Source organism: Nostoc sp. (assembly GCF_036917355.1).
GTDB lineage: Bacteria > Cyanobacteriota > Cyanobacteriia > Cyanobacteriales > Nostocaceae > Nostoc.
In genome coordinates, this window is record NZ_JBALDP010000042.1 from 1 (window position 1) to 54700 (window position 54700).

The window sequence follows — 54700 nt, forward strand, 5'->3', positions numbered from 1 at the left end:
CGATGGTCTTGCCATCGGGGCTAAATGCTACGCTATTGACCCTATAGCTATGCCCTTTAAAGGTGGTGATTTCTTTAGCTGTTGCCGCATCCCAGAGTTTCACGGTTTTGTCATAACTAGCAGAAGCGATGGTCTTGCCATTGGGGCTAAATGCTACGCCCCTGACCGCATCGCTATGCCCTTTGAAGGAGGTGATTTCTTTAGCTGTTGCCGCATCCCAGAGTTTCACGGTTTTGTCATCACTAGCAGAAACGATAGTCTTGCCATCGGGGCTAAATGCTACACTATTGACCCTATAGCTATGCCCTTTAAAGGTGGTGATTTCTTTAGCTGTTGCCGCATCCCAGAGTTTCACGGTTTTGTCATCACTAGCAGAAGCGATGGTCTTGCCATCGGGGCTAAATGTTACGCTATTGACCTCATTGCTATGCCCTTTGAAGGTGGTGATTTCTTTAGCTGTTGCCGCATCCCAGAGTTTCACGGTTTTGTCAGCACTAGTAGAAGCGATGGTCTTGCCATTGGGGCTAAATGCTATGCTATTGACCTCATTGCTATGCCCTTTGAAGGTGGTGATTTCTTTAGCTGTTGCCGCATCCCAGACTTTCACGGTATTGTCATCACTAGCAGAAGCGATGATCTTGCCATCGGGGCTAAATGCTACGCTATTGACCTCATTGCTATGCCCTTTGAAGGTGGTGATTTCTTTAGCTGTTGCCGCATCCCAGACTTTCACAGTTTTGTCAGCACTAGCAGAAGCGATGGTCTTGCCATTGGGGCTAAATGCTACGCCCCAGACCGCATCGCTATGCCCTTTGAAGGTGGTGATTTCTTTAGCTGTTGCCGCATCCCAGACTTTCACGGTATTGTCATAACTTGCAGAAGCGATGGTCTTGCCATCGGGGCTAAATGCTACACTAATGATCCCATCGCTATGTCCTTCTAAGCGGTTTCTCTCTTGAGTATTGTAAATTCCTCGTTGTAGTGCCAATATAGCTTGTTGGTTAGCCTCTTGTTCTAAATTGGCATTTTTAATTGGTCTACCTAAAATTTGTCTACCTGACTGTGTAGCTGCAATCACAGCCTCAAGTTGCCTGTCAGAAAGTAGAGCAGTCTCTGAACTTTGCGCCAGAGAAATGGTACTTTGTTGTGTTGCTTCCTTGGCTTTGTTCTGAGCGTTATACCATTGATAACCCGCAAAAATAGCTACTCCAGCTAACCCCATACTAAACAAGATAACAACTCTATTTTGCCGCCGTGCTGCTGCCAACTGTTCTTGTTGGCGTTCTTTCTCTTCTCGCTCAAGGCGATTTCGCAGTTCTTGACTCTCCTGAATGTAATCCTGGGCTAACCCATTCAGCATTTGCCAATCGCCAAATCTCGTTAAATATGCTTCTGCTACTGCTAACCTGTCATCTTTTCTAAGAAACCCTGGCTTTTTCTCATTCCTCTCCCATTCTTGGGCTTCCGCTTCAATCTGTCGCTCAATGGCTATTCCCAACTTATATTCCTCTTTCCACTCCCGCAACATTTGCCAATGGCGGATAAGGGCCTCGTGGACAACATCTAAAATTACATCCTGGGAATCCGGCTCATCTCTCTTCGTAATTAATCGTGCATCTTTATCCGCTAACTTCTCACTCACCTGTTGCAACAGTTCCAAAGAATGATGGGAATTAACCAACTCGCGTAAACGCACGCGCCGCCGTACATCTGTGGTTTCTCCCATTTGCGTCAATTCCAGAAAAATCCGCCGCGCCACAGTTTTTTCTGTTGGCGAAAGACTTTCGTAAACTGCATCAGCGCGTTTTTGTAGCGTTCCTTCCACCCCGCCTAAATCCTCATAAGTTTTCAGGCTGAGAACCTCATCGCCTTGATTTCTCGACTCACGCCACAATTCTGTCAACGTATATTGCAGCAACGGCAAACTTCCGGGGTAATCCTCAACATCATTAATTAGTTGCTGTTTTAACCTTCCCTCTATGCCTAATCCTACCCAATCAGCCGGTTTAGTAATCGCTTCTTCAATTTCCTCACGGCTTAAGTGTTCGACGTTGATATAAGGTTTATTAATTCTGCCCGCAAATTTGTGATATTCTCGCCATCTCCCCCGAAAATCCGATCGCATCCCAATGAAAATATAGAGGTTATCTGTACAGTCAATTAATTCCCGCAAACAGTCAAAGAATTCTTGGCGCTGGCTGTCATCGCACATAGTAAAGCATTCTTCAAACTGGTCGATAATCAAGATGACTGGTGTATTTAATGCTTTTAACTCCTCGCCGATGACATGGGCAATATAGCGATTCTCACTTCGTTGCAATACAGTCGGAACCCCACCCCGCATTTGCTTACGCAAACGCTCCCCTCCCCGTTCACGGGGAGGGGTTGGGGGTGGGGTTAATGTTGTCTCTGGAAGCAAAAGATTAGGCAAGGAAAGTGCAAAAGTCTCCTGTAAACTGTCAACAGGAGATTCTTTAGGCGTAAACGGTGTAATATAAGTCCAGCGATCGCTCCCTGGAATCTCTTGTCCTAGCTTCAGCTGGTAAAGTAACCCAGCCCGTAACATAGATGATTTTCCACTACCGGAAGCACCTAATACAGCAATGAGACGATGCTTATCTTTTACCTGTTTAATCAACTGCCCAGTTAGCGCACTTCGTCCATAAAAAACCTCAGCATCTTCCTTTGTCTCGGTAAAATACGACAGCGAACGATAAGGACACTTATCCTGAAAGCTTTTTTGCGAAAATTTAGTTGTCAGCAAAATTGCCCGTGCAGAATTAGCAATTAACGGACGCTGAACTGTATTCGGCATTCGGCTGATAATGAAATCTGCCAATTTGTGGCTATTGATAATCCCATCTGCGTCATTTTCCGGGTTCAATCCTGCAAGTAACGCCTCCGTCAACAACCCCTGCGTGTGGGGAATTTCGACTCCAGTTTCGTAGGAACGGGTTGCAGTAATGAAACAGTAGTCCTTATCTGTAGGAATAAATTTTAATAATTCACCGCTATAGCAGCAATCTAGCCAAACAACAACTCGTTTAGCCTGACTTATTTGCAACTGCTCGCCCAACCAACTTAAGGGTATACCATAGATTTCTGCATCAGGTAAAACATCACTAGTAGCTAAAAATACTTCTTCTTTACCCGCCACAGTTTTGCACCACCCATGTCCTGAAAAAAGAATAACGCTGTTTCTGGCGTGGGGTTTGGATCGGGAGGATTGAAAAGATTAGCGATCGCTTCTCTCAATTCTTGCATTTTTACCGCCCCTTGGCGATCAATTTTACTTTCTCCCTTCGGGTTTAAAGTTCTAGGTAAACACTGAGCGCGAAAAGGTTTATAACCGTATAGTTCTAATTGTTGGGCAATTTTCTCAGCATCCTCTGCTGCTGCTGTGAGCGGCTTTAGGGTGGTGTACTCTGGGTAATAATTAATTCCAATAACTTGAGCAGCCCATTCCGATGCCATTTTTCTTACCTGACTGACTCTGATAACTTTTTGGTTGAACTGTAAGCAAAATCTCTCTACAGCATTCGTTTAAGTTGTATGAAAAATCACTAGAATCCAGTGAAATAAACTATATTGATTTACATAGTAAAAGGTATAATAAAAAACATTATATTTAGTAAATTATTCTTTTTAGAGATAGAAAATCAAAATTGAACATGAAATACATGGTGTAATTATCTCACTGAAATTACGTTTATACTAGTCGTAATGAGTTTGGTATAAAAACCTATGAATACAAAGGCTGACAATACTATCATTGCTTTTCTCTTGGCGTTTCAAGATTTAAAAACCGCCCTTGGAGAACAAGAAAAACAGAATTTAAAAGAAGTTGCCAAACAGTTAGACACCCAACCCAAAGCTTGGGAAGACTATATTAAAGGACGTTTATTAGAAATAATTACCCCTAATCCTGAGTTAAATCAGTCTTATCAATTCTATAAATCTCAATTAGATAATCTAGAAGAAATTCCTCATGATTTACTTCCTACTGAAGCGGAAATTAGTAGGTTCAATACTTTTGGAAATTATCCCATAACTAGAGGCTTTAAACCAAAATATGAAGCTACAGGTTACGAAAGCCAACTCAATAACGTTGTAGTCATTGTTGGTAGTTCTCCTCAACCAGAAGAAACAGTGAAACAAGTCAAATTTTTAGAAAAATGGAAACAATTTTTATCTCAATCCAATCAATCAAATTAGTTTTGCCCTTGTGATGAGCGATTTAATTTATCCGACACTCGATTTGTTTTTATATGCTTTAAAAACTTCCTTAAACACAACTGATGCAGAAACACAAAAAAAACAAGCAGCTTTTTTAGAACAATTACCCTCTAATACTAAATTTTACGATCCTGACATTGAAACTGAGTATCTAGAGATTACTCATCCTCCTCAAATTAACTTTGTTGCCCACAATAAAACTTTAGAAGGATACTATTATGCTGTTAGATTAAATGATACTTATGGGTTGCAAATTGATTGTTCTATTAATAATCAAACCGAAACTCAACCAGCTAATTCTTTTGCAATCTTAAAAACTGAAATTGAACAAAAACTAAATAAAGAACTGGCAATAATTGGAAAAACCTGGTTGCTTTCTGGTTGGCTACCAGAAAATTCATCTCAAAACCATGAAGATATTGCCAAAAAATGCTATTATGCTTTATTTAAAGATACTCCTTGGCAACCAGACAAAGGTACTTTTTTAGATGGGAAAGTTTTTGAAGTAGGGCGATCGCAATATATAAATCAGAGCCTAAAAAATGTATCAACGTCTCTAAATAGTAATGAACATCATGCGATCATTACTATTTATAATAATCGAGAAAGTGCAGAAAAAGCTGCGGAATTTTATAAAGATTGGATGGGGTTGTTTTGTTATCGCAGCAAGATTTCGTGGGCTTATTGGCAAAGTCGTTTAGTCAAAGATTCTCTGCTCAATCATTATAAAAAAATAGAAGAAAATAGAAAAATCACTAATCAAAGTAACTATTGGCAGGAAAATCAAAAAATTACCACTTCTCGCCAAATTTTGAATAATATCGATCGCATTCTCCAGCAATACACAATTGACTTACTCAACCTCTCTTTTCAAAAACAAATTATTGAAATTAACTTATCTAATTATCAACTTCGCTTGGCTTTGATGAAAGAAAAAGCAGGTCAAAATAATCAGTTAGATTTTTTAGAAAAATTTAGCGAACTAGCCAACAAAAAATATTTACCACAAATTACCAAAGATATCGAAAATATGCAGCTTGGCTTGCAACTTCTAGAAGATACAATTAACGCTACTCGCAGTCGCATAGAAGTCGAAAAATCTGAACGAGAACGTAACTTTCAAGAACTTGTAGCTGTTGCTGGTGCTGGGATAGCAACCGTATCTCTACTACAATCACCTGCCAAAGATTTTTGTAGTAAAGAAAGTAGAAAAGATATCTTTGAGAAAATTCCTTATTTTTGCGACTACCCTTTCAGTTCCAGCCTGATGGTTGGAATAATTGTTGGTTTTATGGTTTGGTGGCTGAGAAAAAGATGGCGATAGAGGTAGTTCTCAAAAAACCATGAGCAATTGCACATTGGCTTAATAGTAGCGTTTAAACGCAAACTGTGGATGAATAATTCGATAAGATGATTCCTGTGTAACCCAAAACAACGGTTAATTTATCAATTAGATGTATTTAATAGCTGCTTTCAGCTATTATAAGAATCTATAAGCAATCAAATCTTAATTCTTTCATCTGGGTTGAAAAAGCATTGAGTGCCAGTAAAGAGACTTGATGAAATGAGTGTAACTATTGATTCTAACTAAAACCGCCATGAACCCTAGTTTTTTAACTGCCCATACTCCAACCACGATCGCTATTGTTGGCGGAGGTTTTAGTGGTTCTCTAGTTGCTACCCACCTATTGAAAACTGCCAGTCAACCCCTCACCATTAAGCTGATTGAACGCAGCGATCGAGTTGGCCAGGGAATTGCCTATAGCACAGATACCAACTGTCATTTGCTGAATGTCTCGGCAGGCAACATGAGTGCATTTGCCCACGATCCAGGGCATTTATTACGTTGGCTTCAGCACAACCGCGATGAGTTAACAGTATTTTTTTCAGAAGAAGTCAATGCCAGTACCTTCATACCTCGTAAGGTTTATGGTTTATACATTCAATCGGTTTTAGCAGAAGCAGAAGCCACAGCACCTAGTGATGTGCGACTAGAACGCTTCACCGATGAAGTGGTAGGGGTACAGCCTGAAGAAAAAGGCGCAATGATTTCTCTACGTAGTGGTCGCTGTTTTGCCGCAGACAGAGTTGTATTGGCATTGGGGAACTCACCCTCTGCACCCCCCGCTATTCAAAACCCAAACAGTAATGATGATTATCTGCGGAATGCTTGGTCAGCCGATGCCTTAGCAGACCTTGATGCTGATGCACCTGTGTTGCTAGTTGGTACGGGACTGACGATGGTGGACATGGTTTTATCTCTGAGCGATCGCCAGCATAGAGGTAAAATTTATGCTGTGTCCCGACGAGGATTATTTCCCCTAAAACATCAAGCGGCTCAACCTTATGCCTGCTTCTTGACCCCAGAAAATGCACCAAAAAGTGTACGTGGCTGGTTACGTCGGCTGCGTACCGAGGTGGAAATTGCGGCTACCCAAGGCTACGACTGGCGGGCAGTAATTGATTCTCTGCGTCCCATGATTCAGAAAATCTGGCAAAAACTACCAACCGAAGAACAGCAACGTTTTTTGCGTCATCTGACACCCTATTGGGATGTGCATCGTCACCGCATTGCTCCAAAAGTGGCGGATGTTGTAACTGAAATGCTAGATTCTGGTCAACTCACCATTTCTGCTGGACGGATTCGAGAATATCAAGCTTTGCCGGACGGTGTAGCTGTTACCGTCTGCCTGCGCAAAACCCAAACTAATAATATCTTGCACGTTCGGCGAGTGGTGAATTGTACAGGGGTAGCAGCAGATTATCGCCGATCGCCTCATCCTCTGATTACTGATTTGCGATCGCAGAAATTAATTCGCCCTAATGCCATCGGTTTAGGATTAGATACAGATACCCACGGTGCTTTATATGCAGCAGACGGTAACGTTTCGACGCTGTTTTATACCTTGGGAACTCCCCGCAAGGGCGACTTGTGGGAAACTATAGCCGTTCCAGAATTACGGGGGCAGGCGCAAGAATTATCTAAGGCGTTGTTGCAGTCGCTACCAGTGCGTGTACGTCCTATTCCGACGATGCCTTTGTTAAGCGATGGCAGTGCAGAGATAACGCAGTCAACTTTCCTATTCCGGCAATTTTTTGACCCTGCAACTAGTAGTTATACTTATTTAATTGGCGATCGGCAGACAGGGGATGCTGTTCTAGTCGATCCTGTATTAGAGCAAGTTGACCGCGATTTGGAATCATTGGATGAACTGGGATTAAAGCTACGCTACTGTCTAGAAACTCACCTCCATGCCGATCACATCACAGGGGCAGGCAAACTCAGACAAAAAACAGGCTGTGAGGTGATTGTTCCCCAGAATACTGCTGTAACCAAAGCCGATCGCTCCCTTGTGGGTGGCGAAACCCTAGAGGTAGGATCGGTAATCATCGAAACAATTTTTACACCAGGACACAGCGCCAGTCACATAACATATTTGGTGAACAAAACCCATCTGTTAACTGGTGATGCCTTATTTATTCGTGGTTGTGGACGCACAGATTTTCAGGGAGGCGATCCTGGAACTTTATATGATGTGGTGACACAACGCTTATTCACCTTACCAGATGAGACTTTGGTATATCCTGCCCATGACTATAAAGGACGCACAGTTTCTACCATTGGCGAAGAAAAGCGGCTTAACCCTAGATTTAGCGATCGCAGCCGCAGCCAATTTATTACCATCATGAATAATCTCAAATTGAGTTATCCCCAAAAGATGAATGCAACAGTACCGGCGAATGAATACTGTGGTGATTTTATTCCTCAAGAAAGCTTAGACCAGGCTACGAGTTCGGCAACAGATGAAGAACAGAAGCAAATAGAACTCACAGTTATGACTAACACAGAAATTTACAATGATTACTTTGCTATGTATATCTAGAGCAGAGTGAAAATCAAAATTTTTCCACCCAAGGTCGCAATTCAACTTCCCATGTCCAAGCATTGCGAGGTTGGCGGAGAATGCTCAGGTAAGTTTGAGCGATCGCATCTGGATCGAGTAAACTATCTGGTCGATCGTCTGGTTCTATCCGGGTAGCAGAAAGAATTCCTCCATCAATCACAAAATGCGCCACATGGATATTCTGAGGAGCCAATTCGCGGGCAATGCTTTGAGCCAAACCTCGTAAAGCAAATTTACCCATTGCAAATGGTGCAGACTGAGGATAACCCTTAACACTGGCAGAAGCACCTGTAAAAAAGATCGCTCCTCCACCCACAGCTAACTGACGTTTTGCCGCCGCTTGTGCTACTAAAAAGCCACCATACGCAGTAATTTCTAGTGTTTTGGCAACATCGGCTGGGTCAAGTTCCACAAATGAACCCCGAACCCGCCAGCTAGGATTATACACAACCAATGTTGGTACTCCTAGTTTTTGTTCGACATCTGTAAATAGTCGTTCAACTTCATCTAGTTGAGAAGCATCAGCAGTAAAACTGACGGCTCCAATTTCATCAGACAATGCTTTGAGCTTATCAATGTGTCGCGCTGCTAAAGCAATAGTAAAGCCTTCTTTTGCCAATAAACGGGCTAGTGAGGCACTGAGTCCACTACCAGCCCCAACAATCAATGCAATATTTGTCATATCCTCAATTTCTCCCTCAAATGAATAACAGAACCAACAATTTATTCAGGTTTCCAGCATCTTGAACTTGAAAGTTTCTAGGTTGGTTTTAACTCTTAACTTATTATTTGACTTGTAAAGAAGCAGTCACGGCAAGAAATTCTTGGATCATTTTTTGGATCAGCTCCCCTGCTGGGAGAGCTTCAGCTAATCCTGCTCCCTGTCCTGCCCACATACTGACAAAATCTGGACTTGATTGTTGAGCAGAAGTTTGACGTAAAACCCGTCCTATAGACATCTGAGCCGGGAATGGCAGTACCTTGTCTTTGTGATGCTCCATTTCACGTATAAATCGATTTCGGATTGCTCTGGCGGGTCTGCCGGAAAATACTTCAGTAATAACCGTGTCTTCGTCTAAAGAGTTGAGTACTGCCTGCCTATAGACTTCCGGGATATTATTCTCAGGGCAGGCGAGAAAAGCGGTTCCCATTTGTACCCCGCTTGCCCCAAGTGCAAATGCAGCAACGATTCCACGAGCATCCATAATTCCGCCCGCCGCAACGACTGGAACCGATACCGCATCAGCTATTTGCGGCACTAAGGCTGCTGTTCCAATCAATCCATGTTCATAAGGCACAGCAAAAGTACCGCGATGACCTCCGGCTTCAAAGCCCTGGGCTATAATGACATCCACTCCTGCTTCGACCAGAGCTTTTGCTTCACCAGTTGTCGTCGCGGTAGCTAACACAATTGAGCCTATGGCGTGTATCTCACGAATTGCCTCAATTGGTGCAGGCCCAAAGTGGAAACTAAATACAGGTATTTTCTCTTCAAGCAGGACAGTAAATTGTTCTAGGAATGGTCCTAGTATCGGTATTGGTTCGGGAACAGGCCCCGCATCAAGTTCGTTATGCCATATTTTTAATAGCTCGGACATTGGGGAAGACTGCTCAGGCGCAAGTTCATACGCTTCAACTGCTGGTGCAAACAAATTAACTGCAAAGGGCTGGTCTGTCAGTTCTCGAATTTGCCTGATAAAGGAGCGGAGTTTAGCTGGTGCGGTGGCCGCACCTCCATAGGAGCCAAGACCTCCTGCATTAGATACGGCTGCAACCAACTCAGGTGTGGAAGCGCCCGCCATCGGAGCCTGAATTATTGGGTGTTTGATCTTGAGCAAATCTATCAGTTCTGTCTTAGGCCACATGAGTGTTGCATAAATGCGGGATAATTCAGTTTAATACGGGTATTTCCCAGATTGTGATGCAGATTTACTTCTTCATTTACCATTTTTTCTGTACTTTATTTGAGTTTACAAATTAGCTCTGATAGAGTTCGCTATTTAGTTAAGCTTCTGACTTTTTAACTATTAATTAACCCTGTACCTGCTCTATCTCTACAGCCGTTCCTTGGTCTAGTTCTATGAACTTTGGCCCGGCAATCAGAACCACGATCATCATTAAAATACTCGTCACCATGATGATGCTCACGACGCTGGGATCTTCAAAATTACTTGTAGCTACTAATAATGCTGCGGCAAAATTGCGTTGAGCTGTTCCTACTCCTAGCACTCGTTGGGTATCGATACCAGGGCCACCCAAAAGATAACCGACGCTAAAGGAGAAGACTATGAAAACAGCACAAACTAAAATTGCACCTGTTTGTAATAAGCCAATGATATCGTTAGTGTGAACTATCAGCCTGACTACCAGACCTAAAAGCAATCCGGCATTAGATAATTTGAACAAAATCGGCTGGATAATGGGGGCGATCGCACTCAATTTTGCTTTGATGAATAATCCAACGATCAATGGGCTAACCATCATTAACAATAAGGGTTTGGCAATGTCCCAGGAGTTAATTTGCACACCTTCCACCACTAATGGCAGTACAATCGGCATATAAAAAATTGTGCCCAGCATTAGCAACATCATTAATCCCACCGAGAAAGCTATATTGCCTTTGACTATGTGGGCAAGTTTAGGTAGTGCTGGAGGCCCTGATGCTACTGCCATAATCAGTAAGCCATCTCTTAGTGGTTCACTTAAATGTACTACTAGTAGTAACAAATATACAAAAAGCGGCACTAGCACAAAATTTGTTAGCAGCGATGATATGACTAAGCGGAGGTTGCGGAGTGGTTCCCAAATCTGTTGTACGGTGAGACTTAACCCTGCACCCAGCATGGTGAACACAATAAATGTGAAAAGTGCGAGTTTATCGATTAGTGACAAAATTTCGTTCATGATTTTTTTCTCACGCAGAGGGGCGGAGGGGCAGGGGAGCAGAGGGGCAGAGGAGCAGAGGGGAATGAGGAATAAATTACCCTTTAACCGTTCCCCTTTCCCCAATCCTCAGTCCCTATTACTTCAATTCCAGGGTGACTTGCTGTAAGTTACCGGTGAATGCAAAGGGTGTTTGGTAAGTATCTACCGCAGGTGTGCCAGTATCTTGACCAACATCAAAGGTTTCATCTAAACCAAATCGGTAGCCTACAGTTTTATCAATGCGGCCTTCGGCAACCTGTCGATCGTTGATTGAGAGCTTACCAGTACCACCTGCTCCCGGAGCGCCACCATCATAAGTAAAGTCAAATTTAATTTGGGATTTACCGATCGCAATTGGTTGAGAAGATTGAATGATTGTGCGATCGCTATTTAACAAGTTGTAAGCAAAGGTGGGTTTACCTTCTTGCAAGAAGAAACTCCAACCCGCAAAACGTCCGCCTTGGGTAACTAAAACGCCTTCAGTACCAGATGAAGCAGCATCCACATCGGCAGTGATGCTAAAGGAGCGATTCTTAATATTGGGAGCGCTACCTTCGGGAATCCCTGCAACAGATGTGTAATAAGTAAAGCTATTGCGTCCTGTGGTTAGGCTGGAACGGGTTTTGACATCAAACCGTTGAAGTAAGCGATCGTCCAAAGGCAGAACTTTGTATTTTTTTGCTTCCTTCAAAAATAGATTTTGTAGTTGCGCTAACTTGTCAGGGTTCTGCTTGGCTAAATCGTTGGCTTCACTGAAGTCTTTGGTAATATCGTATAGTTCCCAATTATCTTCATCGAAGGTGGTTTTGGAAACACGCTCCCAAGGTAAGCGTCCATGACGGGCGGCTGCTACCCAACCTCGATCGTAAATGCCACGATTGCCAAACATCTCAAAATACTGGGTTGTGTGATGGGATGGTACAGCAGGATTATCAAAGCTATAAACAAGGCTAGTACCTTCGATGGGTTGTTGTTTTACACCGTTGACTACCTCTGGTTCTTCAATCCCCACAGCTTCCAGAATGGTGGGATAAATATCAATTACATGATGGAATTGGCTCCGCAGTCCACCACGATCTTTGATGCGTTGGCGAAGCCCGCCGGAGGCATCGCCCCAAGCCACAACTAAACCATTGCGGGTTCCGCCGAAGTGAGAAGCAATTTGTTTTGTCCATTGAAAGGGACTATCCACTGCCCAAGCCCAAGCTGCATGAAAATGATTGAAGGTTTTTGGCCCACCTAAATCATCAAAAGCCGCGAGAACTTCTTGAGGACTTTCTGCTACGCCATTAAAGACTTTTAATTCATTGATACTACCTGTTAAGCCGCCTTCAGCACTCGCACCATTATCACCGGCGATGAAAAAAACTAATGTGTTATCCAATTCACCCAATTGGTCTATGGCATCAATGACTCTACCAATTTGTGCATCGGTATGGCTGAGGAAACCTGCAAATACTTCCGCCTGACGCGCATAAACTTTCTGCTCGGTGGGAGTGAGGGAATCCCAAGCCGGGAGTTCCGCCGGGCGAGGAGTCAGTTTAGTATCGGCGGGAATTACACCCAAGGCTAACTGACGAGCAAAGATATCTTCGCGTAATTTATCCCAACCTCGATCGAATTTACCCTTATACTTGTCGATCCATTCCTTGGGCGCATGGTGTGGGGCATGGGTTGCGCCAGTGGCAAAGTAGGTAAAGAAGGGTTTATCAGGAGCGATCGCTTGCTGGGTGCGAATCCACTTAATTGCATGGTCTGCTAGATCGGGGGTAAGGTGATAATCAGGGCGATCGCTTGGTTTTTGAATATGTTGGGTATTTTCCACCAATGCCGGACTCCATTGATTGGTATCACCGCCCAGAAATCCATAGAAGTACTCAAAACCTAAACCTGTCGGCCAGCGATCGAATGGGCCGGCTGCACTGGTTTCATAGTCTGGGGTATTGTGCCATTTGCCAAAGGCCGCTGTGTTATATCCATAATCTCGCAATACTTCAGCGATCGTTGCCGCACTTCTAGGTAAAATCGCAGTATAACCTGGATAGCCTGTGGCTAACTCCTCAACCACACCTGTATTCACAGAATGGTGATTGCGTCCCGTGAGCAATGCGGCTCTGGTAGGAGAGCAGAGTGCTGTAGTATGGAATTGGTTATAACGCAATCCTCTTGCTGCTAGACGGTCTAAATTAGGCGTATCGATCGGGCCGCCAAAGGTGCTGGTTTGTCCAAAACCGACATCATCAAGCAACACCAGCAAAACGTTTGGTGCATTTTCCGGAGCCTTAATGGGTTTGGGAAAGTCTGGTTCGGATTCTTTGTAAGTAATGCCAATTTTGCCTTGAAAAGATGGTTGGGGTAATGGCAATTTGTCGCCGTAGTCCGCCCAAGCAGGTAAAGGTAAGAGACTAGAAAATATTAGCGTTAAGGCTGCCAAAAAGGCGATCGCACCAGAAGTTAACTTGAGAGATGCATACGAAGAATCTCTCTTGTGAGAATCAGTCATACAATTTTGGATTTATAGGTAGTGTGCTGTCAGGCAAATTTTTAACTAGCCGAAACCCGATATGAGTAGTTCCCGTATCGGGTGATTCTGACTCCCGCGCCGCCGGACGGAAGCGGCTACAATAATTAGGAGCGCAGAGATACGATCCCCCCTTGATTACGTGTAACTTTAGTTCATCGGGCTTTTTGGGATCAAAGCTTTGATTTAAAGTAATAGGATTAATTTGATGGGATTTGCGATCGCGTCCAACTTGAAAGAAATCACTAGTCCATTCCCACACATTGCCGGTCATATCATAGAGTCCATAACCATTGGGTGCAAAAGAACCGACGGGAGCAATGCCCAAGTGACCATCGGCTTTGGTGTTGAAAAAGGGAAAAATTCCTTGCCAAGTGTTGGCTCTATGTTCAGAATATTCATTGCCCCAAGTGTATGTTGCACCATCCAAGCCACCACGGGCGGCATATTCCCATTGAGCTTCGGTGGGTAGGGATTTTCCTGACCAGTTGGCGTAGGCTAGGGCATCTTCGTAAGCTATGTGAACAACTGGATAGTTGGATTTGCTAGCGATTGCACTGTCTGGGCCAAAGGGATGTTGCCAATTCGCACCAGTAGTCCAATGCCACCAACTCAAAAAGGAAACTTGCTTGACACCTGGTTTTGCCATCTCAAACACTAAGGAACCCGGTAATCGCTGCTCATTGGGTAAATCGGGAAACTGTTCTTGAGATAAGGGACGCTCTGCAACTGTTACATATCCTGTCGCTTTGATAAATTCACCAAATTGTGAATTTGTTACCTCATATTTATCAATACAGAAGTTAGTCACCGTTACATCTCCAGGCGATCGCTCTTCCACAAAACTGGAATTATCAGACCCCATTTTGAACGTTCCTCCTGAAATCATCGCCATACCTTGGGGACAGAGATTGACTGTGGCTGCGAATGCAGTTGTATGGATGAATAAGAGTGCGATCGCTATTCCCTGAATGAATATTAGTGTGAGAAAGGAATATTTTTTTCCATATCTAATATTCTCAATATTGCTACTTCTAATTGAATGCCTGTAGTTCATCAATAAGATTCAACTTTGCTTAAAATTTATATTATTTTGGATTTGAGATGAACAATCCCTATTCTCTTCGTAGTCTTTGTTAAGAATATATTTTTCCCATTGTTTATTGCCAAAAAATCATTATTTTATATCATTAAAATTACTTTCCAAACTAACTTTTTTAATCGACCCTATCTCTTCAGCCTCTTTTTTTAGTGAAGGTATTGCTGAGTAAAATACCTTTACTCAGCACTCCCATAACACCGAAAATCGGTTTAAACTGTGACTCTTGTACCGTCAAATTTGGTGAAGGTGAAGCCATTGAATATTTCGTTATAACCCAGTCTCTCATCCCTGAGTAGACTAATAGCAACCTCTTCTCCTAAAGCCAAAGCAGCGGAACCATCCGAACGCCAATGGATACCACCATGACCGCGACCAATAGCATAGTTAGTTGCGAGTTTATTCAACTCACCACCTACAGTTAGTGGTGGTCCACTGTAAGCAATTACTTTTGTCGGGTCATTAGGATCGGGCACTACTGGTGAGGGGATAACAAAGTTTTCATCAAAGAATGCTTTCAACAGTGTGACATTGACACCAGCAATAGCAGCCGCACCACCTGTATAAGAGGAATGGGTTGGCGATGCTTCTGGATATGCTTGGGGCAATAGATAGGTGTTGAAGGTGCTAAAGGTCTGAGCCAAAGCTTGGGAATTAAAGACCTCGGAATTAATTGGGTACTGAGTTTTATTCACAATATTGTTGTAGACTAATCCACCATAGGCTTCTGGGCGCAGAATGCGGTGTACATAATACTTCTGCCAGTATGAGGCTCTAATCACACGCGAGCTACCCAAATTAAGCAAGGCTTGTAAATGTCCCACTGCAAAGGTTGCATTAGAACCAATTTGAGTGTTCGATCTGACGTAGGGATTGCCTGGATTCAAAGGAGTACCTATGCTACCAAGAATTAAGGAGGCTCCTAAGTATGTAGGGCCGCCAATATGGGCATACTCACCTAAATCCCGAACTGTGGCTATATAACGGTTTTTGGGATCGTATTTAATGGATTTCCCTGAACTACCTCCATTCTGAATAGCTAACCATTCCTGGAAATTGAGTAGAAAGTCATTACCAGGAAGAGCAGTACGAATCAATGGCGAAACAGACTGAGTTCCCCAAGGAATAGTTAGCAACAAAAATTGTGAGAGATAGGGTCCATCTAGCACCCCTGGCGGAGTAACATATCTTGGACTTGAACCGGAACCGACGTAGTTGACACTACCACGAAATAAAGTTTGAGGGGTGACACGGCTATTTTGTTTTGGCCCTCGAAACGCCGAAAGCTTGTTGAGGTCTTCGACTGCTGCCAAGACTTTTGGGTTATCGGTATTGTTTTGGAGCTTGGAAAGAGGCACATCTCGGAGTAAAGCTTGCCAGTAAAGTTCAACGGCTTCAGCAGCGCGTTCTGCACTAGCTAGAGATGGTGGTGGTGGCACAGCTATCTGCGCTGCATTGATCCCTTCTAGGCTAATTGCTAGAGGCCCTTGAGGATTGACCAGCTTTCTAGTGCCACCCAAGATGATATTTTCATAATCATTCGGGTTTTGCGTTGTCAGTGCTTTGGTCAAAGAGTTGTAAGCTTCCAGCTTGACTTCGCCTAGTTCGTTATGTGGTAGTCCTCTACTATCAGAGCCGATTTTGTTGGGATAACGCTCCTCATCACCGTTGGTCGGATGGGCCGGAATCGGAATATTTCGTTCAAGTGTCGCTGCTTCAACACGTACTCGATAGGCTTTATTAACAAACCTGCTGTAGTCGAAGGGTCGATTATTATACCGTCTGTTGATAGCCTGGGCTTGTACAAAATCTCCTCCCTTCTTTGAGGAGAAAGGTGAACCTAAAACTCCTGCAAAAACGCTAGCGGCACTAAACAAACCAGCACGACCGAGAAATGAGCGTCTGCTGGCATGACTACCAAAAAAACGTTTGCTAGCTACACGGCGTTGTTTCAGTTTATCTTCGCTATTAGCCTGAGTATCTTGCTCGGAACCTTGATGAGAATTTGGATCTAATTGCATGAGATGTTCTCCACTGGAAAAAAATAATGCAAGATTTTAGTCATAAGTGAATACATGAGAATCTGAAAGCTAGAACAACTAGCCACACACGAAATGCCCACCTCTAGAGAAAGAGGTTAATCTAACAGATTGGGGATGATATCTGGGGTTACTTTACTGGAAGGTAACTTGCATAGGAGTGATATCAGGTTCAGTTAAACACTTAATAATATCTGTAGACTGGGTTGAAGAATGTAAAACCGAATGCGAACAGTGTCTCATAGAGAAGGGGCTTCCCGTGGGTGAACCCAACATTTGATCCTTGTTCATGTTAGGTTTTACTGTCGTTTAACCCAACCTAAATTGATAGATTTTATTAGAATTAATCACCCAAACTTGATATGATTCTCCTGACAGTAATATCGGCATTCAATGCTGCTATGATGCCTCGATCGCATGGCTGTTATACTTTTGTAGTTGTAATCAGTCCGATCGGATGTTGCCGGGATTAAAGCATAGCTAAAACCACCGCTTGCTTCCAGTCAAGCTAAATAATACTGTAAATCTATCGATTTACCGTGTTTTGCAGATATTAAATCAGACTTTCTCACAATCGGTGATAAAAATCAAGAGGTTTTTACAATAAACTTAGCAAGAGTGTGAAACCCCCAGAGTAACAGCACACAGCGTCGTATTCTCTGCTTGAGACTGTGGATGAAACGCGACGCGGTGGGTTTTGATTAAGTATCAAAGGCGGTTGTTGTTGAAAGGTTGAGTTGAGAGAACTAGGTGTAGTCCGTCGTAGACATCGCTTCCAGACAACATCCCATAAAAACGGATTTAGCCTTTATTGGACTGGGTAATTAAGCCCAACTCTGCATAAATTGGATGCACTATTTTTCTTATTTTGGGCAGTTGTCTACTAAAGAAATATGCTCCTAAAATACAACAAGCACCGCCAAATAATAAAGAATTATCAACACCAAAGTAACCTGCCAATGCTCCAAAAAATAAGTTACCAAAAGGCAGTATTCCTAAAAAACCAGTTGTAAATATACTAGTTACTCGACCTCTTTTATCTTCATCAAGAAGAATTGATTGCATAAAGTTACTGATTGAAGCCAAGGTTAGAGTATTATTCATGCCGATGATAAACATGAGTAGTAGACAAATCTCTAAATTTGTTGAGCGAGAAAAAACTATTAAGCCTAAACCTAAAAGTGCGGCAGAGATTGCTATAATTTTTCCCAGTCCCATAACATTTTTTCTAGAGATGAGATAAATACCTGAAACTATGGAACCCAAAGCCGAAGCTGTCATCAAAAAACCCATAGTTTCAGCGTTACCATTTAGTACTTCTTGAACAAAAATCGGCACTAGATTGACATGAGTCATTCCCATAAAACAAATAGTAACTTGTAATATCAATAAATTTTTAATTGGCAAAAATTCGTATGCATAAATAAACCCTTCTTTAAGGTTTTTCCACATTTGGGGTTTTTGAGACAAGGAATTATTGATAACTGGGTTGACTTTAATAGTTAAGATTGCAGATACAAATGGTAGATAGCTGATACTATCTACTAAAAAACAGGAAGCTGCACCAGACCTGGCAATCAGTAAACCCCCAATCATCGGGCTAACAAACTTCGCTGTATTAATCAAGAATGAATGGGAAGCCATTGCGCTATAAGTATCTGATTTCTGATCCAAAAGTCTGGGAATAATTACCTGGCGTGCTGGTAAATCGAAAGCTTTTACAATTCCCTGAATTGTGCCTATGGCAATAATCCATGCAACATTGATGTTATTGGTAAGAGTTAAAAAAGTTAAGATAGAAGATAGCAGAATAGATACTAGCTGAGTAGTTAATAGAACATATCGTAAGTTCCAGCGATCTAGCAATACTCCTACCAAAGGTGTAATAATTAAGCCCATAGCTTGATTTGTAAATCCAGCTACACCCACTAATACAGCCGAATTAGTTAACTGATAAACTAGCCATACCAAAGCAAGTTGAGTCATCCAAGACCCAAAAAAAGATAAACTTTGTCCAATAATGAAACAAGAAAAGTTTATAGATTTAAGCGCAGGTGGAAGTTCAAAAAAAAACTTTTGTTTGGGTTTTTGGACTTTTACTCTATTACTTGGTATCATCAGTTTTTCCCTGTTTGAAAATTATTTCAACCCTGTTTAAGGTTTTCATCCTTCGTTCGTTGTTAGGACTTACGCACAAGAGATCTGCTAGCTCCCTTTCTTATCCTCTTTTGTCACTTTTGGAGAATGCAATAACCCAAATGTTTATGGGGCTTTGGCTTTTCTTTTTGTCTATAAATTTTAGTTTCTCTTAAAAAAGAAAGCCTCAAACCTTGATTCAATCTAAGTCTTAGAATCTGAATTCTATTATTGTTTTCCGAGAGTGACAAACCAGGGTTAAGGGAGGATAGACGTTTCTAGTTGTTAGTCTTGCCTTGCGTGCGCTTTGCATTCACTCAGTTCATAATGCTTTTTTCTTTAACCTATGGATTAAGATAATTTGCACGGATGAGGACATTGGTAGAGACGTTGAAATACAATGTTTCTACTAATTTTTTTTGATGAAGTTTTAGCAGACTTGTATATCACCAGCTTTGCAATAGTATTAGTAAAGCTTAATGTTAGCAAACCAAAAACTTTGTATACTTAGTATTAAGGTAAAAAAATAGCACTGTGATGACCAGAATGCATATAATACCATGTTTGTTCGAATAGCCACAACCCCTACCGCTAAACAGCAAGGGTTTAAGGTGGTTGATGCTCAATTAAACCCAGTTGAGATCGCAGCCAAGCGCGATCGCATTGAACAGGCCAGAGTTTATCGTGTCCAAGTTGTTTAGCTGCCAGATGTGGCCAGTAAGGATTGCGAATGAGCGATAAACGCCACAGCCAACAAAAAGAATCCCTAATCACAAACGCCTGATTATGTCAAGCTATTTATTTAGTTACACTAATAATTAGGTATGCATATTTTCATAAAGACTGTATACTATTTAAAGTACATTAAATCGATCGATAAACTGTAGTATATCATTTAAACTAACGTACATACCTGCCAATCAACACATTTAGCTCCTAAGAAAACAGAATGGTTTCTTTCATCCATAGTGGGCGATCGCTCATGAACAGCTTCTGTTTTATTGCTTTAGATTGAATAGTCTACATATCACAGATTATTACAAGGAAAAAATTTCATGAGCAACATACAACTATACTTCGCCAAAGCCTCTACCTTCTCTCAACGTACTCGTGTTGTCTTACTGGAAAAAGGTATTGACTTCACCCCGATAGAAATTGACTTACAAAATAAACCAGATGGGTACACGCAGATTTCGCGCTATGGTAAAGTTCCGGCTATCAAACATGGGGATGTTGAAATTTACGAGTCCGCCATTATCAATGAATATCTAGATGAAGTTTTTCCAGAACCACCTTTGTTTCCCCGCGATCCCGCAGGTAAAGCGATCGCTCGGATTTGGATAGACTACGCCAATACTCGCCTTGTCCCAGCTTTTAACAAATTTCTGCGCGGTAAAGATAGCCAAGAACAAGAACAAGGACGAAAAGAGTTCGCAGAAGCACTTTTATATATTGAACAAGAAGGATTAGGCAAAGGTGATTACTTATTAGGAGATCGGTTTAGCCTAGTTGATATCAGCTTCTATCCCTGGTTTGAACGTTTACCACTCTTAGAACACTTCCGCAAATTCACACTACCAGCAGAAGCACCTCGTTTGCAGACATGGTGGAACAGGTTAAGCGATCGCTCCTCAATCCAAGCAGTAGCAAACCCTGTGGACTTCTATTTGCAAAGATTCGCCAAAGTTCTCGGTGAACCTGTTCCCGTTGGTGCATCTCAAAAATAGCACACAAAGGTATGGCGATAGGAGTGAATCATTAACTGTTAAGTATTGACCAAAAATTAACCAAAATCCAAAATGGGATGACCTATGAGCTTAAATAACCAAGTTCTAGATAGACCGATTTCCCAAGAACTGCCATACATAGAGGCCAACCTCAGTTACCTGATTCCAATGGCAGAAAAACCTGTTAACTATACTTACGAACCGCCAGCTGGGATTCCTCGCACGAATGCAACTTATCAGACGTACAAACTGCCAATTTACAACGCTCGCTCCATCTCAAAGAACATCTCGTTAGATAGGGAAGGATTCGCCTTTACTGGACATAATACTAATGTCCACAACTTTTACGATGAAGACGAAGTAGGCCGCGTCTACTATCCAGAGGCCGAGCAATTGTTAAAAGAAGTGACAGGTGCAACGAAGGTAGTGATATTCGATCGCACCCTTCGTAACGCTGGTAACTCCAAGCCAGGTGAGAATAATATTAAAGAACCCGCCAAGCGCGTACACAACGATTTCACCGCCAAATCAGGCTATACTCGCGCCCGTTTGGAACTAGCAGCACGAGGCATAGATGATGATGATATTGATACGTTCTTAAAACAACGATTTGCCATCATCAATGTTTGGCGAGCGATCGCACAACCAATCCAAGAGTCACCCTTAGCACTGTGTGACGCGCAAAGTATCGCACCCACAGACCTTGTAGCTGGCGATCTTGTGTACCGCGATCGGGTTGGTGAGACATACGGAGTCACGTATAACTCGCAACATAAATGGTTCTACTTCCCGCAAATGCACAGGGACGAAGCACTATTTATCAAATGTTTCGACTCCGCAGAAGACGGACACGCCCGTTTTGCCGCCCATACAGCCTTTGAAGACCCCACCAGCCCAGCCAACGCTCCCCCACGAGAAAGCATCGAACTCCGAACATTGGTCTTTTACCCCGCATAGATTGCAAAAACTTGTCTCAAACTCTTACTCTCTGCGCCTCTGCGTAAAACAATTTACAGCAGTTTTCGTGTATTTGAACCACACCGTTCGTAGGGGTGCAAGGCCTTGCGCCCCTACTAGCGATCGCCCACATAAACTCAAAATGAGCCAAATTGTAGAAGAAGTTCTGGCAGCTAATCTTAGTTACACTGATAAATTCGGTGATAAAGGTAATCTCACCATACCGCCATCTCGTCGGTTTGCAATTCTCACGTGCATGGATGCTCGGCTTGATCCAGCTAAATTTGCTGGACTAGCTGAAGGAGATGCCCATGTAATTCGCAATGCAGGGGGACGTGCTAGCGATGATGCGATTCGCTCTTTAGTGATTTCTTACAAACTACTTGGTACGCGTGAATGGTTTGTAATTCATCACACTAATTGCGGCATGGAAACCTTCACTAATGAAATTATCAGCAATTTACTTTCTAGTAGCCTCAAAACAGCCAAGCTAGATGAAAGAGGTTGGTCAGATATTGGATATGGGTCGGGATCGGGCGAAGGCAAGTTTATCAATTGGTTGACTATTGATGACCAAGCCAAAAGCGTCTATACAGATGTCCAACGGATTCGTTTGCATCCATTAGTTCCCAATGAAATTCCGATCTATGGCTATATCTACGATGTCAAAACAGGACAATTGATTGAAGTTCCTGAAGCTACTAAGCTTGGTCAAGCTGCGTAGTTTTATGATGTAACATAAAAGTAGCATTTAATGAAGTAGCTATTTGTGTAAAAACCTCCTTTGCTGGTGAAGCGTATTCACTTATCGCAATCGGATTTCCAGTATCACTACCGCTACAAATGCGGGGATCGATGGGAATTTGTCCCAACAAAGGCGCTTGTAATTCTGCGGCTAATTGTTCGCCACCACCACTACCAAAAATCGGTGTGCGTGAACCACAATCACCACAAATTAAATAACTCATATTTTCAATGATGCCAAGGACAGGAACACCCACTTGGCGAAACATATATATATTACGTCGTACATCTGCAACAGCCACTTGTTGAGGAGTTGTTACTAAAATGACTCCACAAATTGGGCTTTCTTGGATAATTGTAATTTGAGCATCACCTGTACCGGGAGGTAAATCTATCAATAAATAATCTAATTCTCCCCATTCCACATCTTGCAAAAATTGCGTGATAATTTTATGCAGTACAGGCCCCCGCCATGCCAAAGGACGATTTGCTTCTGCAAGTAAACCCACTGACATTATTTTTATTCCTTGAACTTCTAGAGGTAAAAACTTATCACCAGTGGGAGTATTAATCACTTGAATATCAACTTGTCCTAAACCCAACATTTGGGGAACATTGGGGCCATAGACATCAGCATCTAATAATCCTACTTTTGCACCTTGTAATTTTAAAGATGCGGCTATATTAACGGCTGTTGTGGATTTACCCACACCACCTTTACCACTAGAAACTGCAAGAGTTGTTTTAACACCGGGAATTGTACAAATTTGAATATAAGTTTTTTTACACCAAGATAGAGATGATAATTTAGATTGAATTTCTAGCTGTAATTGGTGCTGATGAGAACCAATATATAAACGTAAGTAAATATAGTCATCAACTATGCGGAGATTTCGCACCATTCCCAAACTAACGATGTCATTTTTTAAGATAGGTTCGATAATTTGTTTGAGGAGTTGGACTACTTGTTGCTGATAAAAATCATCCTTTGATTGCATCATTATTGTCAATTCAATTAACCCAAAACGACTTTTTTATCTGTTTGAATCTTCTGAATTGCCCGTTGCGCTTGGATGGACACTTCTTTGTCAGGATCGTCTAAGGCTTGTTGTAGGGGATTAATAACGTCGGGATGAGCTAAATTTCCAAGTGCGATCGCAGCTTCTTTGCGGACATCTGCATATTCATCTGTTAAGGCTTGAATTAATCTCGGCATAACTTCAATATTTGGAATTTTTTGCAAAGCTTGTGCTGCTGATTTCCGCACTTGCCAATGTTCATCATTTAAAGCTATTTCTAATGCTGAAATTGCTTGATTATTTGCATGAATAGCCAGAGATTTAGCTGCATTCCGGCGAACTTGCCAGTCACTATCATTTGTAAGTGCTTGACAAAGTATTGTAATCACTTCTGCATCTTGCAAATGTTCTAAAGTTAAAGCAGCAGCACGACGTACACTTGCTTCTTCATCAAAGATTAAATTTAAAGCTTGCGGACATTTTTCTAGTTGATTGATATATCTCAGTGTCGTAATAGCTGCTTCTCTTAAGTCAGGATTTTTTGATTCTAGAAATGGTAAAATGTCGGGTAAAGATTGAATATCATGTATCTTCCGCAAAAGCATTAAAAGATTTAATTGAATATTTACATCATGACTTTGGAGTTTATCTAGTAAAAGTAACAATTCGTCTTGTGTAACTAACTCGTTTAATGCTGATGCAGCTTCAGTGCGAATATCTGTATCTGCTGAACCGAGGCATTCAATTAAGGCAGGAATGGCAACAGGATTAGCAATTTCCCAAAGGGCAGATATTGCTATTTTTTTAACAGTAACATTTTCATCTTTCAAAGCGATGATTAAAGCATCGATTGTTTCATCATCGCCTAGATGTTGCAAGGTTTTGACAGCTACTATACGATCGTTTACGTCAGGCGATCGCAACATTTCTAGCCAATCGTTGAGGTCATCATTCATTAACTTTTACCTAGATACTTAACGTAATAAAAAGGGAATTTGCACAGTAATTGCATTGGTTGGACATTCTTTTTCACAAGGCAGACAAAACCAACACTCATCATATTTCATGTAAGCTTTGCCTGTTTCTGGATTTTTTGCCAATACATCCAAGGGACAAACTTCAATACAGGCTGTGCATTTTTCTAGACATTTAGATTCATCAACGATGACAGGAACATCTATTCTTTGATTAATTAAAGCCATAAAATAACTCCATAATTTTGTATTGAAACTGCTAAACCGTAAAATAAATGAGGTAATCTTACATCAATTATCTCACGATTATAGGTTGTTTAGATGCATACAATGTATGTAGTTCATTCAAATATTTAAATTCCAGACAACAGCAAGCAGAAGGTGAGTGGCAAATGTATTAATTAAGTGTATATTTTTCACTAAAGCAATTTTTTATAAAAAGTTAATGATTGCTTGATATTGGTATAGCCAATTTTCTCATAAAAAAAGTGAGCTTCTTTGCGTTTAATATTAGAACGTAACAGAACACTATCACATCCAGCCAGGGAAGCCCACTGTTCAATTTGTTGCATTAAAAAACGTCCAATTCCACTATGACGATAATCTTTATCTACAACTAATCCCAAAAGAATCGCTGGAGTTGGAATAACTATTGATTCACAAATATGAGCGTGCGCCCAACCAATTACATATTCATCTTCTACAGTGGCAACATACACAATATGAGTATCATTATTTTTAATTTTAGTAAGGCGCTGCTCTGTTTGTTGATTTGTCACAGAATATTCAAGTTGTTCGCAAAGACTAGCAATTTGCTCTACATCTTTAATCTCAGCTTGTCTAATTTTAATTTTCTCACCTACAGTAACTTTATTTTTCATAATTTAAAATTACAATTATTTAGTTATCCAGCGTTGCACGAATCAAACGATAGCCTATATCAATCTCTGTCAAATTGTGAATATCACTATATTTTTTGCTCCATTCCCCACTACTTAAATCTGCTGCAAGTAACTTTACTCCTTGCTCTACTAAATCTTGATTAGCTAAAGCAAAAGATGATATTCCCGCACGTACTTCTGCTTGAAGATATAACTCTGGCCGTCTCCAGCCTGCTGCTGCGAATAAATCAGATAAATCGTATGGTAACAAAAGGGGCATCGCTTCAACACGCCTTTTAGTATTACTCTGAATTAAATTAACCTGTTTGTTAAGTGGTAAAAATCGTAACCCGTCTTCCCACAAAAACGGAAAATAATCATAAAGCCATATTTTCTGAGCTAATCTAATATCAAAAGTTAACAAAATTATTGCCCCATCTCTAATTATTCTGTGCATTTCCTGAAAAGCTTTTGCGAGATGAGAAAAGTGATGAATTGCTAGGATACTTACAACAGCATCAACAGACTGATCTGGTAGAGGTAGATTTTCTGCATAGCAAGTAAACCACTTAATTTGCTGATGTTCTACTGCTTGTTTTTGCATAACTACAGAAGGTTCAACAGCATTAACAAAAAATCCTTTATTAGCTAGCGCTAGACTGTAACCACCAGTACCAGCGCCGATATCAGCAATAATGCTACCTTTGGCTAAATTCAGTAAATCAATTATTTTATTGACAATACGGATATCAGGAACGCGAGTTTTTGAGTATTGTTGACCAATTGAATTATATATAGACATATTAAAAAGTTCTTCACAATAATTTAAACATAACTATTTAAAATTTAAATTTAGATGAATAAATAAAAAATTGTTAGTTAAACAATTCCAGCAAATTTAAGAGTTCACTTATCATAAACTTTGGTTTTGCTTCTTGTGGTAAATTTTAATTTTTTCTGTTGTAATAGCAAAAATCAATTTTAACTTGTGTTACTCCTGCATAGTCGTGCTTTAGAGAATCTCCAACATAAATAACTTCTGCTGGCGTTAAATTTAACCTAGATAAAGCATGATGGAATATCTCAGGAGATGGTTTAGCAAAACCAATTGCTTCAGAAACTACAATTTCCTCAAAAAAATGCTCAATTCGCGCAGCTTGCATTCTCGGTAGTTGCGCTGATACAAAACCATTGGTGATGACAGCCAAACGATAATTACCTGCGAGAACAGTTAGTACTTCATTTACATCAGGTTCCATTACGCCCGAATAATTAAAAATTTGCCAAAAACTTTGACTGAGATTGCTGATTTTATCTGTTTGTATATCTAATTGAGCAAGTGTACTTTGATAAGACATCTCGATTAACTCACTAGGAGAAAAGATTTCTCGCTGTCTCCAATACTTGGAATTATAAGTTTCAAATACTTGCAGAAAAACATTTTCACTTATTCCATTTAAATCTAAAGATATTGTACAAGCTTCCAAGGCACCAAGAATAGCTTGACTTCACATATTTCGAAATTTAATAGTGTATTATCGAGATCGAAAATTATAGCTTTATAACTCATTCAATTCTTTAATTCACTAAAATGCTTTCTTCAAGAGTTGAGATTTTTCTAATTATTTTTAGTATTCCTCTAAAATCTTGACTATAAAGTTTATAATTTTTATCATTAGGCTTCCTGACTAAAATTGCTTGTATATCTGCCCGTAATGCTCCAGCGATATCAGCATCGTAGCTATCACCTATCATTACACATTCTGTTTTTTCAACCTTTAAATCATTGATGACATGAGCATAAAATTTTAGGTTGGGTTTTTCATATCCAATTTTCCCAGACGTATATATTTTTTCAAAGTATTCTGTAATATTTAATTGGTCTATGATTTCGTGTAACTCAGGTATATGATTTGATAAAATTATATTTTTAAAATTATTCTTGATTGTATATTGTAAAGTAGGAATGACATCATCATATAAATGCCATTTTTCAATATTCTTATATTCATTTTGGACTTGAAAAGCATATTTTATTGCCTGATTTCTATTTATCCCTACTCTCTCATATATTTCTGCAAAGTATTCATTCATGTATTCCCACCATGTTTTTTCATTAAACAATAAACTATGGGAAGTTTCAGGCGAGTGCCAAGGAAAGACATTCTTCAAGAATGGTCGAATATCTTCTAAATCTATATTGTAGATTCTATTCAATATTAAAATTGAATGTAATGTTTCACTCCACATTCCTTGACGATAACCTAGTGTATTATCAAAATCCCAAAATAAATATTTCATTTTTATCTCGCTGCTATATCATAAATTTCATGATGTAAATTTACATCCACAATGTAAGGATCTACAGGACGTTTAAACAATACCATTTCCCCTAATTCATCTTTCTTTAAGTTGACATGACAAAACCATTCATCATCATTTTTTTCTGGATAATCTAAGCGGTAATGATAAAGCCCCCAACGAGTTTCTTGACGATATAATGATGCTCTGGCTGCCATTTCTGCACAGTCGCGAATAAAGTGAACTTCTAGACTACGCATCAATTCATGAGGGTCACGAGCGCCCATTAAATCTAATGTTTCTTGATATTGCACAAAATGTTTTAAACCAATATCAATTTTGTTACCTGTTTTTGGTGGTTGCAGATAATCATTTACTAAGCGTCTTAATTTATATTCAACTTGAGTATGAGGTACACCATTAGGGCGAGTTAAAGGTGCATAAATTCTGGCTTTTTCAGCTTCTAAAAAATCTGTATCTGGTTGGATGAAATCTAAATCTTGGATATATTCAATGGCATGAGTTCCGGCTATGCGACCAAAAACAAATGCCCCAATCATGTAATTATGGGGAACGCTGGCCATATCTCCGGCTGCATATAAACCTGGAATGGTTGTTTGAGCATTTTCATTTACCCACACACCAGAAGCACTATGACCGCTACATAAGCCTATTTCAGAAATGTGCATCTCTACGCCGTGAGTGCGATAATCTTCATTTCTACCTTGATGAAAACGTTCTCTACTCGGTCGTTCATTCGCCCACAGTATGGATTCAATTTCTGCAATTGTATCTTCATCGAGATGGGTCATTTTCAATTGGACTGGCCCTTTTCCAGAATTTAATTCTTTCCAGATTTCCAACATCATTTGACCACTCCAATAGTCACAGCTAATGAAGCGATTTCCTTCGGCGTTAGCAGTATGTGCGCCGAAAGGCCCGGCAACATAAGCGCAGGCGGGGCCATTGTAATCTTTGATTAAAGGATTAACTTGAAAGCATTCAATATTACTAAGTTCTGCACCTGCGTGATAAGCCATTGAATAGCCATCTCCGGCATTGGTAGGATTTTCATAAGTGCCGTAAAGATAGCCAGAAGCAGGTAATCCTAATCTGCCACAAGCACCTGTACATAAGATAACGGCTTTAGCTTGAATGATAATATAATCACCGTTTCTGACATCAAATCCTACTGCACCAATAGCACGTCCGGCTTTAACTAAGACACGGGTTGCCATGACGCGATTTGTGACTTTGACTTTGTGGCGTTTGACTTGGCGGGTAAGAATGGTTTTGAGGTCTTTACCTTCTGGCATGGGTAAGACATATTTACCCACACGATGCACTTGTTTTAAGTCATAGTTGCCTTGGGCATCTTTTTGAAATTTCACACCCCAACTTTCTAATTCTTGGATGACTTCGTAACCTAATTTGCCTGTTTGATAAACGGCTTTTTGGTTGACAATGCCATCGTTAGCAAGGGTGATTTCGCGCACGTATTGTTCTGGGGTAGAATGGCCGGGAATAACTGCGGTATTCACGCCATCCATACCCATTGCGATCGCACCACTGCGACGTATGTTAGCCTTTTCTAAAATCAGCACATCTGCATCAGGATTGGCTTGTCTTGCCTTGATACCTGCCATTGTCCCGGCCGTACCACCACCAATGACAAGTACATCAGTTTTTATCTGTTGGGTGTTGATGTCCATAAGATTTTGGGAATAGGGAGAGACTTCTAAGATTTATTACCGTTCCAAACGATATCTTTGACTTGGATTTGCTTGGGAACTAGCTTGATTTTGTAAAAAGTATCGGCAATGTTTTGTTGCTGAGTTATTACTTCATCTGTTAGCGGTAAAACGCCATATTTTCGTCGTTTTTCGGCAATTTCTAATGCTGCTGCGGGAATCCCTAACTCTGGTTCTAAAAACTTGGCAACTTCTTCTGGATTATTTGCTGCCCATTTATCTACTTTACTGACTTCATCTAAAAGGGTTTTCAACAAATCTGGGTGAGAATTAACAAACTCTTGACGCGCAAGATAGTAACCCCGATTCGGTGCTAAATTTGTCGCATCTGTTAATTTTCTAACCTTTGTGTCGTGTTCAACTGCTGCTAGGTAAGGGTCCCAAATTGCCCAAGCATCAACGTTACCACCAGTAAATGCAGCACGGGCATCTGCTGGTGTTAGATGTGCTGGTTGAATGTCACTATACTTTAATCCGGCAGCTTCTACAGCTTTGACAACAAGATAGTTACTGTTCGAGCCTTTAGCAAAGGCTAATTTTTTCCCTTTAAGGTCAGCAACCGTTTTAATTGGTGAATCTTTCGGAACAATAATTGCTTCGGCTTTGGGACTCCAAGGATCGTAAGCAACATAAAGTAAGGGAGTACCTCCAGCTTGGGCAAATATTGGTGGTGATTCACCTGTATAGCCAAAGTCAATACTACCTGCGTTCATTGCTTCTAGCATGGGTGAACCGGCGGGAAATTCTGCCCATGTCACCGAAGCACCAGCAGCCGTTAAAGTTTGCGCTAAATTACCTCGGTTTTTGAGAGCACTGAGAATAGTCGCCGCTTTTTGATAGCCGATACGAACTACCACACCTTGATTTGCTGTCTGTGTTGCTACAGAGTTACCTGTATTGTTGGCAGAACACGCAGATATCACAAGAGTCAAAGTTAACCCACAGGTAAAGAATAAAGCAAATATGCCAATTCTGGATATTTCATAATTTTGAAGAAGGCTGCTGACAATCTTCATCAGTCGATTTGGTAAATACTTAGTGAGCATACATACATTTAAACTACAGGCAATATAAATACTACGATGATTCGGGCGATTTACCGTATTTTGCTCATAGAATATTCACATAGATAAGCTGCAAATGCAAGCTCCGAAAAAGTATATCTATCTACGGGTAAAACAATTAATCAGAAATGGGAAAGGTAGCCACCATCAACAGCTAAAACCTGTCCCGTGATGTAAGATGCGGCTGGAGAAGCGAAGAACACAACAGCGCCTGTAATTTCTTGTGGAGATCCCCAACGCGCGAGAGAAGTTCGATGTTTCAACCATTCCGTGACTGCTGGATCGGCAACTACATCAGCATTACTCTCAGTTGCAAAAAAGCCTGGAGCAACTGCATTGACTGTAATTCCAAAAGCCCCAAGTTCTGCGGCAAGTGTACGGGTTAGGGCTTCGAGTCCTCCTTTAGCTGTCGTATAAACTGCGTCACCCGCACCTGCAAGTTGTCCTGCAATTGACGTAATATTAATGATTCGACCTTCACCTCTGTGCATCATCAGTTTTGCCGCTTCTCGTGACAAATTGAATGGTGCAATTAAATCAGCATTGATTAACCGACGCACTGCATCCATTTCAAACTCGAACAATCCCCGGCGATCGCGCATTCCCACATTATTAACCAGAATATCTAAATAGCCGTGCTTTTCTCGGATCTCAATAAACGCACTTTGAACCGCAACTTCGTCTGTCACATCAAACGGTAATGAAAAACCTAATCCGCCAATTGATTCAATGACTGCAACTGCTTGATTAAGCCGTTCAAAATTTCGCCCATTGACGATGACACACGCACCAGCTTTGGCAAGTGATTTGGCAATTTCTAGTCCCAAACCTTGTCCCGCTCCAGTTACTAAGGCAACTTTTCTAGCTAATGAAAACTCTGATAACGTCACAAAAATTACTTTTCAGGATGCTATTGAGCCGATATCTGACCAAAAACTTGCTGCAAAAGCTTGATTCTTAGTTGTATCTCTCTCCTAAGAATCAAGCCTACTGAAATTAACTTTGATAGGGGCGCGGTAGTTGGCGTAGTTTATGAGCAGTATCTAATTCACTATTGTTTTTTCTGCCATATCCCCAACCCAAGATGCGACGATATTCACCCATGATGCCACTTTCAATTAATTCATCCTCATTGACTGCAACATTGGTGTGAGATTCAGGCGCAACATAGAGCGCATCCGCAGGACAATATGCTTCACACATGAAACAAGTTTGACAGTCTTCTTGTCGGGCAATCGCAGGTGGTTGGTTCGGTACGGAGTCAAAAACATTAGTAGGACATACTTGGACGCACAGATTGCAATTGATACAGAGTTTATGGCTGACAAGCTCGATCATGATTCTGCTCCTACTACAACTTTGATACAGAGGGCGTGGTTTGAGTGGTTAGTGCTGGTGGTGGTGTAGCGATGGCATCCTTAATCCAATCGCGCCTCACCCAAAGTCTTTCTAAGCCGCCAGTTGCTTGGTAATAACGCTGATTTGGATCGGTTTCGGGATAGTCCATACGAAGATGTTCGCTGCGTGTTTCCGTGCGATGTAAAGCACTAAAGTATGCCCATCGCGCTACAGCGGTCAGAGCAGCCGCTCGACGAGAAAATTCCACATCGCGCACTGTATCTTGTTTCGGGTTCCCTTGTACTTGCTGCCACAGCGTTTCTAATTTGGCGAGGGAATCTAAAAGTCCCTGCTCAGAACGCAAATAATTCTTCTCTAATGGGAACATCTGGTCTTGTACGCCGCGCACGATCGCTTCACTATCAAATGTTTCCGAAGATGGTGAAGGCGATGGGCTACGCCCCAACTTAGGCGATCGCAATCCGACTTGACCAGTAGGACGCGCAACCCGTTCATTTGCTCGATCGCCCAAACTTTTCGCAAAGCTAGCTGCCCCAACTCCAGCCCATTGACCTGTGGAGATTGCCCAAGCAGCATTGGGGCCACCGCCTCCAGAAGCTAACCCGGCTAGAAACTCCCGTGATGCTGCATCACCGGCAGCGTAGAGTCCAGGAACTTTTGTACCGCAACTATCATCGGTCAAACGGATTCCACCTGTACCACGGACTGTACCTTCTAAAATTAGTGTTACAGGCACTCGTTCTGTATAGGGATCAATGTCAGCTTTTTTATACGGTAGAAAAGCGATGAAATGAGACTTTTCAATCACTGCCTTGACTTCAGGCGTCGCTTTATCCAAACGAGCATAAACGGAGCCTTTTAGGAGTGCATTGGGAAGGAACGATGGATCGCGACGACCATCGATATAGCCACCAAGATCGTTACCTGCTTCATCACTGTAACTAGCCCAGCCAAAGGGAACACCCCGTGTCACTGTGGCATTGAAAGCGGTCGAAATTGCATAGTGATTGGAAGCTTCCATACTAGAGAGTTCGCCACCAGCTTCCACTGCCATCAGCAGCCCATCACCGGTATTAGTATTGCACCCTAATGCTTTACTCAAGAATGCACAACCGCCATTCGCCAAGACTACTGCACCAGCACGAACGGTATAGTTACGATGATGTTGCCTCTGCACACCCCTTGCCCCAGCGACTGAGCCATCGTCAGCCAATAAAAGTTCTAGAGCCGGGCTTTGGTCGAAAATTTGTACACCAACACGCAAGAGGTTTTTGCGAAGTACCCGCATATATTCAGGCCCATAATAGCTCTGGCGCACAGATTCCCCATTTTCCTTGGGGAAACGATAGCCCCAATCTTCCACTAAGGGCAAACTGAGCCAAGTTTTTTCGATAACACGCTCAATCCAACGTGAGTTAGCGAGGGTTTTTCCTATGCGATAACGCTCCGATAAAACTTTGTCCCAATTCTCTGGAGAAGGAGCCATGATACCGTTACCACTGGCAGCAGCTGCACCGCTTGTACCCAAAAAACCTTTATCAACAATGATGACTTTGACTCCTTGGGATGCGGCTGCCCATGCTGCCCATGCAGCGGCAGGGCCACCACCAATTACCAGTACATCAGCAGATAGTTGTAGTTCATTTTCTGTTAGCAATTCCTTTTCTCCTTTTAGCAGTCAACATAATTTTTTTGCCACTGTGAGCGGCTTCTACACGCAAAAATCCACCCGATGCAAATTAAGCACCACTTAATTTGCATCGGTGTCATCTTCGACAATGAGCTACTATTACTCGCGTGTTTTGCTCATCTGCCTTTTATCTATAAAATTGCGTTAGCGATCGCTATACCAGAGGTCTCGCTGATTTGTCTGACTAACTTATGCAGTTGATAGAGTTTGCATAATATATACAAAGAGTGTACGGCGAATTACAGTTAACATGATACCCTAATTGTTAGTTTATCAAACATTAAGTATTACAAGTTAATTTCTTATCTAGTTGAAAAGGTGCTATGCGACTAAGGTTACGACATATCCTAAACTTCTGCTTCTAAATACTAGCGATCGCGTGCGTTCATAACTAGCATCAATCGGTTCATCTAGCGTCTTGAGAGGGCCAAAGTTACCCCCAACAGATACCCAAATACCGTAGCGTGGTGCTGACATTCTTGCCTCCAAATTAAATGGGGACTGGGGAGATATACCTTGTTTTTTATCCTCACCTATGCAAATCTTATAGTATACTACTATAAATTTATCGATTTACCGTATAAAATTTTAGTCCGAACTACAAAGGTTCTAGAAAACTATGTCTGAACCATGCCCCTCACATTCCGAAAAAGCGATGCCTGCGGCGGGCTACGCCTACGCAAGAACCTAGATTGCCGGAAACTGATGAGGAAAGAGAGAATTTCTACCGCTTTTGTGTGGCTGGTGCAGCCCACGCTCTGTTTATTGTGCAAGTCTGCGCTAAGATAATTGACTCCTTTCCTTTTAAGAATCAACAACTACTTCAAGGGGACATCGCCCCAGCATTCTAAACATGATACGGAGGGACAATGAGCAGATCGAAGCAATTAAAACTGGGTGCTTTCATGCGCCCGGTAAGCATACATACAGGCGCTTGGCGCTATCCTGGGGCTTTGCCTGACGCTAATTTCAACTTTCCAGCACTGAAACGATTCATCCAGAAACTAGAGCAGGGCAAGTTTGACGCATTCTTCATGGCAGATCACTTAGCAGTGCTAAATATGCCAATCAACGCGCTCAAACGCAGCCATACTATCACATCCTTTGAACCTTTCACCTTGCTTTCTGCCCTTGCCAGCGTCACCGAACACATCGGCCTGGTAGCCACCGCTTCCACGACTTATGACCAGCCTTACCACATCGCTCGCCGCTTCGCTTCTCTGGATCATATCAGTGGCGGTCGCGCTGGCTGGAATATCGTCACTACAGCCAATCCAGATGCAGCACTCAACTTCGGATTAGAAGGGGAGATAGAGCATGATGAACGTTATCGGCGGGCTAGAGAATTTTATGATGTCGTCACGGGTCTTTGGGATTCCTTTGCTGACGATGCGTTTATTAGGGATGTGGAAGCAGGGATTTATTTCGACCCTGCAAAGCTTCACGTTCTGAATCATAAGGGAAAATATCTCTCGGTGCGGGGGCCATTGAACATCGCCAGACCTGTCCAAGGCTGGCCGTTAATCGTTCAAGCGGGCGCATCCGAAGCCGGACGGCAATTAGCTGCCGAAACCGCCGAGGCTGTGTTTGCACCTGCTAGTAATCTGGAGGCTGGCAAAGCTTTATTTGCAGACATTAAGGGACGAGCGCGGGCGATCGCACGCGACCCAGACAGTATAAAAATCCTTCCGGGTGCTTTAGTCGTTGTGGGGGAAACCGTCGCCGAAGCACAGGACAAGCGTGTTTATTTGGATAGCCTAGTACATTATGACAGTGGGATTGCTAGCCTAAATAGTGCGCTTGGCTACGACGTTTCGGGTTTTGATCCGGATGGTTCCTTACCAGAAATCCCACCGACCAATGCTGCTCACTCTTCACGAGAAAGAGTAATAGCCTTAGCGCAACGTGAGAACTTGACTATTCGACAACTAGCTCAACGCGTTGGCAGTTACGGCGGGCTGGCTTTCGTCGGCACACCCCAAACCATTGCCGATGAGATGGAACAATGGCTGACAGAGGAAGGATCTGATGGCTTCAACATTATGTTCCCTTTTCTTCCTGAAGGGTTAAACGATTTCGTTGACAAGGTTGTGCCAGAACTCCAACGACGTGGTATCTTTCGCAAAGAGTATGAGGGTAAGACTCTGCGTGAAAATCTCGGACTAGCGCGCCCTGCTAACCGCTTCTTCCAGACCACCACCGCATCTGTCAGTTAGACATCACACAACAATGTGATTAAAATCTCTTTTTCCAGTCAGAATCATGCCAACCTGTATGGTTTTACCTAGCCCAACCGAGTAAGCTAGTTATAAATTGGGTCGAAGTTGTTCTAGCGATCGCTTGACTGCGATGATCTGAAAAGGCATTGGATCAAATGCACCTAACCCCTCTAAATCAGCTTTTTCTGCCGCCGCAGGCATCTGCCTCAATTGCGCTTTTTTGCTGCATTAGCTTGGAGTTTGAAGAATATGAGGCATAACAAATTCCTTTCGTTATGCCTTACGTTAAATTTATAAATTTACACCAAGTATGCACAGATGATCTTCTATGATTTCCTGGCCTAAATGCATTGGGTATGGCAAAATAATATTTCCCATAGACCAAGCAGGTGAACATCTTAAATAGTGAGGTACTCGACATAGTGCCTTTAAAGCTTCTTCTGTCTGAAAATCTGGGTGTACAAAGAATGGCACCATCTCCACCATCTGTTGATGTTTGAATGGGATGTTAGCACCGTATTTATCCTCTTGGAACCCAAGCTTATAAAGTTCGGGTATTGGCATTTCATCTTGCGCCTTCTGTGTTTTTGGTAGCCTTCCCACAGAGAAGTAATGTAGTAGTTCTGGTGCTGACTTATCGTAAAAACCGCTCAGATGTTGGAAATCTCGTGTTGGATAATCTTCGTTCCAAGCTTCTCGATTGGTAATGTACTGCGGTGTTTCTTTGCCAGTGCGAATACGAATTACTGCTAATAAGTTCTGTAGTTGTTTATTGTCACGCTTATACTCGCAAGTGTGACTAGGAACATGGCAGAAGTCGAGAACGTTGCGTTTTGCCAGAAGGTTCTCATTTTGTAACTGGGGCCAGATTTTGCCATCATTGTCTTCGCCGCGTCCGTTACGCCAGCCTTCAGCTTCAATTAGAACAATAGTTGGTCGGTCTAAATGTTTAGTTAGTACGCGTGCAACAAACTTTACTAATTCCGTGCCGTTCAACTTGATTTTACTTTGAAGGCGCTTTGTATTTTCTTGGCGATCGCGACGTGCTTCAGCAAAAATTTTTCCGACAGCAATTCCCGCCTGTGTGTAAGGAATCCAATCATTAGCATCGGGAAGCAGTACATCTACCTCACCCGTTGCACGCAGACGAACCGCAAGAGCATAGTGAATATCACCTTGATATTGGCTAGTTTTGTGACGATAAAAGGCAATTACATCTAAGTCTTGGGCAATTTCTTTCGGTATCTTTGCTGAACCATAAACTTGAGAAGGTAGTCCATATAGCGCCCCAATTTGACGTAATGTTCCATCTAGTACAGCACTCATCACACGTCCTTTTGTTGGTTTGCTGTAGGCTGGTAATTTATCCTGACCATCTTCTGTGTCACTTGATTTTGGTGTAACCGTCTGTATCATTTGAGAACTAATTCCCTCTCTGACACAAGCTTCACGAATAGCTCCTTTGATGTTTTGTTGGGGGAGAACACCCTTTATTTTGATTCGGCCAATTTCGATAATCGCTAAACAGTGAGGATTAGTCTCAAAATTTATCAGAGGAATAGCACGTTGCTTGAGAAAAGTGCGCCATAGGTCTCGCTTCGCTTGATGTTCATCACGCATCCGCCTGTCGAATTGGCTACCATCTTTAGGCTTGAGTCCATCTGGATTAAATTTTTCTAAAAGCTTGGCATTATCAATCAAAATTTTTGAAACTGTAATGTGTGCTGGAAAATCCTCATTTTCATTGAGAAGGAATACATCACGTAATTGCTGGTAAACAGTCTCACAAGTGTCTTGTTCTCGGTAAATGAGAAAGATATGCATTGGCTTACCTTGCAATGCTCGGCAAATAGTATCAGCAACAATTTGTTGATAAAATTCGCGTCCTTTACGAGGTCTAGAAATAAATTCGTAATCGCGCATAGCTAGTGGTACTTTCAGACCAGATGGCGTAGGAATATCAGATTGCATTGGATTATCTGGTATTAAAATGCCGTTGAGCGGTTCCAGTACCCGTGCAATGATATCGCCTCGTTCTAGAAAACTAAATCCCGTTTTGATACTATGTCCTCGTTTTCGTTTCTCATGCTCGTACCCATAGCCCTCAACATGAATTAGATAATATTCGTCTCTATCACCCCAGCTAGTTGAGTTGTTTAAATTACCCAATGTCGCGGGATTGTTAAGAATATTTTCTGGCTGTTCTAGAGCGCGTGCTTTGAAGGCCGCAAGGAGTTCCGGCAGTTGCAATCCCCACAAATTCTCTTTTTCTTTGCCGTTGTTTTCGATCGCCAAACGTACTAACGTCGAATCTACCTCGTAATCGGATAAACGTGCCTTGTTCATACCCATGAGAACAGAGATGTCACGACCGTAATTGCCATCCAATAAGGGTTCATGAGGATATCGCTGGCAACTTAAATGTAAGAAAATCCACGGCTCTAAATTGCCATTGTTATTAAACCGTCCTGCTTGCGTCTCAACATTAAAGTCTAGGCGATAAGCAAAATAACCTTCTCTTTCCTTGCCATTATTATCCGTGTAATTCGCTTTAAACGGCTTGCTAACTAGATAGAGTCCAACTTTGCTCGAACCGCCTCCCTGTACTTTGCGCCATTGAATTTCCTGTTCTTGTTGTCCAGAGTGAATGATGCACTTTTTACCATGCAACATGGTTGCGAGCAGACTGGGAATAGCTTGAAATCCCAATCCTTTCTCTGCGTTAATATCGCGCACAAGTGTTTCTGCCTTGATGCATTGCCACTCCCAATCTGGCGGTATTACAGCTATTCTTTCGAGAAAGCGATCGCACACGCTATTCACTTCATCTGTTTTACCTTTATCACGATATTGCTTCGTCCATTCCTGCGCCCAAATTATCACTAATTGATGTATCTGCTGGGGTGTGGGAGTCTTCAGTGGGTTCTCTGGTGTTCCCACAGCTAATGCTTGATATAAGGAAAGCTGGCTTTCCTCGTCAAAACTATGAAACTCAAAACCGTATGTGAGCGTAGATGCACAGGCAAGGAGAGCATTATTTAACTGGCGATAAGGCCACCTAACCTCCCTGTTGTTGCCACGATACAAGACTTGTTTTATATCATGGCAAAAGTCTGCAACCACCTGAACAAAAGGAAATGACAGTACAGCAATCTCTAGGTTGGCAAATGCATCTGTCACCAAGTTCATGCGGGCAGGTAGCAAAATATTTGCTGGTGTAATTTTACTAGTCATACTTTTCCTCTATCTCTTGCGTCTATTTCCCAGTTAAAGCCATCGATATCAGCCAAAGCATCTGCTATTGATTGGTATAAAGCTTGACTGATAAAATCTTCATCAACATATTCACAAAGCAAATCAATGATTGCTGCTAGCAAGCTGGTACGTGGTGTATCAGGCTGTTGCTCTTTGTCATAGTTTGGTGCCCAAGCAGCATCGACAAAGTAAGCATGAAAGGGAACACCTCCCCGCAAAAGACGACCTACAGCTTGAACGATTACGCCAGCAGTAGTTGCGGCTAAATCTTGGCGCGGAAAGGCACGTAACTCTTCATTTGCACGCAGCGTTTTGTAATAAGAACGATGTTCTACCGATCGCCAGTAACGCGCAGCCAATCGACGCACGGCTTCCGCACGCCCTAAAATTCCGTCTCCTTCCCAAGCAACGAAATTCGCATCTTCTATCCAATCCAAGGCACGACGGTTGATTTCTTGAGCGATCGCCTGAGTATCATGTGGATGAGGATAGGGACGGGTAAGAAAGTAAACCGCACCAAAAGCAGCTTTGCCATTTGCATTCAAAATGTTGAATCCGCGCCCCATAGCACTGATCGGTGCAGCCAGGATTTTGCCACCAGTGAGTGCGAAAGTTTCGATGTCAGCACGGTTAAGAGCGCCAACTTCCATCCTTGACTGATAGTCGATGTCATCATCAGTCAAAGTTTCGGTGCGATCGCGCTGCAAATGGTAGACTTTCTCCCGCATACCCCACCAACATTGACGGATTTCGTCTGCTACCCATCGTGCTTGGTCATAGGAGTTGACGAGTAATAGTAGGCGTTCTCTATCCTGCCAAAAATCTGAATTGCTCTCGCCAAGGTGTTTCAATTCCTCAAGCTCCTGTCCTAAATGACCGCTACCGTTGTTGCCAACCAGCGCTTGTGCCATCTCTTTAAACATTCCCATTTTCTGACGTTCAGGTGTCCCCGAAATACGGATAGGCTCACCTTTGCCGTTCAATTGGGGCAGAAATTTAAAGCGGCTTTGGGCGATCGCTTCCGTTGCACTCGGCTCTGGCATTAAAATACCTTGGGGATTACCAACATGAAACTGTGTGGAATCTCGTAGATAAGAAGTTCCTGATAATGCCAAGACGTTAGGGCCGCGTTGACCATCCAAGTCTGTTAGCAAACGATGAAAGTTCAAAACATAGTAACGACCAATATTGGTATAGGCAAACAAAGATAAAGCATTTTCGCTGCTATTTTCAGATTGGTTGTGATTGTCATCCTTGCGGGAATAGTAAGTACCAAACTGTCGTCCTGTTGGAGGTAAAGGTAGAATATTTAACATCGCTGTCGGCATACGGCGATGTGGTGGCTCGTCATCCAGAATAGGTGGTCGATGATGCCATTCATAAAAAACAATACGTGTGTGCCGATCTAAAAGGGTGATGGTAAGGGCAAACTGTAAACGATAAGCTAAGGTTTCGAGGGTGTCTACTGGATCTGTTTGTTCTTCCTTTTTTGAGGAGTTTCGCCGCTTTTTCTTAGCTGGCTGCTGTGAATTGTTTTGACGTTTTTCTATTTCTGTTCGCAGTCGCGCTAACCGTTTTCCTGTGTTGGGGAAAAAATCAACTATCCAGGCTTTGCAAGCACGATAAATACTGTCATTGGTAGCACTTTCGCCAATACTATTAATTTGTTGAATCAAAAGTGCCAGTCTATTAACTTTAAGATTGGATCGAGGGTGCCCAAGTAATGGATCGTCGTCGAGTAACGCGTCAAAATATTGCATTATCTGCTGTACGCGTCGGTTGTTAGCCTTAATTTCTTGCTCAGTGACATCAGGATGATCTAACTCTTCAAGCCCAGCAAGGCGACGAGCAAATTTGTAGAGGAGAGAATTAGGTGTGAAGTAGCCACGTTCTATCCATTTACGTAAAAACTCGTGTCCTAAATGTCTATCTAATAGCGTTAATGTTGCTGTGACTACACTTTGTACATGACGTTCTGCGGTTGTCCATCGCTGCATCAATGGTGGGCTGACACGGTTAAACCTCATGTAATCCTCAGTTTTCACCCCAATGTCATCAAAAACGCCACCATTTGTGAGTAAAACTTCCTCAGCATACACGTCATCAAACCACTTAATAACTGTGTCTACTTCATCAAATACAACAATATCGGAATGTTGATAAACGAGTTCCCCTATTTTGATCGGACGCAATTCTAGGTGACGTGGTAAACCAGCCATTGCCATCGCGCCTGGGGTTGTGATCCAAACACGGGCAGCAGGCATATCACGATATACCTGCTGTGATGGGCAAGTGGCAAAAAACGGACATAAGTGGGATATACCAGGGTTATTGTTTTGTTTTTTGCGATGGGCTACGCCCCGCTGGTGGCTAACGCTTTCACTTTTTGGTGCTTCTTTCAAAGAGTGACATGGCTCGGTTCCAGGCTTGAGTGGCTTGCCATGCAAACGGTCAAAGATGTCGCTAGACTGTAGCAGTCCTTGCAATGCACAAGCTGTTCCCAAAAAGCGATCGCCCCAGTGTGGTTGTCCACGTTTCCAGTGTTCCTGAAAGTCTTTCGAGGCATAAAAGCTTTGTAGGTGCGCGTCTCGTTTACTGCGTCCTAATAACGGTACAGCAACTGGCTCATCGTTTTCTGGATCGTCACAGAACCACCAATTAATTTGATTTGCTAACCGAATTGCCGATTGTACATCACTGACAACCAATGTAATGCGGCGATCGGGATGATTTCGCACAACATCAACGGTAAGCAACGTTGACTTGGTAGACTTCCCAGAAGCAACTTGTCCCGCAAGATGTACAAAACCATCCAACTCCAATGGTTCTGTATTCCGCTCACTGAGTGAGCCATCTTCCTGAATTTTATGAAAGTTGATTTTGCGAAAGCGGCTTACCCAGTGTCCCTTTTGTGTCTCATTCCAACCATATCGGCGTGCGAGTAACTGTTCGCGGCGATCGAGGAACTCTGCATCTGACTCTAAATCTGGGATTCGCAATGAAAAAGGCTCACGAGAGCGCGGTGTAGTAAACCAAGGCTGTTGTCGTGCAGTACTTAAATGTTCTGGTGCGAACTGTACTTGCATTGTAACCGTTTCTTTTTCTGTCTTAGCCTGAAATTGGTAGGCAACTCCTGCCTTTACTGGTTCAGCCCTGCGTTCGCGAAACTCCAAATCCGCACTCAAACAGCTTTCATATAAATTCTGGTTGACTTGATCCCTGAGATGTTTCGCAGCATGAATAATCTGAGAATCTAAATCCTGAATATCAAAATCATAATTACGTCTGTTTTGCGGAATATTGCGGATGTAGGAACGTAATGCCCCCAACCAGGCAAAACGTGCAGAAAACGGAATAATTTGCCGAGCATTAGCAACTGCACGCCGTTGCACCTCATCTAAGTTTTGTAAGCGCGGGTGTCGCAAAGGCATACCACTGAGTATTGCCCAAACTGCGGTTACTGGTTCATCATCGATTTCTAAACACTCCATCAAGGCAAAGCCAAGTTCTACCTGAAGTAATAATTGGGCTTGCTCTCGATCTAGCTCAGAGTTATCTTTCAATTCCTTTAAGCGTTCTGTAAAAATAGCAGGCGGCTTAAATAATGTCATTTGACTCATAATGCTATTTCCCTTTACTCAGCTGCATTATCTTGGCGCTGGCTCGTTCTTCAAAAGCTGTATCGCTAAAAAGATGGGTGCTTTTTGGTAATCCTGTTGCTTCTTCACGCAAGATGTCGATGTAATCTTGGCGTTGATGCAGACGATGGCTAGGAATAACATAAAAACTTTCGTTATAGCCCAAATCGCCTTCCCCAAATATCGGCTTCAGTTGCAAAGCCAAATCATACGGATTTCGGTAGTCTTTGATATCTACAGCCCACACTGAGCCGTCACCAAAACGTAATTGCAAGTCGTAACGGTCAATACCAGGCCACAGTTGAACTTCGCAAAGATACTCTGGCTGTTGTTTATGCAGCTTTTTTAAAGCCTCGAATAGATTTATCTCTGGGATTCCAGGCAAACAGACACGCCAGTGAATACCAAACTTGAGATGACGCAGGCCTTGCTTCCAATAAATGCGCCGGACATGGGACAAGTTTTTCCGATGATCGTTGCAGACGCTTGGCTTAATGCCACGTAAATGCCCATGTTTTTTAATTAAAGGGCCACAGCGATCGCAGCACCAATAAGATTCATTTTCCTTACAGTCTTCGTACAGTTCGCCGATATCATCAATAGAGATATAACGCATTTGAGAAAAAGTGTTACGAAGCTGCTCTAAAGTAGTGTAAGGGTTTGTAATTAAAAATTGACGCAGCAAAACATATTCCCTTTGAGAGCGTTCAGCATCTTTTTCGTTGGCTTCTTGCAGTTTCACCAGTAATCTCTGAAACAGGAAGTTCTCCAGCGCAATTTGCTGTATTTTCACAGAAGCAAACTCAGGAAGTTGCGCCCGTTTGAGCAACTGTTCGTAGAAGTATTGGCCTGCTTCCTCACTTAGCGCTCTATCGTATATCAAGCCATATTCTGAGTCAAACTCCTTCGGAATTACCAGTGGATACCATGTTTGCAAGGGTTTTTCTAAAAGAGCCAAAAGACCTTCTAAAGTACATGGATAAGTAATAGCTGTCATCTTCAATGCCAGAGTATTGCAGGCACGCTGTAAGAAATCAGGGTATGGGTATTTAGGGAGTTGGTATTGAGTATCTGGACGGAAAAACTCTGCTAAACCAACAACCAACAAATCAAATATGATTATTTCGCTATTATCCAAGGAGTACCTCCTTTGTATAAAGCAACCTTTGGATATTTTGTTTCTTTAATGAAACAGTGTCCATTTAGAAACACATAACAACTATAACTTATAAGGGATAATAAAGAAACACTGTTTCATAAGTGAAACAAAAGAAACCTATGGGATACAACTTAGACACAGATTTATTAGCTGCAATGGTGAAGACGAAGCGAGGGAAGAAAGGGCTGCGAGACACAGCTAAAGAAATAGGTAATATTAGTTCCTCAACACTGTCACGGGTCGAAAATGGCAAAATACCCGATATGGAAACCTTTTTATTACTTTGCGATTGGCTGCAAGCGTCACCTGCTGAACTATTTAAGAAAACAGAGGAATCTGAAGCCCCCTCCGACTTAAATACACCAGAAACAATAGAAATTCAATTGCGAGCATCCAAAAAACTCGATCCAGCGATCGCAAATGCACTAGCAGAATTAGTCAAAGCAGCGTATCGCGATAATTCTCAACAAAGCAACAAGCAACAGCCGGATTAAAAAGAATTATGACACTAACAGAGAAATTACCAACTGAGTTTAGGCAAAGGTGTGAAGGGATTGCCACGGAGCAACGTAGTTTATTGAAATTACGGGCATTTGAGGCATTACCCGCAGATTTGCTTGCAACTCAATTAGGTGCAACAATTTTGACACCTGAACAGATTCCCAGCTTAGACCGTTGTGTAGTAGAGGTATTGCTCGATAGCGATCGATGGTCAGCAGGAATTATTAATCAAAACCCACTCTGGATTGTCAACAATCCACGCCATAATCCCGCGCGACGCGAGTCGAACTTGATGCACGAGTTTGGACACCTGCTATTAAGACATAAAATCGTCCGCTTTGATCCAAATACTGGCCTTCCTCAGCGCCGACAGAGTGATGAAGATGAAGCGACTTATTTAGGTGGGTGTTTCCAGATTCCTCGTCGGGGTCTACTGTGGGCTGTTCAGCGTCAAATGACACAGACAGAAATAGCGGTACATTTTAATGCAAGTGAGGAAATGGTGCGATTCCGTAGCAACGTCACTGGAGTAAATATTTAGATAAATGTTATGTAAAAATTTTCCGGCTCTTTTTTAACTGTATTTACAATGCCTTCATTGACTTCACTATCTTTGACGAATAGTCTAATATTTGAAGAGAACAATTTAGGAAAATGCTTATCCCACCAATCAGCTACTTCCCTTGCAGAGACTTGTCCATAATAAGATTGATAGGGTTCTTTTGTTTGTCCCCACTCAAACAGGCAAACATCTAAATTTATAGGATTGCCAGATGCTCCTTGAGATATAATATTATATATATTCGCCTGGTTAAAAACTCTCATACTAACAATATCTGATGAATCATTCATTTCACCTAGTAGATCATCAAATTCTCTTTTAGGTTCATCTGCTAAAGGAGTTTGACCTGAATAGACAAGAATTATTTCAAACCTTGTTCCTGCATCATTTAAGGCTTCTTCAATATCTGGAGTCTTATCATTTAGTTTTGAGTTAAACCTGTCATATCTAGCATTTACCAAGTCTTTAAATCCTTTAGTAAATTTCATTACCTCATCTGTTTTAATACTTCCTTTACTTTCCTGTTTCCATTTTGATTGTAATACATACATTATTTTTTCTCTTCTGTCAAAATAAAGGGAATCTATTCCATTATCTTGTCCACCATCAACTATAGCTTTTGATGCTTCTTGAGGAGAAATATCAGCTATTACCATCAAAGTAAATGCAGCTAGACTTCTTGTTAAGAAAAGTAACTCTTTGTCTGTTTCAGATTTATTTTGATAATCTGATAAGTCAATCAAACCATTAAATGTTTTTTGAAGGTATGACTTTATTTGACGTAGGTGGATTTCACTCATAATGTTGGTAGACGTAATTAACTTGCATGTTATCGGCTCAAATTTTTACAGATTTGTCTGTAGTATAAAGACGTTGTAAAAATATACATTCAGGTTTTTGCGATCGCATTTGGATAATTTTACCCTTTACTGCAAATCCAGCGAATACTTACTTAAGTATTAATAAATATATTATACTTGTAATCATTGCCATAAAAATGGCTTCTGCAAGCCATAGAACTTCTTCAGAAGCCATTATACATTAATTTCATGTATAAAATTATACTATTCTACGGTAACACTTTTAGCAAGGTTACGAGGCTGATCGACATCTAAACCGCGACGGGCGGCAATATGATAAGCCAATAATTGCAAAGGAACTACTGTGAGAATTGGAGAAAGTAATTCTTCCACATGAGAGACGGGAAGAAGATCGTTAAAGATTTCCGCAGCTTCGCCATCGTTGACGGGAGTCACCCCAATTAAACGAGAGTCTCTAGCTTTGGCTTCTTGGGCATTAGAAATAACTTTTTCGTAAACACTACCAGGGATTGCGATCGCAACTACTGGTACTTTCGCATCTAAAAGTGCGATCGGGCCGTGTTTCATTTCTCCAGCCGGATACCCTTCGGCGTGAATATAGCTGATTTCTTTTAATTTCAACGCCCCTTCTAAAGCAATGGGGAAGTTAATTCCTCTTCCTATAAAAATGAAATCTTGGGTTTCGGCGAACTCATGGGCTAGCTGTTCGGTTAAACGTTCCTGAGTTTCCAAAGTTGCTTCAATTTCTTTGGGAATCTGCCGCAACCCATTAATAATTTGATCTAATGTATCTTTTGAAACTGTCTGACGACGAGCTGCTAAATCCAATGCCAAAGCATAAAACGCCATCAGTTGAGCAGTAAAAGTTTTCGTCGCTGCTACCCCAATTTCAATTCCCGCTAAGGTACTAATAATATGTGGTACTAGATGACCAAGGCTGCTTTCTGGACGATTGGTAATACCTAGTAGTCGCGCTTGATATTTAGCTTCTTTCCCCTGGCGACGTTCTTTTTCCATCGTCAAAGCTGCTAGAGTATCGGCGGTTTCGCCTGATTGGGTAACGCCAACGATCAAAGTGTTAGCTGTCACAGGCGATGGTGCATAGCGATACTCAGAAGCGTAATCTACCTGAGTTGAAATTCCTGCTAATTGTTCGAGTAAATATTTGCCGATTAATGCTGCGTGCCAACTGGTACCACAGGCGAGGATCTGGATTTGTTCTAAATCAGTGTATAAATCCGCAGGTAAACCAAGATTGATTGGCGATTCGGTAGATTCGGCTGGATTAAAGTATGCATCTAAACTAGCTCTTACTACTCCTGGTTGCTCATGAATTTCTTTGAGCATGAAGTGTTTGAATCCCTGCTTTTCTACCATTGCAGGATTGAAGTTGAGCAATCGGGGTTGTTTTTTCAGCCTGTCGCCAGCAAAATTGTAAATCTCAGCACCCAAAGGTGTGAGGCGGGCAATTTCGCCATTTTCCAGAGGTAGCACTGCACGGGTGTAGGCAACGATCGCAGGCGTGTCAGAAGCACAAAATAACTCCCCTTGTCCAAAACCAATTACCAAAGGTGCTTGTTGACGGACAACAATCAATTCATCGGGGTAGTCAGCAGAAATAACTGCGATCGCAAATGCCCCTTTTAGGTGGTTAACAGCTTGGCGAATTGCTTCTAGGAAGGGAGATGAGGAAGATGAGGGAGGAAGATTCTTTAAAAATTCGGCTATTAAATGGGGAATGACTTCTGTATCGGTTTCAGAAAGAAACTGGTGTCCTTTTGCTTTGAGTTCTTCGCGTAACTCGCGGTAGTTTTCAATAATGCCATTTTGCACCACAGCTACTCGTTTTGCTGTATCCAAATGGGGATGGGCGTTATACTCTTCTGGTTTACCATGAGTTGCCCAGCGTGTATGACCAATACCGATTTGGGCAGGGGTTTCTATTTGTTCCAGTTTAGAACGCAGGTTATGGAGTTTACCCTTTGCCCGCACACAATTTACCTCACCTTCCCAAACAGTGGCGATTCCAGCCGAATCATAGCCCCTGTACTCTAGTTTCTCCAGTCCAGCCAGTAAAATGTCTGTCGCCGCTTGAGTGCCTATATATCCAACAATTCCGCACATTCTTCACGCCACTTTTTTTCAGGATGATTAAATCCAGTATAGTCTGTAGCATAAAGTGGACGTTTTGCAAAGAAAAAGGGAGTATTTTACTCCCTCTACCACTAGGTATTGTTATGGATTTTAGGTTTTTTTTACAGCGGATTCCCCGTCAGCTTTTGACCTGACGGTAAAAATACGGCTTCTAGGATTTAGATACCCAGAGATTATATCCCCAATCTAAAATTGCGATTTCGTAAGGCGGGCAATGTCCACTCTACGATCGTAAAGGTGCTTGCTATTGAGACACTTCAAAGACTTGAGTGCCGAGTTCCGAGTTCCGAGTGAAGAATCAAAAAATTGTGTTTCTGATTTACTTCTTTTTGTCTCAGCACTCAGCACTCAGCACTCAGCTTTTTAGTAAGCTAGACCCATACTGCGAGTTGTTTCAGCGCCCAGGTAAACCCGGATGCTCAAAAAGTCGGTGGGACAAGCAGTTTCGCAACGCTTACAGCCCACGCAGTCTTCTGTACGGGGTGAAGAGGCAATTTGAGCAGCTTTACAGCCATCCCAAGGAACCATCTCAAGTACATCAGTAGGGCAAGCGCGGACGCATTGGGTGCAGCCAATGCAGGTATCGTAGATTTTTACGGAATGAGACATTGAATAAACGGCTCCTTTCGAGTGTTCTTCTCTGCGAAAGAATCATAATCAACGCATAGTCTACCGCAGTGGTTGATAGGCCGTAATCAAAAGGCTACATAACTTCAAACAATGTAATAAGCACTCTTAAAATTTGTTTTTGCGAGATTGTCCCTATTGACTGATAATCAGCAACATCATCAGAGCGTATTTACCACAGTGATATACCATAATGGGGTTGAATCGTAAAGATGGATTAAACAAAATTAAAGGGGAATTTGCGATCGCGACATCCCCGTGTAAATGAAAACAGTTTGGCAATCTAAATTACGCAAAAACTTGTTTTTATTACTGAATAAAACTGTTTTTGCAATGTAAATGATTAATTTAGAGACTGCGATGCCTACGGCGGGCTGCGCCTACGCTTACCGATAAATTGTATATTTAACTTTTTAAGTCTGGCAATTTCATAATTTCTATTCCTAGATATTAGAGAATCTCAGAAATGGCAAACTCATCATTTATAGCAGTAATTTGTGTTTGAGTATTTGGCTCAATAGGGTTTAATTGCAGTTGCTCGTCTAGATTTTTAGCATCATTAAATTTATCTTTTACATACTCCCTTTCGCGGATTTGTCGAACAATACTTTCTAGCAACCAAAGTTGTTCTTCCACAGGCAAGGCAAGGATAGAGCGCTCAATTTCTAGTAAATTCGGTGAGATCATTTTACTTTTGATTCCTAGTCAGGTGTATTTTTCAAAGATATTATATTCAGTCTATCTGGTTAACCTAGAGCATCGTCAATTCCTCATCATTTTCCCCACGCCTATCATTTCATAAATCATCAGAGATTGCTATAAATAACTAGAAAGCCGTTTTATTACTTTTTAATTAAGTATTACTGCTGAAGCAAAATGTACGCTAAACTGACTACATGAATTACGAAACAGCTAGGAAACTCCTCATAGATCAGACAATCACAACCGAGGAAAACCCAGATGCACTGTTAACGCGTATGAAACAGGGCAAACCGCCGGTACCCGGTCAGATCACTTCGATTTTGTTAGCATTGAAAGTGGTGTTTGAAGCCCTCAAAGATGCAAAGAGCTTAGACCGAGAACTGGCTTTGGCCCTTTATCAGTTAAGCATTAAGGCGCAACAGCTATTTGGCGCAGGGCGTAAAGCCGGGGTTGATTGGCCACCACTACTGAAAGAAGATTTACTACGAATTTCCTTAGCAGCTGAAAGTATCTTTTCGGGTATATGGCAAACCTTAGCTCCGATGGAGTTGGGGAAGAGATGAGGGAGCGGGGAAGCAGAGGAGCATACTTCTCTACGAGAGGCTGCGCCAACGACTACGCTCAGTAACCGGGGGAGCAGCGGAGCAGAAGAGCAGGGGGAAAGGAAAATAATTCCTCACTTCTAACTCAACACTTAGCACTCAGATGCCTATTAACGAATTTGCAGTTCATTTTCTAACTTGTCTAAGTCAGTTTTGAGCAAAACTGTCATTTGACCAGTAAAAGCTTTGCCATTCTTGGGTTGGGCAACTTCCACCCAATATACATAGCGATCGCCTACTCGTAATTCTCCCTTTAAGGCTTCCCGAATCGGAGTTTTGGCCAGACGCGCTGAATTAACTACCTTCTGGTTGGGATATTGATACACGACTTGGGCGCGATCGTAGTCTTGGTAAATCTCCAAGCCATAAATCACCCGCAAGGATTCTTGGAGACGCGCAAATGTCATGCCGTTAATAGCATCATACATAGTAATGCGCTCAGTCCGAATTCTGCCACGGTCTTTGGAAAACTCCACTCTACCAGGAGGCAATACCGACGCTTGAAAAGTGAATCGTTGGGCAGCAGTATCAGTCTTTTGCACAAATAATTGCTCCCCTCTTCTGGGGCGGAGTGTTGGATGTGCTTTAATCCAAGTGCCTACCTCTTCTGTACTTTGTCCTGGTAAAGCATTGGCTTGGGAATCAAAAAGCGTTCCTACGCAGAGCCAGGGCAGTAGAGAAAAAGGTAAAATTAAACAGTTAAGTAGAGATTTTTTGAGCATTTTGCTGTTCAGGATTTTCATAGAAATTTCCCCATTTGGGATTAACCATAGTCTTCCCGTTTTTCAGCAAAATTACTTCAATGGATTGTAGCGATCGCACATCGATGCATTTATGGATCGCTTAACTATAAAACTCATATCAATACTGTTCGGTTAAGGCAAGAGACGCGATGAATCGCCGTCTCTACAAAACGACTGATTATTGTAGAGACGGCGATTTATCGCGTCTTTGTGATGATTTATCTAAGCACTTCTCAAAGCCACAATGGGGTCGAGTTTAGCAGCGCGACGTGCAGGAACAACGCCAAAGAATAAACCAATAGCCCCAGAAACACCAACTGCCATAGTAATCGCTACAGGAGAAAGACTCGCTTCTAAAGGAGTCAAGGCTCCCACTAATAGGATGCCACTGATACCAACCGCAGTCCCGACTAAGCCGCCAGCTGCGGAAACAATCACTGCCTCAATCATGAACTGTAGTAAAATATCTTGCTCAGTTGCCCCGATCGCTTTTCGCAATCCGATTTCTTGGGTGCGTTCGGTGACGGAGACGAGCATAATATTCATAATGCCAATGCCGCCGACAAACAAGGATATACCTGCGATCGCAGCTAGCATAATTGTCAATGCACCTGTAATTTGACCGACAGTTTGCAAAGCATCTTTTTGGGTGCGAAGGGTAAAGTCATCTTCACCATTAATTTTGTGCCGTAAACGCAGTAAATTAGTAATTTGAAACTCTGCTGCATCCACGCTATCGGAATCACGAGCGGCAGCAACGAGATAATCTAAGGCAATACCATAAGGAGAATTCTTGCCCACAAGTCGGTTTGCTGATGTGGTAATTGGTATTAAGGCAGCATCATCATAATCTGCTCCCACGCTGGAACCTTTGGCTATTAACGTTCCAATTACTTGAAAGCTGGTATTTCCAACTCGCAATTGCTGTCCTACAGGGTTACTATTACCGAATAGTTTTTCTGCCAAGTCTCCACCCAGCACCACCACTTGGTTACTTCGCTTGATGTCTACCTCAGAGAAAAACCTGCCTTTAGCAGTTTCAAAATCCCGCACCGATAGGAAGGAGGGAGTTGTGCCAATGATGTTGACATCGGTGTTTCTGTTGCGGTATGTAATTACCTGTCTTCTGTTTAACTCTGGTGCAACTCCTACTACAGTTGGGACTTGAGAAGCGATCGCATCCGCATCTTGCAACACCAGAGTTTTTGGCACTTCAAAGGAGATTCGCTGAGTTTCTCGATTACCTGGCAGTACAAATAGCACATTTGGCCCTAATGACTGCAACTGTTTATTCACATACTTCTGCCCACCTTCGCCAATGCCAATCATGGCAATCACCGAAGCGTTGCCAATAACTATACCTAACATTGTGAGGGCGCTACGCAGTTTATTTGACAGCAGGGTTTTCCCCGCCATATTCATGCTTTCGAGGAGGTTCATGCCAATTTTGGATTTTGGATTTTAAATTAAAAGTCTTTATTCAAAGAAGGACTAAAGTCCTGATTACAAACTTGCTGATGCCAATTTGGTATTATTTATTCTGCTGTTCTTTAGCCTTTTCGATTTTGTAGTCTTTGGGTGGATTAACAAAAATGCGATCGCCTTCTTTAACTCCCCCTAAAATCTGAGTTTGGTCTTGAATTTGTGCCCCAACTGTAACTTCGCGGAACTGGGGTTTATTCTTTGCATCGGGTACGAGTACGCCAGTTTTACCCTTTTCGGTGACAATTGACACCGTTGGTAAAACTAGAGCATTATTAACGCGATCGCCTAAAAAAGTCAGATCCACATTTAAGCCAGAACGCAGTTTATCTATGCCAGTATCGAGGGCAACCCGCACCTGGAAGGATGTCACACCTTGTTCTACCACTGCTTCGGGAGCAATCAGGCGCACATGACCTTTAAAAACTCGATCGGGATAAGCATCGGCGACAATTTCCACCTGCTGTCCCTGTTTTATTCTGCCAAGATCGGCTTCGGGAACTTGAGCTAATATTTCTAAACCCCTTGCTACGGCGACAATTGAACTGGAAGTTGCCGACGCACTAGTAGATGCAGAAGTTGTGGGTGTAACAAATGCACCTGGTTCGGCATACTTTTGGGTAACAATTCCCGACAGAGGAGCGCGAATAATAGTATCTTCTAACTGCACTTGTACACCCTTTAACTGAGCCTCAGCGGATGCAACAGCGGCTTGACGCTGGACAATTTCTTCAGAACGGGTGCCATCTTCTAAGAGTACCAATGCTGCCCGTGCTTCGTTAACAGCGGCTTGGCGTTGGTCGATTTCCTCATTCCGAGTACCACTTTGGACTAAAGAAAATCGTTTTTTCGCTTCTTCTAAATTGGCTCTAGCACTTTTGTCATCGCTGATGGCTTGATCGAGTAATTGTTTTTTCTCTGCTCCTTCTCTATATAGATATTCGTAACGCTTTACCTGTTCGCTGGTGTAATTCACCCTTGCTTGAGCCGCATCTACTTGGGATTGAGATTGAGCAATCTCTTGGGGACGATTACCAGCCTTAGCCGCGGCTAATTGGGCTTGAGATTGTGCTAATCGGGCCCTCGCTTGAGCGATTTCTTGAGGACGACTACCAGCAAGAGCTTCGGCTAGCTGTGCTTGACTTTGGGCTAAGTTAGCACGGTACTGGCTCCTTTGAGCCTCAATACCAGCGCTATCCATCCGCGCGAGAATTTGCCCTTGTTGAATGCGATCGCCTTGTTCCACGTATAATTGCGACAGCACTCCGGGATTCTTCGGACTAATATTTACGCTCTGAACTGGTACGACTTTGCCACTAGCTGTAATCCGTAACGTGACGTTTTGGGCTGCAACTGGCACAGTTAGTTGAGCAATATCTTCTTTGTTTGTCCCTTGATTTACCAAGGTGTAAGTTGTTATAGTACCCACAATCAAAGCACTCCCCGCCATCAGCCCGATCAGCCAGCGCAATGGATACTTAACTTTGCCAATAACTGGAATTTCTATGTGCGTAGCCATATTATAGAAGCCTGTAAATCTTGCTGTATAAGAATATTTTTTAGTTAGAGGACAAATGGGTAATACGGGATTGTTAAAGCTTTTAAATTAAATTTTTATGAGTCAATTAACAACTAGACGCATAATAAGCTTCACAGTTGCTTAATCTTCCTTAATACTAGGCATTCGTATTTCTGTATGTCTTCACCTGAAAGGGTGACTTTAGCCACAGCATATTAGTGCAATCGCGAACTATTTGTGAGAAACAAGATCCCCGACTTTTTTGAGAAGCTGGGAACCTACGGCTGGCAATTCTCACAAATCAGATAGGATTGCTATAGTGCGATCGCGTTTTAGTTGCTCTGTATCCTTTGCTTTTTCCCTACTCCCCATTCCCTACAGCAAAGCAGTTTGTAATTATTGCTGAAATTGGGTTAACAACCAAGCACCAACTTGACTTTGATTTATTTGACGAGTTCGGCGTAATGCATCGTTTAATAAAGAAATAGCTAATCCTGGTAATACCTGAGATTCTGTAATCCGCCTACTACCTTGGTTTTCAATGGCAAAAGCCATAACTTGGACATTCTGGACATTTAAAATCCAGTATTCTTTCACTCCTAAATCTTCGTATAAAAGTCGTTTTTCACCTTGATCGTCAGCAAGTGAGGTATTAGCCACTTCAATAACTAAATCTGGTGGTGGATAGATATCTAACCTGATGATAGAAGTACCGTAGGGAATGACATCAGCATTTTCACCAATATAGTAAGACACATCAGGTTGAGCTTCCTTAAAGCCTGTTTTCCGATATGTACAATTATCCTTGGCATTTAGAGCAATGCCTTTAATGCTCGCAAACAAGTTAACAGCAAAGAGAATAATTGCATGGTCGCTGGCATGGTCATTCCCGATTGGTGGCATTTCAATCCTCATCTGTCCATTGTGGTAGTAGCCCTTGGCTTTTTGGTAGGCAGGATTTTCAATTATTTGGATATATTCATCCCAAGTTGCTGTTATCCAGGTATCGGTTGCTAGTTGGGTCTGTAATTCGCTCATAATATTGCGAAAGAGGAACTTTAACAACGATCATACAAGTTTCATTTTCCAGCACTAAGCTGACAGCAAAGCTTTAACTGCATCCTTGCTAACAATTTTCGTAGTGGCGTGTTACGCCGGAGGCTAACGCACCGATGGTCTACTTTTACAAAACCAGTCTTTAAGACGGATGAATCCAGTTCAAAGGTGGATGAACGGAGTTCAAAGGTGGATGAACGGAGTTCAAAGGTGGATGAACGGAGTTCTGAGGTGGATGAACGGAGTTCTGAGGTGGATGAACGGAGTTCAAAGGTGGATGAACGGAGTTCAAAGGTGGATGAACGGAGTTCAAAGGTGGATGAACGGAGTTC

General features: G+C 42.1%; 46 protein-coding genes. 12 read left to right on the top strand and 34 right to left on the bottom strand.

Translation table 11 applies throughout. The annotated features are described in order from the left end of the window. Positions 1 to 3157: nSTAND1 domain-containing NTPase (locus tag V7K53_RS11995; protein WP_442940485.1), on the bottom strand; the 3157-nt coding region annotated here is incomplete at its 3' end. Continuing rightward, on the bottom strand, positions 3130 to 3474 hold the full coding sequence (locus V7K53_RS12000; protein WP_335197735.1) for a hypothetical protein: 345 nt from the start codon (positions 3472 to 3474) through the stop codon (positions 3130 to 3132). The genes V7K53_RS12000 and V7K53_RS11995, both read right to left, overlap by 28 nt. 270 nt (positions 3475 to 3744) lie before the next feature. Between V7K53_RS12000 and V7K53_RS12005 the strand changes: the two genes are divergently transcribed. The 3 genes from V7K53_RS12005 (at position 3745) to V7K53_RS12015 (ending at position 8120) form a co-directional block, all read left to right on the top strand. After that, on the top strand, positions 3745 to 4215 hold the full coding sequence (locus V7K53_RS12005) for a hypothetical protein (RefSeq protein WP_335197736.1): 471 nt from the start codon (positions 3745 to 3747) through the stop codon (positions 4213 to 4215). A gap of 10 nt (positions 4216 to 4225) precedes the next feature. Beyond that, a complete protein-coding gene (locus V7K53_RS12010; RefSeq protein WP_335197737.1) occupies positions 4226 to 5560 on the top strand; it encodes a hypothetical protein in 1335 nt (444 codons plus the stop codon). A 274-nt stretch (positions 5561 to 5834) separates the two neighbouring features. Then, complete coding sequence (locus V7K53_RS12015) at positions 5835 to 8120, top strand: FAD/NAD(P)-binding protein (RefSeq protein ID WP_335197738.1); 2286 nt, start codon at positions 5835 to 5837, stop codon at positions 8118 to 8120. A 13-nt stretch (positions 8121 to 8133) separates the two neighbouring features. On the opposite strand, the gene V7K53_RS12020 is transcribed toward V7K53_RS12015, so the two are convergent. The 7 genes from V7K53_RS12020 to V7K53_RS12050 all read right to left on the bottom strand — a co-directional run bounded on the left by V7K53_RS12020 (position 8134) and on the right by V7K53_RS12050 (position 18843). After that, positions 8134 to 8823: an SDR family NAD(P)-dependent oxidoreductase gene (locus tag V7K53_RS12020; protein ID WP_335197739.1), complete on the bottom strand. Its 690-nt coding sequence runs from the start codon at positions 8821 to 8823 to the stop codon at positions 8134 to 8136. A gap of 103 nt (positions 8824 to 8926) precedes the next feature. Continuing rightward, positions 8927 to 10006: an NAD(P)H-dependent flavin oxidoreductase gene (locus V7K53_RS12025; protein WP_335197740.1), complete on the bottom strand. Its 1080-nt coding sequence runs from the start codon at positions 10004 to 10006 to the stop codon at positions 8927 to 8929. A gap of 166 nt (positions 10007 to 10172) precedes the next feature. Then, positions 10173 to 11045 carry a bile acid:sodium symporter family protein gene (locus V7K53_RS12030; protein ID WP_335197741.1) on the bottom strand — a complete coding sequence of 291 codons (873 nt, stop codon included), beginning with the start codon at positions 11043 to 11045 and terminating at the stop codon, positions 10173 to 10175. A gap of 118 nt (positions 11046 to 11163) precedes the next feature. Continuing rightward, on the bottom strand, positions 11164 to 13569 hold the full coding sequence (locus tag V7K53_RS12035) for a sulfatase-like hydrolase/transferase (RefSeq protein WP_335197742.1): 2406 nt from the start codon (positions 13567 to 13569) through the stop codon (positions 11164 to 11166). Next, entirely contained in the window at positions 13562 to 14452 is an 891-nt protein-coding gene (locus V7K53_RS12040; RefSeq protein ID WP_335197743.1) for a formylglycine-generating enzyme family protein, read from the bottom strand. The genes V7K53_RS12035 and V7K53_RS12040 overlap by 8 nt, the downstream gene beginning before the upstream one ends. A 446-nt stretch (positions 14453 to 14898) precedes the next feature. After that, complete coding sequence (locus V7K53_RS12045) at positions 14899 to 16707, bottom strand: vanadium-dependent haloperoxidase (protein WP_335197744.1); 1809 nt, start codon at positions 16705 to 16707, stop codon at positions 14899 to 14901. Positions 16708 to 17526: 819 nt separating this feature from the next. Beyond that, a complete protein-coding gene (locus V7K53_RS12050) occupies positions 17527 to 18843 on the bottom strand; it encodes an MFS transporter (protein WP_335197745.1) in 1317 nt (438 codons plus the stop codon). A 578-nt stretch (positions 18844 to 19421) separates the two neighbouring features. Between V7K53_RS12050 and V7K53_RS12055 the strand changes: the two genes are divergently transcribed. The 4 genes from V7K53_RS12055 (at position 19422) to V7K53_RS12070 (ending at position 22269) form a co-directional block, all read left to right on the top strand. Then, positions 19422 to 19562, top strand: coding sequence for a hypothetical protein (locus tag V7K53_RS12055; protein WP_335197747.1), 141 nt, complete (start codon positions 19422 to 19424; stop codon positions 19560 to 19562). Between the two features lie 354 nt (positions 19563 to 19916). Continuing rightward, on the top strand, positions 19917 to 20588 hold the full coding sequence (locus tag V7K53_RS12060; protein WP_335197748.1) for a glutathione S-transferase family protein: 672 nt from the start codon (positions 19917 to 19919) through the stop codon (positions 20586 to 20588). Between the two features lie 84 nt (positions 20589 to 20672). Further along, positions 20673 to 21545 (top strand): CmcJ/NvfI family oxidoreductase, encoded by an 873-nt coding sequence (locus tag V7K53_RS12065; RefSeq protein WP_335197749.1) that lies wholly within the window; start codon positions 20673 to 20675, stop codon positions 21543 to 21545. 142 nt (positions 21546 to 21687) lie between these two features. Beyond that, positions 21688 to 22269, top strand: a complete 582-nt coding sequence (locus tag V7K53_RS12070; RefSeq protein WP_335197750.1) for a beta-class carbonic anhydrase — start codon at positions 21688 to 21690, stop codon at positions 22267 to 22269. Here the strand turns inward: V7K53_RS12070 and V7K53_RS12075 are convergent. From V7K53_RS12075 to V7K53_RS12135, 13 genes are all read right to left on the bottom strand, one after another. Continuing rightward, on the bottom strand, positions 22247 to 23290 hold the full coding sequence (locus V7K53_RS12075) for an Mrp/NBP35 family ATP-binding protein (protein ID WP_335197751.1): 1044 nt from the start codon (positions 23288 to 23290) through the stop codon (positions 22247 to 22249). The genes V7K53_RS12070 and V7K53_RS12075 overlap by 23 nt on opposite strands. 14 nt (positions 23291 to 23304) lie before the next feature. Then, on the bottom strand, positions 23305 to 24264 hold the full coding sequence (locus tag V7K53_RS12080; protein ID WP_335197752.1) for a HEAT repeat domain-containing protein: 960 nt from the start codon (positions 24262 to 24264) through the stop codon (positions 23305 to 23307). 18 nt (positions 24265 to 24282) lie between these two features. Then, positions 24283 to 24510: a 4Fe-4S dicluster domain-containing protein gene (locus V7K53_RS12085; RefSeq protein ID WP_012408944.1), complete on the bottom strand. Its 228-nt coding sequence runs from the start codon at positions 24508 to 24510 to the stop codon at positions 24283 to 24285. Positions 24511 to 24701: 191 nt separating this feature from the next. Next, positions 24702 to 25163, bottom strand: coding sequence for a GNAT family N-acetyltransferase (locus tag V7K53_RS12090; protein WP_335197753.1), 462 nt, complete (start codon positions 25161 to 25163; stop codon positions 24702 to 24704). A gap of 19 nt (positions 25164 to 25182) precedes the next feature. After that, positions 25183 to 25965, bottom strand: coding sequence for a class I SAM-dependent methyltransferase (locus V7K53_RS12095; protein ID WP_335197754.1), 783 nt, complete (start codon positions 25963 to 25965; stop codon positions 25183 to 25185). Positions 25966 to 26110: 145 nt separating this feature from the next. Continuing rightward, positions 26111 to 26650, bottom strand: coding sequence for an HAD family hydrolase (locus V7K53_RS12100; protein WP_335197755.1), 540 nt, complete (start codon positions 26648 to 26650; stop codon positions 26111 to 26113). 91 nt (positions 26651 to 26741) lie between these two features. Beyond that, complete coding sequence (locus V7K53_RS12105) at positions 26742 to 27464, bottom strand: HAD family hydrolase (protein ID WP_335197756.1); 723 nt, start codon at positions 27462 to 27464, stop codon at positions 26742 to 26744. A gap of 2 nt (positions 27465 to 27466) precedes the next feature. Then, complete coding sequence (locus V7K53_RS12110) at positions 27467 to 29176, bottom strand: fumarate reductase/succinate dehydrogenase flavoprotein subunit (RefSeq protein WP_335197757.1); 1710 nt, start codon at positions 29174 to 29176, stop codon at positions 27467 to 27469. Positions 29177 to 29202: 26 nt separating this feature from the next. Continuing rightward, positions 29203 to 30261, bottom strand: a complete 1059-nt coding sequence (locus V7K53_RS12115) for a sulfonate ABC transporter substrate-binding protein (RefSeq protein WP_335197758.1) — start codon at positions 30259 to 30261, stop codon at positions 29203 to 29205. Positions 30262 to 30401: 140 nt separating this feature from the next. Beyond that, positions 30402 to 31169, bottom strand: a complete 768-nt coding sequence (locus tag V7K53_RS12120) for an SDR family oxidoreductase (protein ID WP_335197759.1) — start codon at positions 31167 to 31169, stop codon at positions 30402 to 30404. A gap of 106 nt (positions 31170 to 31275) precedes the next feature. Continuing rightward, a complete protein-coding gene (locus V7K53_RS12125) occupies positions 31276 to 31617 on the bottom strand; it encodes a 4Fe-4S binding protein (RefSeq protein ID WP_322667420.1) in 342 nt (113 codons plus the stop codon). A 13-nt stretch (positions 31618 to 31630) separates the two neighbouring features. Beyond that, positions 31631 to 33295, bottom strand: a complete 1665-nt coding sequence (locus tag V7K53_RS12130; RefSeq protein ID WP_335197760.1) for an FAD-binding protein — start codon at positions 33293 to 33295, stop codon at positions 31631 to 31633. A 354-nt stretch (positions 33296 to 33649) separates the two neighbouring features. Then, complete coding sequence (locus V7K53_RS12135; protein WP_335197761.1) at positions 33650 to 33805, bottom strand: hypothetical protein; 156 nt, start codon at positions 33803 to 33805, stop codon at positions 33650 to 33652. Positions 33806 to 34020: 215 nt separating this feature from the next. Here V7K53_RS12135 and V7K53_RS12140 point away from each other — a divergent pair, with 215 nt between their 5' ends. After that, positions 34021 to 34179 (top strand): hypothetical protein, encoded by a 159-nt coding sequence (locus tag V7K53_RS12140; RefSeq protein WP_335197762.1) that lies wholly within the window; start codon positions 34021 to 34023, stop codon positions 34177 to 34179. A gap of 18 nt (positions 34180 to 34197) precedes the next feature. Further along, on the top strand, positions 34198 to 35544 hold the full coding sequence (locus tag V7K53_RS12145; RefSeq protein WP_335197764.1) for an LLM class flavin-dependent oxidoreductase: 1347 nt from the start codon (positions 34198 to 34200) through the stop codon (positions 35542 to 35544). Between the two features lie 294 nt (positions 35545 to 35838). Here the strand turns inward: V7K53_RS12145 and V7K53_RS12150 are convergent, their stop codons facing one another. The 3 genes from V7K53_RS12150 to V7K53_RS12160 are packed head-to-tail and all read right to left on the bottom strand — an operon-like array spanning position 35839 to position 43578. Beyond that, positions 35839 to 38781: an RNaseH domain-containing protein gene (locus V7K53_RS12150; RefSeq protein ID WP_335197765.1), complete on the bottom strand. Its 2943-nt coding sequence runs from the start codon at positions 38779 to 38781 to the stop codon at positions 35839 to 35841. After that, a complete protein-coding gene (locus V7K53_RS12155; RefSeq protein WP_335197766.1) occupies positions 38778 to 42422 on the bottom strand; it encodes a hypothetical protein in 3645 nt (1214 codons plus the stop codon). The genes V7K53_RS12150 and V7K53_RS12155 overlap by 4 nt, the downstream gene beginning before the upstream one ends. Positions 42423 to 42426: 4 nt before the next feature. Further along, the gene (locus V7K53_RS12160; protein WP_335197767.1) at positions 42427 to 43578 is read right to left on the bottom strand and encodes a restriction endonuclease-related protein; all 1152 of its coding nucleotides are present in this window, start codon (positions 43576 to 43578) and stop codon (positions 42427 to 42429) included. A gap of 140 nt (positions 43579 to 43718) precedes the next feature. Between V7K53_RS12160 and V7K53_RS12165 the strand changes: the two genes are divergently transcribed. Next, a complete protein-coding gene (locus tag V7K53_RS12165; protein ID WP_335197769.1) occupies positions 43719 to 44093 on the top strand; it encodes a helix-turn-helix domain-containing protein in 375 nt (124 codons plus the stop codon). Positions 44094 to 44101: 8 nt separating this feature from the next. Continuing rightward, positions 44102 to 44641, top strand: coding sequence for an ImmA/IrrE family metallo-endopeptidase (locus V7K53_RS12170; RefSeq protein WP_335197771.1), 540 nt, complete (start codon positions 44102 to 44104; stop codon positions 44639 to 44641). Here V7K53_RS12170 and V7K53_RS12175 read toward each other — a convergent pair. The 4 genes from V7K53_RS12175 to V7K53_RS12190 form a co-directional block, all read right to left on the bottom strand. Next, on the bottom strand, positions 44638 to 45462 hold the full coding sequence (locus V7K53_RS12175; protein ID WP_335197773.1) for a hypothetical protein: 825 nt from the start codon (positions 45460 to 45462) through the stop codon (positions 44638 to 44640). The two genes, V7K53_RS12170 and V7K53_RS12175, sit on opposite strands and share 4 nt — an antisense overlap. 264 nt (positions 45463 to 45726) lie before the next feature. Then, positions 45727 to 47607, bottom strand: a complete 1881-nt coding sequence (gene glmS, locus V7K53_RS12180) for a glutamine--fructose-6-phosphate transaminase (isomerizing) (RefSeq protein ID WP_335197774.1) — start codon at positions 47605 to 47607, stop codon at positions 45727 to 45729. 393 nt (positions 47608 to 48000) lie between these two features. After that, entirely contained in the window at positions 48001 to 48246 is a 246-nt protein-coding gene (gene psaC, locus V7K53_RS12185) for a photosystem I iron-sulfur center protein PsaC (protein ID WP_015175986.1), read from the bottom strand. Between the two features lie 468 nt (positions 48247 to 48714). Beyond that, positions 48715 to 48951 (bottom strand): hypothetical protein, encoded by a 237-nt coding sequence (locus V7K53_RS12190; protein WP_335197775.1) that lies wholly within the window; start codon positions 48949 to 48951, stop codon positions 48715 to 48717. Positions 48952 to 49160: 209 nt separating this feature from the next. Between V7K53_RS12190 and V7K53_RS12195 the strand changes: the two genes are divergently transcribed. Beyond that, on the top strand, positions 49161 to 49529 hold the full coding sequence (locus V7K53_RS12195) for a Dethiobiotin synthetase (RefSeq protein WP_094351640.1): 369 nt from the start codon (positions 49161 to 49163) through the stop codon (positions 49527 to 49529). Positions 49530 to 49678: 149 nt separating this feature from the next. Here the strand turns inward: V7K53_RS12195 and V7K53_RS12200 are convergent, their stop codons facing one another. The 5 genes from V7K53_RS12200 to V7K53_RS12220 form a co-directional block, all read right to left on the bottom strand. Continuing rightward, positions 49679 to 50290: a hypothetical protein gene (locus tag V7K53_RS12200; RefSeq protein ID WP_335197782.1), complete on the bottom strand. Its 612-nt coding sequence runs from the start codon at positions 50288 to 50290 to the stop codon at positions 49679 to 49681. A gap of 243 nt (positions 50291 to 50533) precedes the next feature. Next, positions 50534 to 51751 (bottom strand): ABC transporter permease, encoded by a 1218-nt coding sequence (locus V7K53_RS12205; RefSeq protein ID WP_335197776.1) that lies wholly within the window; start codon positions 51749 to 51751, stop codon positions 50534 to 50536. A gap of 91 nt (positions 51752 to 51842) precedes the next feature. Continuing rightward, on the bottom strand, positions 51843 to 53312 hold the full coding sequence (locus V7K53_RS12210) for an efflux RND transporter periplasmic adaptor subunit (RefSeq protein ID WP_335197777.1): 1470 nt from the start codon (positions 53310 to 53312) through the stop codon (positions 51843 to 51845). Between the two features lie 396 nt (positions 53313 to 53708). Then, positions 53709 to 54350 (bottom strand): Uma2 family endonuclease, encoded by a 642-nt coding sequence (locus V7K53_RS12215; RefSeq protein WP_335197778.1) that lies wholly within the window; start codon positions 54348 to 54350, stop codon positions 53709 to 53711. 41 nt (positions 54351 to 54391) lie between these two features. After that, on the bottom strand, positions 54392 to 54700 hold a 309-nt coding region (locus tag V7K53_RS12220; RefSeq protein WP_335197780.1), incomplete at its 5' end, for a hypothetical protein.

Bases quoted from the DNA above. Each gene is read 5' to 3' on its own strand.
- V7K53_RS12000 (WP_335197735.1), bottom strand. From the start codon at position 3,474: ATGGCATCGGAATGGGCTGCTCAAGTTATTGGAATTAATTATTACCCA.
- V7K53_RS12005 (WP_335197736.1), top strand. From the start codon at position 3,745: ATGAATACAAAGGCTGACAATACTATCATTGCTTTTCTCTTGGCGTTT.
- V7K53_RS12015 (WP_335197738.1), top strand. From the start codon at position 5,835: ATGAACCCTAGTTTTTTAACTGCCCATACTCCAACCACGATCGCTATT.
- V7K53_RS12020 (WP_335197739.1), bottom strand. From the start codon at position 8,823: ATGACAAATATTGCATTGATTGTTGGGGCTGGTAGTGGACTCAGTGCC.
- V7K53_RS12025 (WP_335197740.1), bottom strand. From the start codon at position 10,006: ATGTGGCCTAAGACAGAACTGATAGATTTGCTCAAGATCAAACACCCA.
- V7K53_RS12030 (WP_335197741.1), bottom strand. From the start codon at position 11,045: ATGAACGAAATTTTGTCACTAATCGATAAACTCGCACTTTTCACATTT.
- V7K53_RS12035 (WP_335197742.1), bottom strand. From the start codon at position 13,569: ATGACTGATTCTCACAAGAGAGATTCTTCGTATGCATCTCTCAAGTTA.
- V7K53_RS12040 (WP_335197743.1), bottom strand. From the start codon at position 14,452: ATGGGGTCTGATAATTCCAGTTTTGTGGAAGAGCGATCGCCTGGAGAT.
- V7K53_RS12045 (WP_335197744.1), bottom strand. From the start codon at position 16,707: ATGCAATTAGATCCAAATTCTCATCAAGGTTCCGAGCAAGATACTCAG.
- V7K53_RS12050 (WP_335197745.1), bottom strand. From the start codon at position 18,843: ATGATACCAAGTAATAGAGTAAAAGTCCAAAAACCCAAACAAAAGTTT.
- V7K53_RS12055 (WP_335197747.1), top strand. From the start codon at position 19,422: ATGTTTGTTCGAATAGCCACAACCCCTACCGCTAAACAGCAAGGGTTT.
- V7K53_RS12060 (WP_335197748.1), top strand. From the start codon at position 19,917: ATGAGCAACATACAACTATACTTCGCCAAAGCCTCTACCTTCTCTCAA.
- V7K53_RS12065 (WP_335197749.1), top strand. From the start codon at position 20,673: ATGAGCTTAAATAACCAAGTTCTAGATAGACCGATTTCCCAAGAACTG.
- V7K53_RS12070 (WP_335197750.1), top strand. From the start codon at position 21,688: ATGAGCCAAATTGTAGAAGAAGTTCTGGCAGCTAATCTTAGTTACACT.
- V7K53_RS12075 (WP_335197751.1), bottom strand. From the start codon at position 23,290: ATGATGCAATCAAAGGATGATTTTTATCAGCAACAAGTAGTCCAACTC.
- V7K53_RS12080 (WP_335197752.1), bottom strand. From the start codon at position 24,264: ATGAATGATGACCTCAACGATTGGCTAGAAATGTTGCGATCGCCTGAC.
- V7K53_RS12085 (WP_012408944.1), bottom strand. From the start codon at position 24,510: ATGGCTTTAATTAATCAAAGAATAGATGTTCCTGTCATCGTTGATGAA.
- V7K53_RS12090 (WP_335197753.1), bottom strand. From the start codon at position 25,163: ATGAAAAATAAAGTTACTGTAGGTGAGAAAATTAAAATTAGACAAGCT.
- V7K53_RS12095 (WP_335197754.1), bottom strand. From the start codon at position 25,965: ATGTCTATATATAATTCAATTGGTCAACAATACTCAAAAACTCGCGTT.
- V7K53_RS12105 (WP_335197756.1), bottom strand. From the start codon at position 27,464: ATGAAATATTTATTTTGGGATTTTGATAATACACTAGGTTATCGTCAA.
- V7K53_RS12110 (WP_335197757.1), bottom strand. From the start codon at position 29,176: ATGGACATCAACACCCAACAGATAAAAACTGATGTACTTGTCATTGGT.
- V7K53_RS12115 (WP_335197758.1), bottom strand. From the start codon at position 30,261: ATGCTCACTAAGTATTTACCAAATCGACTGATGAAGATTGTCAGCAGC.
- V7K53_RS12125 (WP_322667420.1), bottom strand. From the start codon at position 31,617: ATGATCGAGCTTGTCAGCCATAAACTCTGTATCAATTGCAATCTGTGC.
- V7K53_RS12135 (WP_335197761.1), bottom strand. From the start codon at position 33,805: ATGTCAGCACCACGCTACGGTATTTGGGTATCTGTTGGGGGTAACTTT.
- V7K53_RS12145 (WP_335197764.1), top strand. From the start codon at position 34,198: ATGAGCAGATCGAAGCAATTAAAACTGGGTGCTTTCATGCGCCCGGTA.
- V7K53_RS12150 (WP_335197765.1), bottom strand. From the start codon at position 38,781: ATGACTAGTAAAATTACACCAGCAAATATTTTGCTACCTGCCCGCATG.
- V7K53_RS12155 (WP_335197766.1), bottom strand. From the start codon at position 42,422: ATGAGTCAAATGACATTATTTAAGCCGCCTGCTATTTTTACAGAACGC.
- V7K53_RS12165 (WP_335197769.1), top strand. From the start codon at position 43,719: ATGGGATACAACTTAGACACAGATTTATTAGCTGCAATGGTGAAGACG.
- V7K53_RS12170 (WP_335197771.1), top strand. From the start codon at position 44,102: ATGACACTAACAGAGAAATTACCAACTGAGTTTAGGCAAAGGTGTGAA.
- V7K53_RS12175 (WP_335197773.1), bottom strand. From the start codon at position 45,462: ATGAGTGAAATCCACCTACGTCAAATAAAGTCATACCTTCAAAAAACA.
- glmS (WP_335197774.1), bottom strand. From the start codon at position 47,607: ATGTGCGGAATTGTTGGATATATAGGCACTCAAGCGGCGACAGACATT.
- psaC (WP_015175986.1), bottom strand. From the start codon at position 48,246: ATGTCTCATTCCGTAAAAATCTACGATACCTGCATTGGCTGCACCCAA.
- V7K53_RS12190 (WP_335197775.1), bottom strand. From the start codon at position 48,951: ATGATCTCACCGAATTTACTAGAAATTGAGCGCTCTATCCTTGCCTTG.
- V7K53_RS12195 (WP_094351640.1), top strand. From the start codon at position 49,161: ATGAATTACGAAACAGCTAGGAAACTCCTCATAGATCAGACAATCACA.
- V7K53_RS12200 (WP_335197782.1), bottom strand. From the start codon at position 50,290: ATGCTCAAAAAATCTCTACTTAACTGTTTAATTTTACCTTTTTCTCTA.
- V7K53_RS12205 (WP_335197776.1), bottom strand. From the start codon at position 51,751: ATGAACCTCCTCGAAAGCATGAATATGGCGGGGAAAACCCTGCTGTCA.
- V7K53_RS12210 (WP_335197777.1), bottom strand. From the start codon at position 53,312: ATGGCTACGCACATAGAAATTCCAGTTATTGGCAAAGTTAAGTATCCA.
- V7K53_RS12215 (WP_335197778.1), bottom strand. From the start codon at position 54,350: ATGAGCGAATTACAGACCCAACTAGCAACCGATACCTGGATAACAGCA.